Genomic DNA, 41,933 nt, shown 5'->3' on the forward strand with positions numbered 1-41,933 from the left:
CTCTACCGAAAAGCCTTCTTCGACCAACTCGGGCTGCTTTCTTTACAACAGGAACTCCACCGCCTAAATCACGCTCGATGAACCGCCGTGTACGGAACCGTACGCACGGTGGTGTGGGGGGAGGGAGCCGAAAAACTTCCTCCTACCCGATCCCTTGAAGGAGATCATTGGTCGACCGAAGCACCTTGCCAACACTGATGTCCTTCACGGATACGGTCTTGGATGTCTTGACTTTGAAGACATGGCTTTCGCCCGGCAGCAGCGTTACCAGCATCGAATCCACAACGGCATCGGGATCGAGACGATCGGCCATCAGGCAGAGATCCTTCAGGAAGCTTTCGGCGGTGACGTGGACCTCGCAGCTATCGGCGGTGGCCGTCACCTTGATCGCTGCCCTTGGCTTCGGCAGCCGGAGATCGATGTCTTCGACGAAATAGTGAAACGCTCGTCGGTCAAGCATCTGCACGACGACGACTTCGTCATTTGCCGCGTTGGGCGTCGCGATGTCGGCTGGAAGCGGAAACGTCTTCGCCTCGAAGCGATCGCAGAGATGCCGCCAGAACTCGAACTCGGCAAGCACCGTGCCGTCGAGCTTCATCCGCCTGCCGCTGATCTTCGAACGCCAGAACAGTGTTCGCTCATTCACGGCGACCGCCGCCAACCCGTCCGCGCGCGGCTGGATCGTCAGAAGCCGTGGATCGAAGGCTTGTTGCATCGCATACCAAAGCGGCTTGCGCCGCGCAGCGGAATCGAGTGCCGCCCATGACGTCACCGGCCAGCAGTCGTTGAACTGCCAGACGATCGCGCCCTTGCATATGGCGCGGTGCGAGCGCATGTGCTCGACCGCAAAGCGGATTGCACGCGCTTGATTGAGCTGCATGGCAAAGTGCCAGTCGTCCATCGTCTGCGGTACCGGCAGATGGCCCGCAAGACCGCGGATCAGCTTGTCGTTGCCCTGCGTTGCCTTCTGATGATGGAATACGCCGTTCGAAACGGGCGTCAGCGGCGCGTCATGCACGCTCTCTTCCAGCGTCGCCCAGTTTGGCGGGGCCTGCCAGCCGAATTCGGAGCAGAAGCGCGGAATGTAGTTGCGATAGACCTCGTAACCGACGTCGTTCCAGACATCCCAAATGTGCTTGCATCCATGCTCATCGGCGTTCGGCTCGATCGCCATGCTGCCGGAATAGGGGCTGCCGGGATAATATGGCCTGTCCGGATCGAGTTCGGCGCAGAGTTTCGGCAGGATGTCGAGATAGTAGCCGAGCCCCCAGCTCTCACCCTCCTTGATAACGGGCCGCCAGCCCCATTCGTCAAAGCCCCAGATGTTCTCGTTGTTGCCGTTCCAGACGACCAGCGACGGATGCGGCATCAGTCGCACGACGTTGTCGCGGACCTCCGCCTCGACCTCGCCGCGAAGCGGCTCTTCTTCGGGATAGGAGGCGCACGCAAAGAGGAAGTCCTGCCAGACGAGCATGCCGGCGCGGTCGCAGGCCTCGTAGAATTCGTCGCGCTCGAAGATGCCGCCGCCCCAGACGCGCAGCATGTTGACGTTGGCAGCCTTCGCCTCGTCGATGCGGGAGGCGTAGCGTTCCGCCGTCACGCGCGACGGGAAGCAATCATCCGGAATCCAGTTGGCTCCGCATATGAACAGTGGGACGTCGTTGACGACGAAGGTGAAGGCCGAGCCGTGTTCATCCGCTGACGTATCGAGCCGCACGGACCGGAAGCCGATCTCCTTCGAATAGGTATCAAGTAAGTCAGTGCTTACGTTATCGCTGAGTTCGAGATGCAGTGGATAGAGTGGTTGAGCGCCGAGATGATGCGGCCACCAGATCTGCGGCGAGGGCACGCGGATCGCCAAGCTGATCTCGCCGACATCCGGCGGTATGGTGACCGCGATCTCTTCGCCGGCAATGGTTGCTGTGAGCGTGCAGGGCGATGGCTCGCCTTGCCGCGCGAGTGTCGCGTGGACCGCCACCAGCCCATCGCCGCCCACAAGCGTCGCCGAAACCCGCGTTTCCGCCAGCCTTGCCCGGCCCCAGCTTTCCAGCTGTACTGGTTTCCAGATGCCTGATGTCACCAGCGTCGGACCCCAGTCCCAACCGAAGTTGCAGGCCATCTTGCGCATCAGGTTGCCGGGTCCCGGATAATTGTTCGGCCGGTAGCCGTAGTGCGCCTCCATCTCCGCGCCATAGGCATATGCCGAGCGGAAGGTGATGCTCAGTTCGTTCGCGCCCGCCGTCAGGCGCTCCGACACATCGAAGCGGTAGGTACGGTGCATGTTGAAGGTCCGGCCGATCTCTTCGCCGTTGAGGGTGATGGTCGCGACTGTATCAAGCCCGCCAAACACCAGCTCGTGCACCCTGTCGCCATCCAGCGCTGCGTCGAAGCTGCAGCGATAGGTCCAGTCTTCCTGGCCGATCCAGTCGTTCGTGATCTCGTTGACGTCGATGTATGGGTCTGGGATCAGCCTTTTCGCCAAAAGGTCGAGGTGCACACAGCCGGGCACGGCCGCGGGAATGCTGGCGGGCAGGTCCGGCCTTCCTGCAACGTTGCAGGAAACAGTCCAGCCGCGGTTCAGTTCGGTCTTCTCGATCATTGGGTGCTCTTAGAGGTAGCGGCCGTGTCGCTGCATGATTTCGATCTTGTAGCCGTCCGGATCGGTGATGAAGAAGAAAAGCGCCAGGAGCCTGCCGTCGCGATTGAGCTCGACCAGCTTCGCCGGGTTGAAACCCGCATCTGTCAGGCGCTTGTGCTCGATGGCGACCTCGTCCACGGCAAGGGCCAAATGGCCATAGCCGTCCCCGAGGTTGTAGGGCTGGGTGCGGCCCTTGTTGACCGTCAGCTCCAGCTCGAAACCGGTTTCGTGGTTGCTGAGATAGATCAGCGTGAAGGTATCGAAATCGATGCGATCGGCGACCTCGAGGCCGAAAACCTTGCCGTAGAACTCGACCGAGCGCGCCTCGTCGAGAACACGGATCATGGAGTGAATCATCTTGGCCACGGCTGCCTCCGTCTTGCATGGTACGGCAGCTTTGGTAGCCGCTGCGTCACGTCGCGCGCAAGCCCATTCTTCGCGTAATCGCGGTTTCGGCGAGCCCCATCGCGTCATAGATCAGGACCGCCATCAGGCCGACGATCAAGCCGCCCTGCAGGATGAAGGCAGTATTGTCGGAAATCAGCCCGGCGATGATGACCTCACCGAGCCCCTTTGCCGCAACCGTCGAGCCGATCGTTGCCGTGCCGATGTTGATCACCGTCGCGACCTTGACGCCTTCGATGATCAGCGGCAGCGCCAGCGGAAGTTCGACGCGAAATAGCCGCTGCGTCGGGCTCATTCCCATTCCATCCGCCGCATCGAGCACCGAGGACGATACCTGATTGAGACCAGCGACCGTGTTCTCGAAAATCGGCAAGAGACCGTAAAGAAAGAGCGCGATCAGCGTTGGCCCGGCGCCGAAGCCGATGGCGGGCACGGCGAGCGCAAGTACCGCTACCGGCGGAAAGGTCTGGCCGGCATTGGCGATGGCACGCGACAGCGGCAGGAAGTCGGCGCCGCTTTTTCGGGTCACGAAGATTCCGCCGAGAATAGCAAGAACCGCACTTGCCACGATCGAGACGAGAACCAGTTCGAGATGTCCGGCGGCGAGCGACGGCAGGCTGTTTTGCGTATAGACGGCGGGCGCATTGTTGTTGGTCAGCGGCGACAGCAGGAACGACAGCCATTCCGTCCTGAACAGCAGGATCAGCAGCAGCACCAGCGCTGCGACGCGGAAGAGATTGGCGGTGACCAGTCTCATGCCTTGCGGCCCAGCGCCAGCAGCCGCGACATCGAGATTGAACCGACAGGGGCCTTCTTCGCGCCATCCTCAACGGCCGCTTCGTCGATGCCCTGCCAGATCATCTCCGCCAGCGCATCGCGCAGGCTAAGTGATTGCTCCAGGCTATGGGACAGGCCGGCCTTGGCGGGCGCCATGCTGGCTTTCAGCGGCAGCAGCGACATGCGTTTCAGCGCGCGGTCGGATGTGCCGGTCAACTGTTGCACGAAGGGGTCGGCAGGCTCCGTCAGGATCTCCTCCGGTGTCGAATATTGCAGCAGCCTGCCGCTTCTCATCACCGCGATCCGGTCGCCGAGATGGAAGGCTTCGTCCATATCGTGCGTGACGAGAATGACCGTCGTCCCGAACTGCTTCTGGATCGTCAGGAGATCGTCCTGCGCCTTGCCGCGAATGACAGGGTCGAGCGCCCCGAACGGCTCGTCCATGATCAGCACCTCAGGCTCGGCCGCAAGTGCGCGTGCCACCCCGACGCGCTGCTGCTCGCCGCCGGAGAGCTGATGCGGATACTTTCCGGCGAAGATCGCCGGATCGAGGTTGAAGAGCCTTAGTAGTTCCTTGACCCGATTGTCGGTCCGCGTGCTGTCCCAGCCAAGGAGCTGCGGCACGGTCGCGATATTCTGCCCCACCGATCGGTGCGGGAACAGGCCGTTGCCTTGAATGACGTAGCCGATGTTACGGCGCAGCTCGGTTGCCGGCACGTCGGCAACATTCCGGCCATCGATGAAGATCTCCCCTTCTGTGATCGGCACCAGGCGGTTGATCATGCGGATCAGGGTGGATTTTCCGGAGCCGGACGTGCCGACGATGACAGTGATCGCCCCCTTCTCGACTGACATCGAGACATTGTCGACCACAGCCGTGGCGCCGTAGCGCTTGGTGACGGTCCTCATTTCGATCATGCTCATGCGGTAGGTCCCCGGATGCTGTCGGCGACCGCATCGAGGATGACGGCCGAGGAGAAGGCGAAGAAGACGGTCGGCACGGCGCCAAGCAGAACGAGGTCCATGGCCGTCTGGCCAAGCCCCTGGAAAATGAAGACGCCGAAGCCGCCGCCGCCGATCAGCGCCGCCACGGTCACGAGCCCGATCGCCTGCACGAGCACGACGCGGATGCCGGTGAGAATGACGGGCAGGGCAAGCGGAAGGTCGATGCCTGTCAGGATCTGCGGACGGGTGAGACCCATGCCGGCTGCGGCGTCCCGCACGGCGGGATCGACGCCTTCCAGCCCGACGACGGTGTTGGCAACGATAGGCAGCAGCGAATAGAGGACGAGCGCGATCAGCGCCGGCGCGGTCCCGATGCCGCGAATGCCGAGCGCCGCAGCCAGCGGGACATGTGTTGCGAGATAGCCGAGCGGCAGCATCAGGATGCCGAAGAGCGCCAGACTCGGGATCGTCTGAATGAGGCTCAATCCCTGGAGCAGGGCCGCACGGAGCTTAGGCACCCAGAAACAGACAATGCCGAGCGGCAGGCCGATGACGACGGCAACCGCGAGCGACCCGAATGCCAGTTGCAGATGTGCCAGCGCCTGCGACCAGAACTGATCGGCGCGCGTCGCGAATTCCTTCATGATCGAAAGGCTGTCGAGCAGGCCGGACCAAAGGAAGATGCCGAGCAGGGAGGTATAGAGAGCGAGCGCGGCAATGCGCATCCAGGGCGTGAGGTGAATTTTCACCAGCGCATCCGAGATGACGAGGCCGATCACGGCAAGCAAAAGCCAGAACCCGCCTCCCGGCGTCATCCGTGCGACATTGCTGCTTTCAGGCGTAAACGCGGTTGCCACGAGGCCGACTGCAGCGATCAACGTCACAAGACAGAGCGTTGCAATCAAAAGCCTGACATGAACGTTTTGCAGGAGCAAGACCGCCAGCGCGGTCGACAGCAGGAGCAGGGTGAGAGCGATCGCGCAAGGCTGGTTCAGAAGCTGTGTGAGCAGCATTGGCTTGCCCGCCGCGATACGGTTCGCCTTGACATAGATGAAGGGCAGAAGCGTCGTGGCGGCGACACCGGCAACAACAAGAACCACGCCGAGCCGGTCCAGCCTGCGGACCGCTAAGGTTTCTTCCATCGATCCATCCCAGTATGGAAAGAAAGGTTGCCCCGCCTCGAAAGGCGGAGCGTCGGGTGGCTACTTCAGGAAGCCTTTTTCCTTCAGGTAGGCTTCGGCCACGGATTTGGCCGGCTCGCCGTCGACCTGGATTTTGCCGTTCAGCTTGCGCAACTCGTCGGCCGTGAGGCTCTTGAAGATGGGGGCGAGCACCTCCTCAATCTTCGGATTGGCTTTCAGTACCTCCTCGCGGATGATCGGCGTCGGTGCATAGACCTGCTGCACGCCCTTGTCGTCTTCAAGGACGGTCAGTTCTGCGGCTTCGATCGCGCCGTCCGTGCCATAGACCATGGCGGTGTTGACGCCGTTCGTCTGGTCGGCGGCCGCCTTGATGGTCGCAGACGTATCCCCGCCGGACAGAACGATTTCCTGGTCCGGCTTCAGTGTGAAGCCATAGGTCGTCTGGAAGGCCGGAAGCGCGCCGGCCGAATTCACGAATTCGGCCGATGCGACGAGCTTGGCCGCGCCGCCACCGGCAACCCATTTGCCGAAATCGGACATCGTCTTGAGCTTGTTCGGCGCGGCGACATCGTTGCGAACCGCGATTGCCCAGGTGTTGTTGGCGGGCGATGGCGTCAGCCAGACGATCTTGTTGGCGTCGTAGTCGAGCTTCTTCGCCATGTCGTAGCCTTGCTGGAGGTTCTTCCAGGCGGCATCCTCGGGCTTGTTGAAGAAGAAGCCGGCATTGCCGGTGTATTCCGGATAGATGTCGATTTCCCCGGCCGTGATCGCCTTGCGAACGACAGGCGTGGCGCCAAGCGCGATACGGTCCTGCGTCTTGATGCCGTTCGCATTGAGCGCCAGCGCGATGACGTTGCCAAGCAGCGTGCCTTCGGTATCGATCTTTGATGAAACGACGACGTCTGCTGCCTGAGCTGCGCCCGCTGCAAAGGCGGAGAGCGTTACGGCGAGTGCGAATTTAGTGAGCATGGACTATCCCCTTAATCGTTGACACGCGCGGAGACCTCCGGCTAAGGCCGCCGCGGATAAGATCGCTGGCGAAAAAAGCCATAGCCGCCATCTGCCGGCAAGGTATTGCGTACCAGAAATAGCGTGCGCGACAGAAAAATCGATGCGAACGCTAAAATAGTCCGCATTCTGCAGCAGGCGCTACCAAAACCCATGGCATGCAGGGGGCGCTATCTATTGTACCGGGCTGCGGAATTTGGCTCGAACCAACGTCATCGTAGCGCCAGTCTCTCCAGTCGAAAATTGGTCCACCATGGTGGGGGCACCCGTCGCAATTGGAAACAGCGAAGAACGGGACGCACAAGGTCGAATTCGACCCAGTTGAGCCTTTCCTGCAGGCTCGGTCTGGCCGGAACTGGCGACCTCCGAAGGAATTTGCCCGCGCTTGCCCTTCCGATTGACTCTTATCAAAGGGGCCGCTTACGTTGCATTTCTCCGACAGGCAGAGTGATTGGCAGCGCGGCAATCCTGCGAAAACGGGGCGGAGGGTTTTGCTGTGTGGGAATATGCCACGGGTCTATCTGGGGCTCTTTTGATCGCGCCGCGGCTTCTGGTTGCCGTCCTCCTGGGCTGTCTGGTTGGCATTGAACGCCAATGGCGTCAGCGGCACACGGGTTTGACGACGCATGCCCTGGTCTCGCTCGGGGCCGCCATCTATACCTCGCTTCCAGCACTCCTTCACGACGTCCCGGATGTGAGAATGGGAGGGCAGGTGGTAACCGGCATCGGCTTCCTTGGCGCTGGCCTCATCATGCGGGACGGAACGAATGTGCGCGGCCTCAGTACTGCAGCAACGGTATGGGCAACCGGCGCAATAGGTGTCCTTGCCGGGTACGCGATGTTGCTCGAAGCCGTCGAGGCAACGGTTCTGATCATAGCAATCAATGTCGGCCTTCCCCGCCTTGGGATCTACATCAGTGCGCTCGCACCTGAACATGAGGCCGTCGAGCGCTTTTACGTCATCGACCTGAAATGCGCTGCACGCGATGAAGCTACGGTGCGCAATGAGCTGCTCCAGGCGTTGAGCGCCAGCAAGCTCCGCATCCATTCCATGGAGAGCCACGCCGTCGACGATGCCAGCTCGGCGGAGGTAGGGGCTATCGTTTTCAGCACCCGCGAAGAGGACGAACTGATCGAGCAGGTTATCGGCAAACTCAGCCTCGCTCCCCACATCTTCTCCAGCAGTTGGACGTCAACGGCCCCGCCGGAATGAACGTCGCGTTGAACAACGCAAGCGTAGAGACGAATGCCGGTCGCCGCTGCAGCAGCGTTGGCGTAAGAACGAGCGGATAGACGAAGGAGATTCGGGCGTGACGATCATATTGGAAGTGTGCGTAGACAGTCCACGGGGGCTCGCAGCCGCCGTCGAAGGCGGGGCGGACCGCATCGAACTCTGCTCGGCGCTGGAAGTCGGCGGCCTCACCCCCGTCGCCGGTCTGATGAAGGCGGCGGCAGCGGCACCGATCCAGGTCTATGCGATGATCCGTCCGCATGCGGGGCCATTCGTCTTCGACGCCGCAGATGAAGCGGCGATGATGGCGGATATCGACGCCGCGCGGGCTTTCGGCCTTGCAGGCGTCGTCATCGGCGCTAACCGCGCGGACGGGACGCTTGACCTGCCGCTGCTGCATCGGCTGAAGGCCCACGCCGCCGGTATGGGCTCGACCCTCCACCGCGCCTTCGATCTGGTTCCAGATCCGGATGTGGCTCTGCAGCAGGCAATTGAACTCGGCTGCGAGCGCATCCTCACGTCGGGTTGCGTTCCGAAAGCGATCGACGGGCTCGAGACGCTCGCGCGCCTGTCGAAGACGGCGGCCGGGCAGATCTCCATCATGCCTGGCAGTGGCGTGCGCCCGAGCAACGTGTCGGAAATCCTGCGTGCGACAGGCGCGAGCGAGGTTCACGGCTCGTGCAGTTCTCCGGTCGCAAGTGTGGATCTGCGCGCCGTCGCCTTCGGCTTTGAGGCCGCGTCGGCCAACAGAACGGATGCGGCAGTCGTTCGGCTGATGCGGCAGACGATCGACGCAAGCAATTTCAGCAACAGTGCGTAGCGGTTTTGCGTCCGGAATTGCGCAGAGACAAAAAACAGAGCGTTTTCGCAATTCGAAGAAAAGCGGAAATGCTCTAGTTTGCGACCTTGATAACGGCCTTGATCAGCCCGCTTTTCTCATGCGCCCAGCGCGCGAGATCACGCGGCGCATCGGCCAGTGTCGTGCGATGGGTGATCAGTTTGTCGACGGGCACGAGGCCCTTGGCGATCGAGGCTGCGACATGCTCGAAATCGGGGCGCGTTGCATTGCGGCTGCCGATCAGCATCATTTCACGCTTGTGGAACTCCGGGTCCGAGAAGCGGATGTCATCCTTGACGACGCTGACCAGAACCAGCGCGCCGCCATGGGCAACGAAGCTGAAAGCCTTTTCCATCGATGGGCCGTAGCCCGTGGCATCGAAGACGACGTCGAAACCGTCGCCTTCCGTCTTCGCCCTGACCGCATCGGCAGCGTCGTCGTTTGCGACGACGCCTGATGCGAAGCCGAAGCGCTGCGCGGCCATGTCGAGGCGTTCGGCGCTGGTGTCGAGCAGGGTAACGTCGTGCCCGGCGATACGCGAAAAGATCGCGGCGCCAAGGCCGATCGGGCCAGCGCCGATGACGAGCGCGCGCGAGCCTGCGGGTGCCAGCGAGCGGCGCACGGCATGCGCTCCGATTGCCAGGAATTCGACGGTTGCCGCCGCCTCGAGGCTCAGTCCCTTCGCCGCATAGAGATTGCCGGCGGGCACGGTGATTTCCTCGCAAAAGGCGCCGTCGGTGTGGACGCCGAGCACCTTGATGTTGGTGCAGCAGTTGGGCTTGTCGTGCTTGCAGGCAACGCAGGTTCCGCAGGAGATATACGGGTTGACGATGACGGGTGTGCCCACGGCCAGCTCAACGCCATCCCCGGCTTCGACGACGGTCGCGGATATCTCATGGCCCATCACACGCGGATAGTCGAGAAACGGGTGTTTGCCTTCGAAGATGTGGTAGTCCGTGCCGCAAATGCCGACATGGCTCACCGAAAGCCGAGCCCAGCCTGGCGCCGGCGTCCCAGGGGAGGGGCGTTCGACGATTTCGAGAACGCCTGGTTGTTGGCAAAGCACGGCTTTCATGAGAGGTCTCGCATTTTTAAAGAGATAAAGCCGGTTTAGCGGACCGGCTTTGTTGTCGTTCGTTCCGCTTAGGAGCTGCGGCGGCGGCGCAGCTGGTCGAAGTATACGATCACGATGATCAGCAGACCAGTGATGATGCGCTGCCAGAACGAGTTGACGTTGAGCAGGTTCGCGCCGTTGTTGATGGTGGCGAGGATGAAGGCACCGATCAGCGGGCCGTGAACCGAACCGACCGCGCCGAAGAGGCTGGTGCCACCGATGACCGACGATGCGATCGCCTGCAACTCCCATCCGTCCGCCTGTGTCGCATTGCCGATCGCGATGCGCGAGGCAAGCAACACGCCGACAAAGGCCGCGAACGTCGCCGACAGGATATAGGCCATGTAGATGATGGCGCTGACCCGGACGCCTGAGAGGCGCGCCGCTTCGCTGTTGGAGCCGACCGCAAAGAGATAGCGGCCCCAGCGGCTGAGATGCAGCAGGACGTAGGAGGGTATGGCCACCAATATCACCATCCAGAACAAACTAGGCACCCCGAGGAAATCGGCCCTCGAGAAGTTGGAGAAGGCCTCGTTGGTGATGTTGATCGACGAGCCGTTGGTGATGAGGAGGCCGAAGCCGCGCAATGCCGTCAGTGTCGCGAGCGTGATGATGAATGGCGGAAGGCCCATATGGACGATGCCGAAGCCATGGAAGGAGCCAATCGCGACGCCGAAAGCGAGCGTCAGCAGGATCGCAGCCCACACCGGCACGCCGGCCTGCAGTAGCCAGGCGACGATGACGCCCGCGAAACCGACGATGGCGCCGACCGAGAGATCGATGCCGGCGGTGATGATGACGAACGTTTCGCCGAGGGCGAGGATCGCCGTCATCGAGCCCTGGCGCAGCAGGTTGCTGATGTTGAGCGGTGTCCAGAAGCTGTTGGTAGCAAGCCCGAGCGCCACCCAAAGCGCGACAAGCAGGCCGATCAGGGTCAGCCCGAAGAGAATGTTCATTTTCCGGCGTTGCGGCGGCGCGGGGATTTCGGTGGGGGTTACGGTCATTGTCTCTCTCCCTCTTATTCCTAACTCAGACGCCGATCGCTTCGCTGAGGACTTGTTCATGTGACGCCGCATGGAAGCCGTGGCTCGCCACGAGCCTGCCGGTTCGGAAGACGTGCAGTTCATCGGCCAGCTCGTAGACCTCGGGCAGGTAGGACGAAATCAGGATGATGCCCGCTCCCTGCTTCAGAAGTCTTGCAAACAGACGGTAGATTTCCGCCTTGGTGCCGACGTCGACGCCGACGGTCGGCTCGTCGAAGATGAAAAGACGCGCGCCGTGGCTCAGCCATTTGCCGATGACCACCTTCTGCTGGTTGCCGCCAGACATAGCCGACACCAGCACGCGCCGGCTCGGTGTTTTGATGCTGAGGTCGCGGATCTGCTTGTCGGCATTCTTTGCTTCGTCGGCGAGGCCGATGACCGGGCCCTTGCTCAACCGGTCGAACACCGGCAGGTTGATATTGAGGCCGATCGGCAGATTGAGGCATAGCCCCTGGTCGCGGCGGCTCTCAGGCGCAAGCGCAATGCCGAGCTCCATCGCCGTGCGTTCGTTCTTGATGTTGACCTTGCGCCCCATCCAGTGGATTTCGCCCGATGTGGTTTTCTCGCGGCCATAGAGACCCAAGGCGAATTCGCTGCGGCCAGCGCCGATGAGGCCATAGAGGCCGACGATCTGGCCGGCCTTGACCGAGAGCGATATGTCCTGGAAACCCGGTCCGGAAAGCCCCCGAACATCGACGATGGTCTCGCCGGTCGCTATGTCTTCCTTGTGATAAATCTGTTCGATCGAGCGGTTGATCATCAGCGCGATCAACTCGTTGTCGTTCGTCTCGCTAATCAGGCGGGTGCCGACATGGGTGCCGTCGCGCAGCACGGACACGCGGTCGGCAAGCTCGAAAACCTCTTCCATGCGATGGCTGATATAGACTATGGTGACGCCTTCGTTCTGCAGGCGCCGGATAAGTTTGAACAGCTGCGCCGATTCCTGACGCGTGAGGTAGGCCGTCGGCTCGTCGAAGATCAGAAACTGGGTGCCGCGCATCGCAGCGCGCGCGGTAGCGACAAGCTGTTGCTGCCCGATCGTGAGGTCGCTCAAGAGCACGGCCGCCGGCAGGCCGAAACCGAGATCGTCGAGGACAGCCTGAGCCATCTTCACCATCTGCTTCTTGCGCATCAGGCCGAACGTGTTGACTTCATCGCCGAGAAACAGATTGGCGGCAACCGTCAGATGCGGGCACAGCACGACTTCCTGGTGGACGGCATTGATGCCGCGCGCGATCGCCTCGTTGGGGGTCGCCAGCGCCACCGGATGGCCGCACCACAGAACCTCGCCGGCGGTTCTGTTGATGACGCCGGTCAATAGCTTGATGAGCGTCGACTTGCCGGCACCGTTCTCACCGACGATCGCATGGATCTCGCCAGCCAGAAACGTCATCGTCGCCGGCTTCAGCGCCTGGACGTAGCCGTAGTTCTTCTGCAATCCCTTGAGTTCGAGGATGGGCGCGCCCGCCGGAACGCGGGTTGCCTCTTTCAGCGTGGCGCTGTCATCGTGACGATGACTGATTTCTTCCAGGCTCATAGACGTCTCCTCCTCGCAAATTCCTGTCTCTCCACCAGGCATCCGCGCTCGACAGGCAGGCGATGTCACAGGTGAAGAAGGGCCGCGCGGGATTGCGCGCGCGCGGCCCTGTTGAAGATTACTTGATCTTCGGGTTCAGCAGAGCGTCGATCTTCGGTTCGCTCATGTTGGCCTTGGTAACGAGGTTCGCGCCGGTATCGACATTGGCCTCGACCTTTTCGCCCTTGGATACGGCAAGCGCGGTTTTCACGCCGTCGTAACCCATGCGGTAGGGATCCTGCACCACGAGGCCGGCAAGCGCGCCGTCCTTGAGGAAGCCGACCGTCTTGTCGTCGCTGTCGAAGCCGATGACCTTGACCTTGTCGCCGAGCTTGTTTTCAGCAATCGCCTGGCCGACGCCCTGTGCCATGATCAGGTTGGACGCGAAGACCCCAACGATGTTCGGGTTGGCAGTGATCAGGTCGGTCATGATGTTGAGACCGGTCGTTGCCTGGCCGTCAGCATACTTGTCGGCGACGACTTTCAGGCCCGGATACTTGGTCTTGACCTGGTCGAGGAAGCCTTCGCGGCGCTGCTCGAGCGAGCCGGCGCCTGGCGTGTTCGTGATGATCACGACGTCGCCTTCGTCCTTGCCCGTCATTGCCTTGATCGCGGCAGCGAGGCCGTCGGCAGCAATGCGGCCACCCTGCGTGTTGTCGGTCGTCAGGAACGACTTGAACGCCTTAGAGTCGGCGCCGGAATCGATGCCGACGATCGGAACGGACTTGGCGGCTTCATCGATCGGCTTGCCGAGCGCCTTGAATTCGGTCGGCGAGATGACGATTGCGGCCGGCTTGCCGGCTACGGCGTTTTCAAGAATGCTGATCTGGCCGTTGACGTCGGTTTCAGCCTGCGCGCCGAGTTCCGGCACGTTGACGCCGAGATCCTTGCCAGCTGCGCGAGCGCCGGCGAGAACGATCTGCCAGTAGAAGGATGTGGTGTCCTTGACGATGATCGGGATCGTGACGTCGGCCGCGAAAGACGGCATCGGCATCGCGGTTGCGATCACGGCAGCGCCCGCAAGAGCTGTAAAGGCTCGACGGGACAGAATGGATTTCATGCGCATGTAGGTTCTCCTCTCAGGTGCGTTCTCCTCCTGGAAATCTCTCGCGAACGCGAACGAGAGATTTTTATCGATAAAAAACATTTCCAATTTGGAAGCTAGCCGAGGCTGATTCCAATTGCAACCCCATGCCTTAAAGCCCTTTGACTCAGCGGTTCCGGGCGTTTCGACCGCCGACGCCAATGGCGACGGGGTCAGTTACTGCCGTCGCAAATGGCCCAGCCAGGAACCCGCAACCCGACCTCAGACCTTCATTATCCCTCGGCCGTCCTCCCCGATATCCGGCGACAAAAGCAATTGCCGTTGCGGTAATGAAACATTGGTTCCGTTCAAATGTCAATACGGAATGTTTGTTCTATTTCCAGCTAGCCGGTAAACACCTCATGTGGGTGCACCACGCCCTTCTTCAGGATCAGATTGCCATAGAGCCGGAACTCCGTGGTCGCCACGATGTAGGCCGCCTTCCGCGATCGCTCGTAAAAGGCGAAACGCTCCAGCGACGCAATCGTGAAGTCGCCCGCACGCGTCGATACGATGGCCTGGAACTCCGAGCATACGTCCGGCACCGCCTGCGGATCGCCGACGACCTCCATGCGCCAGGCAGTTTCCGGAACGAACGTGTCGAGCGGCATGTGGGCGAGGATTGCTTCAGCCATATCGGTCGCGCTTACGCCGTCGGCACGGATCGTCTCAGGACCCATTGTGCTCGAAGGGAAGTTGGCGTCGGCGATAACGATTTCGTCCCCATGACCCATGCGGGCGATGGCTCGCAGCAGATCGGGATTGAGAACGGGGTGGATTCCTTTGAGCATTCTCTGTTCCTCAGACGCGCACGGCTTCATTGCCGAGAGGCGGCGCCACAAGCGTGTAGTTGTCGAATTCGGGGTAGATTGTCTCCGGCAACGGTGGCATGAAAAGCTCAAGGTTGCGCTTCAGGCTCGATGTCTTCGCGGTACCGATCAGAACGGAAGCGACCATCGGCTCGCGTAGCGGAAATTGCAGGGCAGGCGCCGCCAGCGATACGTCGTATTTCCGAGCAATAGTCTCCATGCCGCCAACCCTGGCAAGCACGTCGTCCGTCGCCGGCATATAGTCGAAGTTCGATCCCGGCACCGCACCGGTCGCGAGAATGCCGGAGTTGAAGACGCCGCCGACCACAAGGGACGTGCCCTTCTGCCGGCAGAGCGGCAGCAGTTCGGCAACCGCAGTCCGATCGAGCAGAGTGTAGCGGCCGGCCATCAAAATGCAGTCGATATCGGCATTTCGCATGACGTCGAGACAAACAGGAACTTCGTTGACGCCGAGGCCAAAAGCCTTGATCGCGCCGGAGGATTTAAGCTCTTCGAGTGCCTTGATGCCGCCATCGAGAAACTGCTTCAGATAGACCGCATTCTTGGCTGCACCATGCGTATAGCCGCCGATGTCATGCACAAAGAGAATGTCGATGCGGTTCAGTCCAAGGCGTGCATAGCTGAACTCGACCGAGCGCATGATGCCGTCATAGGAATAGTCGTAGTCTGCATCGAAGCAGAGCGGGTCGACGTAGCTGTAGTCAGGCACCGTGCCGGTTGGCACCGGCCGCAGCAGCCGTCCGACCTTGGTGGACAGCACCCATTCGGCCTCGGGCTTGTCGCGCAGAAAATCGCCAACGCGGCGTTCGGCAAGGCCGAGCCCGTACCAAGGGGCGACGTCGAAATAACGGATGCCGCTGTCCCATGCCGCATCAAGCGTTTCTATCGCCTGCTCACGTGGGCAGGCACGGTATAGGCCGCCGAGCGCCGCTGCGCCGAAGCTCACTTCGGTCACAGCCAACTCTGTCTTGCCGATGGTCCTCGTCTTCATCATTCCTCCTCTGAAGACCTGATATTGCTATGATCTAGAGCGTTGCGCCGAGATGCCACGGCACGAATTCGTTATCGCCGTAGCCGAACTCCTCGCTCTTGGTCTTTTTGCCCGAGGCGGTATCGATGATGAGATCGAAGATCTCGCGGCCCTTGCCGCTGATCGTCACATCGCCGGTGGCGATCGTGCCGCAGTCGATGTCCATGTCCTCTTCCATCGAGGCATAGAGCGCCGAATTGCTGGAGAGCTTGATCGATGGTGCCGGGCGACAGCCGAAGCAGCTGCCGCGACCTGTGGTGAACGCGATCATGTTGGCACCGCCGGCGACCTGGCCGGTCGCCGAGACCGGGTCGTAGCCGGGCGTATCCATGAAAACGAGACCGGGAGCGGTGACCCGCTCGGCATAGCCGTAGACGGCGTTGAGCGGGGAGCGTCCGCCCTTGGCAACCGCGCCAAGAGACTTTTCAAGAATAGTCGTCAACCCGCCGCGCTTGTTGCCGGGCGAAGGGTTGTTGTCGAGCGAGGCGCCGTGCATCGCCACATATTTTTCCCACCAGGCGATCTTGTCGTCGAGCTTCCTCGCCACATCGTCGTTGATAGCGCGGCTGCGCAGCAGGTGTTCGGCGCCATAGATTTCGGAGGTTTCCGAGAGGATCGAGGTGCCGCCGGCCGCAGCCAGCAGGTCGGCCGCGACGCCGAGCGCCGGATTGGCGGTGATGCCCGAGAAGCCATCCGAGCCGCCGCATTGCAGGCCGATGATGATTTCGCCAATCGAGATCGGCATGCGCCGCTCGCGGCCGACGTCGTCGGCGATCTCGCGAAGCATGCCCATGGCACGTTCGACGGCACGGCGCGATCCGCCTGCGTCCTGGATGTTGAAATGGCGCTTCGAATTGCCCGCCCCGCTCTGGCCGTAAAGCGTCAGCTGGTTGACCTCGCAGCCAAGTCCGATCATCAGCACGCCGCCGAAATTGACATGCCTGGTGTAGCCGGCAAGCGTCCGGTGCAGCACGGCCATGCCGTCTCCCGTCGAACTCATGCCGCAGCCCTGGTCGTGGACGATCGGCACGAAGCCGTCGATGCCCTCGTAAAGCGGCAGGAGCGTGCGGTTTGCCGTGTCGGCAATCGCGCGACAGACCGTGGTGGAACAGTTCACGCTGGCAATGATACCGATATAGTTACGCGTCGCCGCACGCCCGTCAGCGCGGCGGTAGCCCATGAAGGTGCGCGCTCGGTCGGCGGCGCTTGCTTCTTCCGGAGCCGAATTCGCTGTCGCCGCAAGGCGGTCGTTTTCGAAATGCAGGTTGTGACTGTGGACGTGATCGCCGGCCTTGACGTCCGCTGTCGTGCGGCCGATCGCCTGGCCGTATTTGACGACCGGCTGACCGAGGGCGATATCGGTGAGGGCAATCTTGTGGCCGGCGTCGATCTTTTCGCGGGTCTGGATGCCTGCGACATCGGAGCCGGGCACGATCACCGCCGTTGCAACCGCAACATTGTCACCGGCCGACAGGATGATCCAGGGGTCTTTCGTCAATAGTCTTCTCCCTAAGGAAACACTCGCTGCATCGGCGAATGCGCATTGATTTTGTTTTTTATCTACAATAAACATTTCCAAGTCAACGGGATTGTTGATCCTGTGGACGAGGGAGGCAAAGAGCCGCACGCGATCAAAAATAATCTAAGGATTGCTGATAGATAAGCTTCTGACATGCTCCGAACCCGCAACTCGCGGATTACGGCCCATGCAGCAGGGCGAGAGGGCAGGGTGCGTATGGCAAGACAAAATACGGTCTTCAAGGAGGCCTACAACCGCTATGCCTCGGCATTGCGGGCCGATGAGGCACTGCCTTCGGAACCGGAAATCGCCGCGCAGCTCGGCATTAGCCGCAGCACCGCGCGGGCGATCCTGACCCGCCTCAGCGACGAAGGGATCATTCGCTGGAACAAGCGGCAGAAGATAGTCCTGCGCAAGCCGATAGAGGAGGATTTCTTCCCTCCGGAGGAAACGGATTCGCTCCACAACATCATCGAACGGAGCTTCATGCTGCGCATCCTGTCTGACGATGCGGCGCCCGGCATGCAGATAAACGAGTTGGAACTTGCCCGCGAAATCGGAACAGGCACCACGAGCGTACGTGAATTCCTCATTCGCTTCTCCCGCTTCGGTTTGATCGAAAAGCGGCCCAACAGCCATTGGATCCTGAAAGGGTTCACCCGCGAATTCGCGCTGGAGCTGGCCGACGTGCGCGAGATGTTCGAGCTTCACTCGGCGACCGAATTCGGAAAGCTGCCGCCCGGCAACGATGCCTGGCGCGCACTTGCCGAGATCAAGGCCGAGCACCAGGCCATGCTGCAGGATCTCGACAGGCGCTACAAGCAGTTCTCTGCCCTCGACGAGCGCTTCCACCTGCTCATCCACGGCGCGGCCAAGAACCGGTTCATCGCCGATTTCTATGATGCGATCGCCATCGTCTTTCACTATCACTATCAGTGGAACAAGGCGTTTGCCCGCCAGCGCAACGAGCGCGCCATTCACGAGCATCTCGATTACATCGCCGCCCTCGAATCCCGCGACCCGGCGGCGATCGAGTTCTCTTGCCGCATGCACCTTCGTTCGGCGCGCCAGACCCTGTTGCAGTCGCTGCCGCAGATTGCGACCGAAGCCGAAGGCGCTGGCAGTTGACGGAAAGATCGCAAGCCTGGGCGAGTGGCCGATACTATTCGATCGCCTGGGGCTTCGGCGCGCTCTTGATACTCTTTGCCTTTTCCCGGAGCCACTGGAAGACCACGTAGAGCACCGGGATCAGGAAGATGCCGACCAGAGCTGCCCCGAGCATGCCGCCGAAGACCGCGGTACCGACGCCGCGGCGGCTGAGCATGCCGGCTCCTTCTGCTATGACAAGCGGCACGAGGCCGGCGATGAAGGCGCAGCTCGTCATCATGGCAGCACGGAACCGTTCCTTGGCACCCTCTACCGCCGCCTCGGAGATGCCGAATCCATACTTGCGCCGCTCCATGGCGAACTCGACGATCAGAATGCCGTTCTTCGCGGCGAGCGCGATCAGCACGACAAGACCGATCTGGGCGTAGAGATTGTTGTCGAGGCCGGAGATCTTCAGCGCCAGCATCGCACCCGCGATGCCGGCGGTGACCGATAGCAACACCGCGATGGGGATGGTCCAGCTCTCGTAGAGCCCGACAAGGAACAGATAGGCGAAGAGGACGGCGAGGCCGAGGACAATAGTCGTCTTGCCGCTTGCCTCGATCTCCTGCCGCGCGGTTCCGGTCCATTCGTAGCTGTAGCCGGGCGGCAGCGTCTTCGCCGACACTTCCTCCATTGCGGCGATCGCCTCGCCGGAACTGCGACCGGGCGCCGGGCCGCCGTTGATCGTGGCGCTCGAGTAATTGTTGAACCGGACGATCTGCTGCGGCCCGAGGATCAGGCGCGCCTGCGCAAACGCCCTGACCGCAACCATCTCGCCGCTGCTGTTGCGGACGTTGATGTCGTAGATGTCGTCGATCCGCGCGCGGGCGGAAGCCTCGCCCTGAACGGTCACCTGCCACGTTCGGCCGAAAAGGTTGAAGTCGTTGACATACGTGCTGCCGAGAACCGCCTGGAGCGCACTGAACACGTCAGCGACCTGGATGCCGAGTGTCTGAACCTTCTCACGGTCGATATCGAGATAGAGCTGCGGCGTGTTGGCGCTGAAGGTGGTGTAGACCCGGCTCAGGGCCGGATTCTGGTTGGCCGCGAAGATAAGGCCGCGCGCCGCCTGGGCAATTTCCGTAGCGCTTCCGCCGCTCAGGCTGAGAAGCTGATACTCGAAGCCGCTGCCGGTCCCAAGCCCGATGATCGGCGGGAGGTTGTAGACGATGACGTTGGCATCGCGGATCGACTGGAGCTCATCGCTCAGCTTGTTGATCAGGCCGTTGGCCGGAGCGAAGACGCTCATCGCCAGCATGACGACACGGAGCACATCGACGAACGTTTTGACTGATCGGGCGCGAGCGGCCGAACTAAATTGAAAACGATCCGGAATCGGCCCGTTGCGCCACTTCCGTTGGAGCGATCTTGGAAATCTCGTCTCCGGCAAAAACGATGACGTACCCGCCAACCAGGGCAGAGTCATTCGCCCACCGGCGGAGCTGCAACAGATAGGGTTCTTGCCTCCAGGCGTGCGGATGGGCGGGGTCGACCAGAATGGTGATCTGCGGTCCCTGCGCGTAGATCATCATATGCGAGTGCGATGGATGCCATTCCTCGCCCAGTCCTTCGCTGATCATCCAGAGACAGAGAAAATCTCTGCAGAGCTGCGGCCGATCCTGATAGATTGCGCAGCCACTCCCCTCGATGCAGTGACTGCACGGCACGTTCGCCGGCTTCGAAAGCGCATCGATCTCCGGGAGCCGGCAACACAGCGTGCAGCTTCCGCAAGATCGGCCGGCAACAATGGCATAACGTGAGTCCATGGCCTGTCTATATCACCGGAACCTTCGGTGGCGCGAGTGGGGCTGTACCCTGCGGCAGCGCCAGAAAAACAACTAAAGAGAGAGAAAATCTTTCGATGCTGCTGCAGCCCCCTGCTTGCAGCCTCCGGAAGGCTCAAGGCACGTCGTCATGCGCAACGATCCCGCCTTCGCCTTCGAGGGTTGCAATCCGTCGTGTTTCAGACTGGTTGAATTTCAACCGCACTCCGATCCCACCGGCTTCTCCATCCGTAAGGAACACGGCCCCGGCATTTTCGAGCCCGGACCGGAGCGCATCAATGCTCGCGTCATCCGGATTGTCGAGTTTGCGTTCGAACATCTCGATAATCTCTGTGCTGATACCCGAGGACGTCGCAAGGTGATCTCTGCTGTACTCGACGAGCGCCCGCGCGGCGCGGCACTGAGAGCCTGTCATCATGTCAAACCTCCATTTTTCCGCAAGATGGTTCAATGACTTGGGACCGTCAATCCGTTTTCGCCCGCGGGCCATCGCTGGGCATTGCGTCATCGAGCTACCTTGCGATCACCTGCTAGCGCCGAGGGCTGCGTGGTACCAAAGGGCCATTCGGACAAGCCTGTTGCGCGTCGTGACTGCGATCTCAGCGAGCACATGATCCCACCAGCCCGCAACATGGCTTCGCGACGGACCGCACAGTCAAAAACCACCTTAAATTCTTGAAAAAATGGTGCCGCTTGCAGGACTCGAACCTGCGACCCCATCATTACGAATGATGTGCTCTACCACCTGAGCTAAAGCGGCTAATCCGGGGCCGAACGGTGCGGCCCGCGATTTGCATGGCGCTGATACAGGCATTGCCTGAAGATTTCAAGCGCCCTGTCGTGTCTTTGCTAAAAAAGAGCGGCGCTGTGGAAAATAGTGACAGGTCTGCCTAAACGGCCAGTCTCGCACGCGCCGCGTGGTACTCCGTTTCCAGCCGGTCGACGAGCTTGCCGACGGGCTCGACAGCCTTGATGGCGCCGATGCCCTGGCCGCTTCCCCATATGTCCTTCCAGGCCTTGGCGCCGCCGACGGCCTGCTCGAAATCCATTTTCGAAGGGTCGGCGACTGGCAGGTTGTCTGGATCGAGGCCGACGGCCTGGACCGAGGGTTTCAGGTAGTTGCCGTGCACGCCGGTGAAATAGTTGGAGTAGACGATGTCGTTTGCGCCGCCCTTGACGATTGCCTGCTTGTAGGCGTCCGATGCGCGGGCCTCCTCGGTCGCGATGAAGGGTGAGCCGATGTATGCCATGTCGGCGCCCATGGCCTGGGCGGCGAGGATGGCTCCGCCATGGGCGATCGCGCCGGCAAGCAGCAGCGGCCCGTCGAACCATTCGCGGATTTCCTGCACAAGGGCGAAGGGGGAGAGCGTGCCGGCATGTCCGCCGGCGCCGGCGGCAACGGCGATCAGCCCGTCGGCGCCCTTGCGGATGGCGGAATTGGCATGGCGGTTGTTGATGACGTCGTGCAGGACGATGCCGCCATAGGAATGCACCGCCGCGTTGACCTCGGGTACGGCACCGAGCGATGAGATCACGATCGGTACCTTGTATTCGACGCAGAGCCGGAGATCGTGCTCCAGGCGCTTGTTGGACATGTGGACGATCTGGTTGACTGCGAAGGGGGCGGCGGGCCGCTCCGGATGCGCCGCATTGTGGGCCGCCAGATCCTCGGTCATCATAGCGAGCCATTCATCGAGCTGGCTCTCAGGCCGAGCGTTGAGCGCCGGAAACGCGCCGACGACGCCGGCCTTGCATTGCGCAAGTGTCAGGGCAGGGTGCGAGATGATGAAAAGCGGCGAGGCGACCACCGGCAGTCTGAGGTTTTGCGTCAGGATGGGGGGCAGGGCCATGGGTCACCGTGAGAATTGACGTTTACGAAAACGTCAATTTGATATCAGAGACTCTTGCGGAGGAAAAGGCTGCTCTATCGGTTCGGCAAATATCGGTTATTGTTGTCTATAGTGAAGGGCAGATGCGGCGCGGCGCCGTTATCCCCTGCCGACGCAGCATTGAGCATTGCGCAAGGCTTGCGGTTTCCTGCGCCACCAGATACCGCATTTGCAAACTGTTAAGCATGATGCCCAGTTCCGAGACGAAGGACCGGGTCTAGAACGAAGGACCGGACGTGAGCGGATTAGAAACTGCCATCAGAACGGCGCTCAGCAATGCCGATCGCGACAATCCCGAAGTCCGAGCCAAGATCTACCAATCGGCGCGCCAGGCGCTGGAAGCCGGCTTGCGCAAGCAGGATATCACCGACGCGGACGCCGTCACGCATCATCGCCACCGGCTTGAGGCGACGATCCACATGATCGAGGCCGAGGAGCGCGAACGCCTGCATCCCCGCCAGGGGCCGCCGGAAGTCTCGGTGCCGCCCGTGGTCGAAATTCCGCCGCCCTCCGCGCACCGCGTTCGCGAGGATTCGAACAGCCCGGCCATCGGCGGCGAGACGCGCGCGCATGCCGGCCCCGATCCACGCTTCGACGATGAATCCAGCCTTGCAGCAGTGCATGCGGGCAGCGCCGACCATCTGGGTGCGCCAGACGCCACCGGGACCTTCGCGGCCGACAGAAGGCCGGCCAATATGGATTTCCGGCCTGAACGGGCCGCCGCTCGGCGCAAGCCGCGGAAGTTCTTCTCCCGGCTTCTCGTCTGGTGCGTGCTGCTTGCCTTCATCGGCATGGGTGCATGGTGGGCCCACACCTCCGGGCTGCTGATGACGGCCGCCGAACGCGATACAAGCGTTGCCAATCCGCCGGCGAGCACGGCCCCGGAAGATTTCGACGGCACCGACGAGAATGGCCAGGCGGAAGCTTCGGGCAACGGCCCCGCGCCGGTGACGATCGATCCTCAGAATTCGTTCTCGGCTGCCTGGATCGAGGTGTTCGCGCCCTCCGACGCGAATAAGATCGTGAAGGGTGCGCAATCACGAACGGAAAATGTCGCCGAAAGCGACGGCCCGGCGGTCCGCCTGATTTCGCAAACTGGCGACCGCGACGGCAATGTCGGCATCGGCGTTCCGGCCGATGTGCTACAGCAACTGGCCGGAAAGTCTTCCACTATCGCGATCACGCTGCAATCGACCTCGGACGAGCCGACGCAGATTGCCGTCGAATGCGACTTCCAGTCGCTCGGCGATTGCGCGCGCCATCGATTCACGGTGACGCGCGAGAAATCGGACGTGCTTCTCCAAGTGCGTTTCGACCGTTCGATGGCGCCGAATTCGGCGGGCACCCTGCTGATCAACAGCGACCTGGATGGCAAGGCGCGGGGCGTCAACCTCTACGCCGTGCGCATCCTGCCCGGGCAGTAGACTATTTCAGGAAGCCAGGTCCCGAGCTGATGATTTTGTCGTCCAGCTTGCCGATGGCGTCTTTTTCCTTGCCGTCGTAGTCTATTGTCTTCAGCATGTGACGGATGAGGTTCAGGCGGGCGCGGCGCTTGTCATTGGCATGGATGACCGTCCAGGGTGCGAATTCCGTATGCGTTTCCTTCAGCATTCGGTCGCGCTTTTCACTGTAGTCGCCCCATTTCGTCAGCGCCGCGATGTCCATCGATGACAGCTTCCAGACTTTCAGCGGGTCGTGCCGCCGGTCGTGGAAGCGCTTCAGCTGCATTTCCCGTCCGATATCGAGGTAGAACTTGTAGAAGAAGATGCCTTCGTGCGCGACTACCTTCTCCACCTGTGGGGCCTGCGTCAGGAAATCCTCGTATTGCTTCTGCGTGCAGAAGCCCATGACCGGCTCGACGCCGGCCCGGTTGTACCAGGAGCGGTCGAACAGGACGAACTCGCCCGCCGTTGGAAACTGGGCGACGTAGCGCTGGAAATACCATTGCCCGGCCTCGCGGTCGGTCGGTTTGGTGAGGGCGACGACGCGCGCGAGACGAGGGTTCATGTGGGCGGAGGAGGCGGAAATCGCGCCGCCCTTGCCGGCGGCATCGCGCCCCTCGAAGAGCGCCATCACCCGCTTGCCGGTGGCCTGCAGCCAGAATTGCACCTTGACCAATTCCACCTGCAGTTTTTCAAGGTCCTCGATGTATTCTTCTTCCTTCAGCTTCTTGTTGTAGGGAAAGCCGCCGGATTGCAACGCGTCTTCATCGACCCAATCAGGCAGGACTGGATCGTCGACATCGAAGACACGCCTCTTGCCACGGATATCCAGTTCAACTGCTCTGCTTTCGACATCGTCGGCCATGGGTATCCTCCCCGGATCGTATCCGCGAGCAAGCCACCACATTTTCCTTTGAAAATCAAACGTCTTGCCGTTGGGTAAAAATCCTGTGCTTATCGCCGCGATTTATTCGATCGCTGCAGCAGCCGAAAATTTCTGTCATGAATCGGGGCTATCAGGCAAAGTTTGAAGCCAAAGAAGAACGAATCGACGTCGCGAGGGGCACTTGGAAGAGGAAACGCCATGGACACGCAGCCTGATGGCACGCATCCGCCAGGAGAGCGTCGTTCTCCTCGCAGCATTGGCGATCGCACTGATCGCGATCAGTGCAGGCATGGCCGCGTGGGGCGCTCTGGGGCTGCTGCTGGTCATGGTTGCGGCCGTTTTGTGGTATTCCACGCCAGCCGCTGTAACGCCGACGCCGCCATCGGTCGCTGAAACCGATGCGCCCGTCAGCCGCAGTCTCCTGCCTGAGGTTTCCGCCACGCTATCGGCCCTCGACATCCCGGTCATGGTGCTTTCGGGTGACGCGTCGGTTCTGTTTCAGAACCGCGCGGCCGAAAAGGCGTTCGGTGAGGTTGTGCTCGGCGCGCATATTTCAGCGCGGCTGCGCTCGCCGGGTATTCTCGACATGGTCCGCGAAACCATCGCGACCAACGCACCGAACCAGATCGAACATTCGGAGCGCCTGCCGTCCGAGCGCGTCTATATCGTGCGCAGTTCTCCTGTCGATCTCGGGCACGATGACAGTGTGGGCGAACGCCTGTTCGTGCTTTCTTTCCGCGACATTTCCGAAGTCCGTCGGATCGACCGAATGCGCTCCGATTTCGTCGCCAATGCCAGCCACGAGTTGCGCACGCCGCTTGCCTCCCTGCGCGGCTTCATCGAGACCATCCAGGGACCGGCGAAGAACGATCTGAAGGCGCAGGAGCGCTTCCTCGGGATCATGTTCGACCAGACGACTCGTATGAGCCGACTGGTCGACGATCTCTTGTCCCTGTCGCGGCTGGAGTTGAAGTCGCACATCGCGCCGGACGAGAAGGTGGATCTCGTCCCGTTGATCGGCCATGTCAGGGATTCGCTGCTGCCGCTGGCCAGGGATGTCGGCGTCGAAATCGGGTTGCACCTGCCGGAAGGAAAAGCCGAGGTTCTTGGCGACCGCGATGAGCTCGTTCAGGTCTTTGAAAACCTGATGGAAAATGCCTGCAAATACGGTCAGGAAGGAAAGGCTGTCGACGTGTTCCTGAAAGCCGGTCAGGGGGAGCCGGTGGAGGTTACCGTCGTCGATCAGGGGCCGGGGATTCCTGCCGAGCACGTGCCTCGCCTGACCGAGCGATTCTATCGCGTGAACATCGAAGACAGCCGCTCGAGGAAGGGAACCGGTCTTGGCCTTGCCATCGTAAAGCACATCCTGACACGCCATCGCGCGCGACTGATTGTGAAGTCCGAAGTGGGCAAGGGAACGAGCTTTACCGTGCGGTTCTGACATAAAAGCGCAATACAGCGGTCGCGAGCAAATAATTTATATAATAAAATCAGTTATATAAGCTGTCACAAATGTTTCACCAAACTGACATAAAACCTCTAGGCATCGGGGGCTAAAGAGAGCAGGCCGCTGAAGAAGACGGCACCGCAAGGGGCCGCCCAAGGCCACACTCAGACCGCTATATGCCCGGGAGATTGATATGAACGCTTTTAAACTTACGGTCGCCGCACTTGCTGCTTCCGCCGCTTTCGCAGGCGCGGCTGTTGCTCGCGACCAGGTCCAGGTCAGTGGTTCTTCCACGGTTCTGCCTTACGCCAAGATCGTTGCTGAAACGTTCGGCGAAACCTTCAAGGACTTCAAAACACCGGTCGTCGAATCCGGTGGTACCGGTGCCGGCCTCAAGGAATTCTGCAAGGGCGTCGGCCCTGACACCATCGACGTTGCAAACGCTTCGCGCCCGATCAACGCCAAGGAACTGGACGCCTGCAAGGCAGCCGGCGTGACCGACATCCAGGAAGTGAAGATCGGTTATGACGGCATCGTCTTCGCAACCGACGCCTCCAACCCTGACGTCGCCTACGTTCCGGCTGACATCTACAAGGCCCTGGCCGCCCAGGTCGTCGTCGACGGCAAACTCGTGGCCAACCCTTACAAGAAGTGGTCGGAAGTCAATCCGAAGCTTCCCGCGGTTGATATCGCTGCTTATATCCCGGGCGAAAAGCATGGCACCCGCGAAGTCTTCGAAGTGAATGTTCTCGCAGCAGGCTGCAAGGCTTCAGGCGCGCTCGACGTCATCAAGGCTTCGATTGCCGACGCGGCTGCTCAAAACAAGGCTTGTGTTGCAGTCCGCAAGGACGGCGCTGCTGTCGACATCGACGGCGACTATCCGGAAACGCTGGCACGCATCGCAGCCAACAAGACGGGCGTCGGCGTATTCGGCCTATCCTTCTATGAAAACAATGCCGACAAGCTGAAGGTCGCCACCGTCAACGGCATTGTTCCGTCGACCGAAACGATTTCCGACGGCACCTACCCGGTTTCCCGCCCGTTGTTCTTCTACGTCAAGAAGGCACACCTCGGCGTCATCCCGGGCCTGAAGGAATACGTCAACTTCTTCGTATCCGAGCAGATGATCGGCCCTGACAGCCCGCTCGTCGAATACGGCCTGGTCGCAGCGCCGGATGCAGAGCGCGACGCGATCCGCAAGTCGGTCGAAGACGGCAAGACCATGTAATGAACGCTGCCGGCGCGCCCGAAAGGTGCGCCGGCATTGCCTTTGTCCGCGCCATTGAGGCGGCAAAGTTCGAATTCTCCATGATTGGAAGCCGGGAGCGGCCCGCTGCCGTCTCTGCTTTTTTGGGGCCAAAGGCCTGGGGACCTTAACGAATGAGTACATCCGTCATACTCTTGTGCCTCGTGGTACTCGGCGCCGTTGCCTTCCTGGCAGCACGCGGCCGCGCGACGGCGCTTGCCGGAGGCAAGTCTTCGGCACTGCATTCCCGGCCGGGCTACTACGGTGCCTACGCCGCCATCTGGGCGACCCTGCCGGCACTGCTCGTGCTCTGCGCCTGGTTGGCAATCAGCCCCTCCATCATCGAATCCTCCGTCCGTGGCGGGTTCCCCGATGACGTCAAGGCGCAGTCCGCCGCCCAGCAGAACCTGAGCTTCGGCATGGTCAACGCGATTGCGCGCGGCCTGCCGTTGCTCACGCAGGAAGACGTTAGTACCGGTGTAAGCGATCCGGCCGGCCTTCAGGCGAAGCTGGCGGCAAAGGGTGTTCCGCTCGCGGGCGAACCCCAGCCTTATATGATTGAAGCCGCCCAGAACCTGAATGTAGAGAGCGGCGCGAGCCGTGCGGTCATGACGGCGGTCGTTCTCGTCCTGGCCGTTGCCGGCGGTTTCTATGCGCTCCGCGAGATCGCGCCACGCTTTCGGGCCCGCAATCGCGTGGAGCGCGTCATGCTCTGGGGTCTGCTGCTGGCTTCGTCGATTGCGATCCTGACGACCATCGGCATCGTTCTGTCGATGCTGACCGAGGCCACGCACTTCTTCGCCGCGGTCCCCGCCACCGACTTTTTCTTCGGCACCGTCTGGGATCCGCGCTTTGCCGGTGCAGGCAGTTCGTCCTTCGGTCAGTTCGGCCTGATACCGCTGCTTCTCGGCACGCTCTACATCGGCTTCGTGGCCATGCTGGTCGCAGTTCCGGTCGGCCTTTTCGCGGCGATCTACATGGCGGAGTATGCCGCTCCGAAGGTTCGCTCGGTTGCCAAGCCGCTTCTTGAGGTGCTGGCCGGTATCCCGACCATCGTTTACGGCTTCTTCGCACTGATCACGGTCGGTCCTTTCCTGCGCGACCTGTCGTCCCAGGTAAATGGCCTTCTGACCGGCGACTATACCAACTTCATTCAGGCGCAGAGCGTTCTGACTGCGGGCATCGTCATGGGCATCATGCTGATCCCATACGTCTCCTCTCTGTCGGACGACATCATTACCGCCGTGCCCGGCGCGCTTCGTGACGGTTCGCTCGGCCTCGGTGCCACGCGTTCAGAGACGATCAAGAAGGTCGTCCTGCCGGCAGCGCTTCCCGGCATCGTCGGCGCGCTGCTGATGACCGCGTCGCGCGCCATCGGCGAGACGATGATCGTCGTGCTCGCGGCCGGTGTCGCGGCGCGCATCCAGATCAACCCGTTCGAACCCATGACGACGGTGACGGTGAAGATCGTCAACCAGCTGACGGGTGACCTCGAGTTCACTTCGCCGCAGACGCTGGTGGCCTTCGCGCTAGGGATCACGCTGTTCTTCATCACGCTTTGCCTCAACATCTACGCGCTCTATATCGTGCGCAAATACCGGGAGCAGTACGAATGACGGATATTGTTTCTCCGGTTGAAGGCGTCGTCGTTTCCAAGGCGCCGGCCCGCCGTGACATCGGCATCAAGCGCCGCTACGCCGCCGAACGCCGATTCCAGGCCTATGGCATCGCTGCGATTTCCTTTGGCCTGATTTTCCTTGCGATCCTGCTGACCACCATCGTCAGCAAGGGCTATACGGCCTTCCAGCAGACGGCAATCACGCTGCCGATCGAGTTCAGCGAGAAGACGCTCGACCCGAACAACAAGCGCGCCGCCGATCCGTCGGTGCTGGTTGCCGCCAACTACCCGGTGCTGATCCGCGACGCGATGATCAAGATGCTTGGTGTCAACGCCGCCAGCCGCCCCGAAGTGCGCGACGCAACGGCGATGATCTCCAAGGGCGCTCCGATCGTGCTGCGTGACATGGTCCTCGCCGACCCGTCGCTGATCGGCAACACCATCAACGTCACCCTGCTCGCCGATGCGAACGTCGACTCTGCCAACAAGGGCCAGATCGATCTCAAGGTCGATGAGAAGAACCGCAAGGTCAACGACCGGCAGGTTGGCTGGATGAACCAGCTGGCGGCCAGCGGCGCCCTGCACAAGGAATTCAACACCGGTCTCTTCGTAAACGGCAACTCCAGCCGTCCCGAGGCCGCCGGCCTAGGCGTCGCGCTCATCGGCTCGCTCTATCTGATGCTGATCGTGCTCGTCCTCGCGCTGCCGATCGGCGTTGCCGCTTCGATCTATCTCGAAGAGTTCGCGCCGAAGAACAAGCTCACGGACCTGATCGAGGTCAACATCAACAACCTCGCTGCCGTTCCATCGATCGTCTACGGTCTGCTCGGGCTTGCAGTCTTCATCAACTTCGCGGGCCTGCCGCGTTCGGCATCGCTGGTCGGCGGCCTGGTGCTGACCCTGATGACGCTGCCGACGATTATCATCGCGACCCGCGCGGCGCTCCGCGCCGTACCGCCATCCATCCGGGCCGCGGCTCTCGGGCTCGGCGCCTCGAAGATGCAGATGGTGTTCCACCACGTCCTGCCGCTTGCCATGCCCGGTATCCTGACCGGCACCATCATCGGTCTGGCGCACGCGCTCGGTGAAACCGCGCCGCTGCTCCTGATCGGCATGGTCGCCTTCGTCGCCAATGCTCCGACCACCCCGCTCGACCCTTCCACGGCTCTGCCGGTGCAGGTCTACATGTGGGCCAACGAAGCCGAGCGCGCCTTCACCGAGCGCACCTCAGGCGCCATCATCGTCCTGCTCCTGTTCCTGATCGTCATGAACTTTGGAGCCATCCTCTTGCGTCGTCGCTTTGAGCGCCGCTGGTAAACGGAGTAAACATCATGAACATGTTGACGGAAGCAGCAGTTGAGAAGGCGCTTGATCAGAAGATGAATACCATTCCGTATAAGATGATCGGCCAGGACGTCTCGGTTTACTACGGCGACAAGCGTGCGCTTTTCGACGTCAAGCTGAACATTCGCGAAAACACAGTGACGGCCCTCATCGGCCCGTCCGGTTGTGGCAAGTCCACCTTCCTGCGCAGCCTGAACCGCATGAACGACACGATCGACAATTGCCGCGTCACCGGCAAGATCACGCTCGATGGCGATGATATCTACGATCCGGATATCGACGTCGTCGAACTGCGCGCCCGCGTCGGCATGGTATTCCAGAAGCCGAACCCGTTCCCGAAGACGATTTACGAAAACGTCGCCTACGGCCCGCGCATTCACGGTCTGGCCAAGGCAAAGTCCGACATGGACCAGATCGTCGAACAGAGCCTGCAGCGCGCCGGCCTCTGGAACGAAGTGAAGGACCGCGTGCATGAATCAGGGACCGGTCTCTCCGGTGGCCAGCAGCAGCGTCTGTGCATCGCCCGCGCTATCGCCGTCAGCCCGGAAGTCATTCTGATGGACGAGCCGTGCTCGGCGCTCGACCCAATCGCAACTGCAAAGGTCGAGGAACTCATCCACGAACTGCGCGAGAGCTACACCATCGTCATCGTCACGCACTCGATGCAGCAGGCAGCCCGCGTTTCTCAGCGCACCGCCATGTTCCACCTCGGCAACCTCGTCGAGGAAAACGATACCGACAAGATGTTCACCAACCCGGATGACCCGCGCACCCAGGATTACATCATGGGCCGCTTCGGTTGACCTCCGGCGTCGGAAACCCTCAAGGACATTCAAGGATAAGCCCTATGGCATCGACCCACATCTACTCCGCCTATGACGACGACCTGAAATTCCTTTCCCGCCGTATTTCGGAAATGGGCGGCCTCGCCGAGCAGATGGTGTCGGACGCCGTCCGCGCCCTGGTCAACGGCGATACGTCACTCGCCCAGAAGGTCATCTCCGACGACGTGATCCTCGATCACGCCGAGCGCGAGATCGGCGACAAGGCGATCATCACCATCGCCCGCCGCCAGCCGATGGCTGCCGACCTTCGCGAGATCATGGGATCGATCCGCATCGCCGCCGACCTCGAGCGTGTCGGTGACCTCGGCAAGAACACCGCCAAGCGCGTCATCGCCGTTCAGAGCAGCGGCGTTCCACGCAAGCTTGCCCGCGGTCTCGAACACCTATCCGAACTGGCGCTCGTCCAGCTCAAGGAAGTGCTCGACGTCTACACCAGCCGCGCCGCCGACAGGGCGAAGTCGATCCGCGAGCGCGACGAGGAAATCGACGCGATGTACACCTCGCTCTTCCGGGAGATGCTGACCTACATGATGGAAGACCCGCGCAACATCACCAGTTGCACGCATCTCCTCTTCTGCGCCAAGAACATCGAGCGCATCGGCGACCATGCCACCAACATTGCCGAAACCATCTACTACATGGCGACCGGCGCCCAGCCGGAAGGCGAACGTCCAAAGGACGACACCGCCAACACCGTTGGTGCTGTCACGGAATAACCGTTCCGGAACCGCGCCCCCAGGAGACCGAAACGAATGATCCCAAGAGTTGCAGTCGTTGAAGACGAAGAGGCACTCAGCGTGCTTCTTCGCTATAACCTCGAGGCCGAAGGCTTCGAGGTCGATACCATTCTACGCGGCGACGAGGCCGAGATCCGGCTTCAGGAGCGAACGCCCGATCTTCTCATCCTCGATTGGATGCTGCCCGGCGTCTCCGGCATCGAACTGTGCCGCCGGCTGCGTCAGCGACCGGAAACCGAGCGCCTGCCGATCATCATGCTGACGGCCCGCGGCGAGGAGAGCGAGCGCGTTCGCGGCCTCTCGACCGGTGCCGACGATTATGTCGTCAAGCCGTTCTCGACGCCGGAACTTGTTGCCCGCGTCAAGGCGATGCTACGCCGTGCAAAGCCGGAGGTTCTGTCGTCTCTGCTGAAATGCGGCGATATCGAACTCGACCGCGAAACGCACCGTGTCCATCGCAAGACCCGCGAGGTCCGCCTGGGGCCGACCGAGTTCCGCCTCCTGGAGTTCCTGATGGCGTCGCCCGGCCGCGTATTCTCGCGCTCGCAACTTCTGGATGGGGTCTGGGGCCACGACATCTACGTTGATGAACGGACGGTCGACGTCCATGTCGGCCGGCTGCGCAAGGCGCTGAACTTTTCCAATATGCAAGACGTCATTCGCACGGTTCGCGGCGCTGGGTATTCCATGGAAGCCTGAGCTGTTTCCGAGCCGTCACGAACGAAAAACGGGCCCGCGAGGGCCCGTTTTCTTGTTCCTTATCCGGCGTCCGGATCAGGCGACCCGATTGGCTGCCCTGCGGCGCTCGTTGACCGGCTGGTAGGCCATGCGCTGATGGTAGGTGCAGTATGGCGAAGAGTCCGGGGACTCGCAGCCACAGAAGTGGAAGTCATCCTTCAGCGGATCGCCGACCGGCCATTTGCAGGTGCGTTCGGTCAGTTCCGTCAGACCGAGGCGGCGCGAGATCGGCAAGACCACGTTTGAAGAAGGACGATACCTCACTTCTTCGGTCGCATCGATTTCCACCTCTTCCTTCAGCATCGTCGCGCCCTGCTGGCGGGTAACGGTGCGGGTGGCGATCCGGGATGCGTAGTTCGGAGCGCGCGGCGCCGTCGTGGTGCGCTTTGGCGTTCTGGCGGTCGCCGCAGTGCCGCCAGCCTTGGCGCGGCCCGGCAGGCACAGCCGGTGGACCTTGCCGATCACGGCGTTGCGGCTTACGCCGCCAAGTTGTGCTGCGATCTGGCTGGCGCTAAGGCCTTCGGCCCAAAGCTTTTTCAGTCTTTCAACGCGCTCGTCTGTCCAGTTCATGCCCCTGTCTCCGCCTTATTTGCGTTGGTGTAGGCAGAATCCTTCACCGCTGCCCCGGACGCATCCGAAGCAACAAACGCTTGCTCGATGTTGGTGACTAGTTCCGCCGCATGCAGTCTAGTAATTGAGTTTTAACCTAGTGTGAGGCCGACTCCGTGACAAGAGTCGGTTGAATCCCGGCGAATCGAATTTCAAGTTTTCCCCAACTTGCTGGGTGTGAGAGTCATTTCTGCAACAATAGCTGTTGATAGGTCCGCGTGACCTGAATGGCAGCTTGACGCATGCAGTAAAACCTCAGTTTTGTTGACATCGCAGTGCGAAAAGTAAATAGTGCTGCTCGCCGCCGAAAGGCGGCATTTTTAATTTTTCGGACCTGCTTCTTAGCCGGAGTCCGGTTGCTCGTTTACCAATGACAGGAGATCGCGCCATGGCTGAAGCCGCGCCGCTTTATGACACCTACTCTCGTGCCCCGTTGCGGTTCGAGCGAGGAGAGGGCGTGTGGCTGATGACCGAAACTGGCGAGCGATATCTCGATTTCGGCGCGGGCGTCGCCGTGACCTCCGTCGGCCATGGCCACCCGCACGTCGTCGGCGCCCTGAAGGAGCAGGCCGACAAGGTCTGGCACCTCTCCAACATCTACGAGATCCCAGGCCAGGAAGCGCTAGCCAGGCGTTTGACCGGCGCAACCTTCGCGGACAAGGTGTTCTTTACCAACTCCGGCGCCGAAGCGCTCGAATGCGCAATCAAGACCGCGCGCCGCTACCAGTATTCAAAGGGTCATCCCGAGCGGTTCCATATCATCACCTTCGAAGGCGCGTTCCATGGCCGCACGCTGGCGACGATCGCCGCCGGCGGCCAGGAAAAATACCTCGAAGGCTTCGGTCCCAAGGCGCCTGGCTTCGATCAGGTTCCATTCGGTGATGTCGACGCCCTTCGGGCGGCTATCACCCACGAAACGGCGGCGATTCTGATCGAGCCCGTGCAGGGCGAAGGCGGTATCCGTCCGGCGACTAACGAGTTCATGAGGGCGCTACGCCAGCTCTGCGACGAGAACGGGCTGCTGCTCATCCTCGATGAGGTCCAGACCGGCGTCGGTCGCACTGGAAAATTGTTCGCCTACGAGTGGTCCGGCATCGCGCCTGACATCATGGCGGTCGCCAAGGGTATCGGCGGTGGTTTCCCCCTCGGTGCCTGCCTTGCCACGGCCGAGGCAGCCTCGGGCATGAAGGCTGGCACCCACGGGTCGACGTATGGCGGCAACCCGCTGGCCATGGCTGTCGGCAACGCCGTGCTCGACGTCGTTCTCGAAGACGGCTTCCTCCAGCATGTCAACGACGTTTCCCTCATCTTTCGCCAGGGACTGGCATCGCTCAAGGACCGCTTCCCCGATGTCATCGAGGATGTCAGGGGCGAGGGGCTGTTGCTCGGCGTCAAGGCGGCGGTGCCGTCGGCAGAGTTGCTGCAGGCGATCCGTGCCGCTCATCTTCTGGCAATCCCGGCGGGCGACAATGTCATCCGCCTGCTTCCGCCTCTGGTCGTCACCGCGGACGAAGCCCGCGAAGGGCTCGTCCGACTTGAGCGCGCCGCTGAGAGCGTGCGCGCTTCTAAGATCAAGAAGACGGCTTGAAACGGATAAGGTGCCCAGCCGGACGGCGGGCTTGATAGGTAAAGACACATGGCTTCCCCCAAACACTTCCTCGATCTCTCTGCAGTGACGGCCAACGATCTCCGGGTCATCATGAACGACGCCCTTTCACGCAAGCAGGCATTCAAGGCCGGACAGGGCGACAAGCCGCTCGCCGGCAAGATGCTGGCGATGATCTTCGAAAAGCCGTCCACCCGCACGCGCGTTTCCTTCGATGTCGGCATGCGTCAGCTCGGCGGCGAGACGCTGTTCCTGTCTGGCACGGAAATGCAGCTTGGACGCGCCGAGACGATCGGCGACACTGCCAAGGTCCTCTCGCGCTATGTCGATGCGATCATGATCCGCACCACCGAGCATTCGCGGCTTTTGGAGCTCGCCGAGCATGCAACCGTTCCTGTGATCAATGCGCTGACGGACGACACCCATCCCTGCCAGATCATGGCCGATATCATGACCTTTGAAGAGCATCGGGGCCCGATCAAGGGCAAGACCGTCGCCTGGACGGGCGATGGCAACAACGTGCTGCATTCGCTGATCGAGGGGGCTGCCCGTTTCGGCTATCGCATGAACATGGCGGTGCCTCTTGGTTCCGAGCCAAAGGATCACTATCTGAACTGGGCCCGCAATGAGGGCGCCGAAATCATGCTTGGTCATGATGCCGACCGTGCGGTCGCTGGCGTCGATTGCGTGGTGACCGATACCTGGGTCTCCATGAATCAGGAACATCGGGCCCGGGGTCACAACGTCTTCCAGCCTTATCAAGTCAATTCGGCTTTGATGGCACAGGCCGGCAAGGATGCATTGTTCATGCACTGCCTGCCCGCCCATCGTGGTGAGGAAGTTACGGACGAGGTGATTGACGGCCCGCAATCCGTGGTCTTCGATGAAGCGGAAAACCGTCTTCATGCGCAGAAGTCGATTCTTGCTTGGTGCCTGGGCGCGATCTGAACCATAATGGACGGCGCATTTGGCCGGAAGGGCCTGTGGCCGCGCGAGCGGATGGGCACACCTGTCTGCCGCTCTGACGACTAGGAGAAGACCATGGCAGAAGCAGCAGCCGCCCTCGGCGAGTTCGATTTCGCCGGCGACGATCATGTCGTCCCCTTTCAGGTCGAAGGTCTGGATGTGCGCGGGCGCGCCGTCCAGCTCGGCCCGATGCTCGATGCAATCCTTGAGCGCCACAGCTATCCCGCGCCGGTCGCCCGGCTGCTGGCCGAAGTGATCGCCCTGACGGTACTGCTCGGCACGTCGCTGAAATTCGAAGGCAAGTTCACGGTCCAGACCAAGGGCGATGGCCCCGTCGATCTGCTCGTCGCCGATTTCGCGACGCCGGAGAATGTGCGCGCCTATGCCCGCTTCAATCAGACCTTGCTGGACAAGGCTGTCGCCGCCGGCGAGACCGAGCCGGAACAGCTGCTCGGCAAAGGCATGCTTGCTTTCACCATCGATCAGGGCAAGTACAGCCAACCGTATCAGGGCATCGTCGCGCTTGATGGCGCCACGCTCGAAGACATCGCCGGCACCTACTTCCGCCAGTCGGAACAGATCCCGACGCGCGTCCGACTAGCCGCTGCCGAGCTGTTTGACCGCGACGAAGCGGGCAAGCCGCGCCATCGTTGGCGGGCAGGCGGCCTTATTGCTCAGTTCCTGCCCGAGGCGCCCGAGCGCATGCGCCAGCCGGATCTTCACGGTGGAGATGGCGATACGAGTGCGAGCCATCACGCCGATGACGACGCCTGGGCCGAGGCGCGCTCGCTCGTCGAGACGATCGACGCCGACGAGCTGACGGATCCCCTGGTCGGCACCGAGCGGCTGCTCTTCAGGCTGTTCCATGAACGCGGCGTGCGCGTTTACGAGCCCCGCGCGGTGTTCGATCGCTGTTCTTGTTCGCGGGAGAAGATCAAAGGCGTCCTCAGAGGCTTTTCAGCAGAGGAAATCGACGTCAGCCAGGAAGAGGGGCAGGTCGCCGTCACCTGCGAATTCTGCTCCACCACCTATCGCTTCGAGGTCGAAGAACTGACGCAGGCGGCGGAATGATCAGTTCAGGACTCTGAGCAGTCCCGGCGAGTCCAGGGAGAAGGCGGGTATCTCGACATCGAAGAACTCGCCTTCGGCGGTCTCCATCTGGTAGTGGCCGAACATCAGGCCCGATGGCGTGTCGAGAGGGCAGCCGGAAGAGTATTCGTAGGTGTCGCCGGGTTCCAGCCGCGGCTGCTCGCCAACCACCCCGGCACCCGTCACCTCGTCGACCACGCCGTTCTGGTCGGTAATGTTCCAGTAGCGGTTCACAAGACGGACAGTCAGATCGGAATTGTTGCTGATAACGATCCGGTAGCCCCAGACATAGCGATCATCCTCCGGGTCGGATTGCTCCTCCAGATAAAAGGGCTCGACGATCACTTCGATGTCTCGTGTCAGGGCGCGGTACATGCCTACACCTTAGTCAGAATACGTTACTGGTATCTTATAAGAGGCTCGACACGTCAATAAACCCGCGGGTCATCGCCCTTTAAATGCCCGCAACGGCGACATTTTTCGCGCAATGAGGGCAACGCCTTGCCAGCCTGGCGCGAATGACGGCGTTCCTGCTGAATTTTCGAGGCTGGTCGGACCCAAATAGGACCCGACCAGCAGTCGCGCTATTACGCCTGCACCTTGGCAAGCGCCTGAGCAAAATCCTCGATCAGGTCGTCCGTGTCCTCGATGCCTGCGGAGAGGCGAACCGTGCCCGCCGAGATGCCGAGTTCCGCGCGGGCTTCATCCGTGAGGTTCTTATGCGTGGTCGTCGCCGGGTGCGTGATCAGGCTCTTGGCGTCGCCGAGATTGTTGGAAATCCTGACGATCTCAAGCGCATTCTGCAGCGCAAACGCCGCTTCCTTGCCGCCCTTCAGCTCGATCGCCACGAGCGTCGAGCCGCCCTTCATCTGCTTGGCGACGATATCGGCTTGCGGATGGTCCTTTCGACCGGGATAGATCACCTTGGCGACCTGCTTCTGGTCGGCCAGGAAATCTGCGATCTTGGCAGCGTTCTCGGTCTGCTGCTTGACGCGCAGCGGCAGCGTCTCCAGGCCTTTCAGCAGCGTCCATGCCGTGAACGGCGACATTGCCGGGCCGGTGTGACGGTAATAGTCCTGCAGATGCTCAGTCACCCATTCCCTGTCGGAAAGGATCACGCCGCCGAGGCTGCGTCCCTGGCCGTCGATATGCTTCGTAGCGGAGTAGACGACGATATGTGCGCCCAGTTCCAGGGGCTTCTGGAAGATCGGCGTCGCAAATACGTTGTCGACGACAACAGTGGCGCCGATCTGGTTGGCCAGCTTGGCGACGCCTGCGATATCGACGACTTCCAGCGTCGGGTTGGTCGGGCTTTCCAGGAAAAACACTTTGGTATTGGGGCGGATCGCCTTTTCCCAGTTTTCCAGAGAGCGTCCATCGACCAGCGTGCATTCGATGCCGTATTTCGGCGCCAGGGTCTCCACCACCCAGCGGCAAGAGCCAAACAGGGCACGGGCGGCCACGATATGGTCGCCGGCCTTCACCTGGCAAAGGATGGCGGCGGCGACGGCGGCCATGCCGGAGGCGGTGGCCCGGGCTTCTTCAGCGCCTTCCATCGCGCACATGCGCTTCTCGAACATGTCGTTGGTCGGGCTGCCGTAGCGGGCATAGATGTAGCCCTCGGTCTCGCCCTTGAAGCGCGCCTCGGCGGCTTCCGCCGTGTCGTAGACGAAACCCTGGGTTAGGTAGATTGCCTCGGAGGTTTCGCCGTATTGCGAGCGGATCGTTCCGCCGTGGACGAGTTGGGTTGCCGGGCGCCAGGTCTTGCTCATGCCATCACCACTTTCAAACACAAAAAAACCGGCCGCGAATGCAGACCGGTTTAACCCCGGTCTATTTAGCCACTTGTTTAACGTGGCTGCAAGCCGACCGGCCAAATCACCACGGGATAAAGCTGCAATACTGCCGTTCCGCGCTTGCGTCAATTCCTTGAGTTTGGTTTTGTCTGCGGCAAATATGGATGGGGCATGATGGCTCGCGAAACAGGAATTTTGGCAGACCGCGCGATCTCAGCGCTGTTTGAAACGGGGCGTCTCATCTCCGAGCGCGAGCTGGACCGCGACCAGATCCAGCCCGCGAGCCTTGATCTGCGGCTTGGCGCCAAGGCGTTCCGCGTTCGCGCGAGCTTCATGCCGGGGCCGTCTCACCTCGTTTCCGACAAGCTGGACCGCCTGAGCCTTCACGTCGTAGATCTCAGTGAAGGTGCGGTGTTGGAGACCGGCTGCGTCTACATCGTGCCGCTGATGGAGAAACTGGATCTGCCCGCCGACATGTCGGCCTCGGCAAACCCCAAGAGCTCGACCGGCCGCCTGGATATCTTCACCCGCGTGATCACCGACTATGCCCAGGAATTCGACAAGATTCCCGCCGGCTATTCCGGGCCACTCTATCTCGAGATCAGCCCGCGCACCTTCCCGATCGTCGTTCGCCGTGGTTCGCGCCTGTCTCAGATCCGCTTCCGCGTCGGTCATGCGCTGCTTGGCGAACCTGAATTGCTGGCGCTGCATGATGCCGAAACGCTGGTGGCGAGCAAACGGCCGAATGTGTCGGGTGGGGCGATTGCGCTGTCGATCGACCTGGCAGGCGACAAGGACGGGCTGATCGGTTACCGCGGCAAGCATCACACGGCCGTCGTCGACGTCGACAAGAAGGCGCAGCACGATATCTACGATTTCTGGGAGCCGCTCTTCAGCCGCGGGCGCAACGAACTTATCCTCGATCCGGATGAATTCTATATCCTCGTCTCGCGTGAGGCCGTGCACGTACCCCCGCACTACGCTGCCGAAATGACGCCTTTCGATCCGCTGGTCGGCGAGTTCCGCGTTCACTATGCCGGCTTCTTCGACCCGGGCTTCGGCCACGCGCCGGCCGGCGGACGCGGTAGCCGCGCCGTCCTCGAAGTGCGCAGCCACGAAGTGCCCTTCATCCTCGAGGACGGCCAGATCGTCGGACGTCTCGTCTACGAACACATGCAGGAGCATCCCTCGAGCCTTTACGGTTCCGGCGTCGGATCAAACTATCAGGCGCAGGGCTTGAAGCTCTCGAAACACTTCCGCATATGACAAAGAGCTAGCCGCTTGACACCGGCTGACTTCTGTTGGAAGTCTCCCACTGACGCGGGTGTAGCTCAATGGTAGAGCAGCAGCTTCCCAAGCTGAATACGAGGGTTCGATTCCCTTCACCCGCTCCAGCAACCTTTTCAGACACTTAGGTACCAATTTTAGCCACGGAACAAACCGTGGTTTTACAGGCAGTTTCACAGCGCCTGTTCGTCGTTCGTGCTTTTCGAGTCGGCGTTCTTCTGCTCGCGCGCCTCGTTCAGCTGACGGATTGCCTCTCGCGTAGCGGCCCCACGGCTCACGTAGCGGCGGATAATCTTTTCCACCTGATCTTCTTCCCAACCCATGATTTCGGCGATTACGCGGATCGACAGGCCGGCAGTGTAGAAGTTGGTTGCAGCGGTGCCGCGCAGGTCGTGGAAGTGAAGATCTCTCTCCTGCATTTGCGCCTCAACTTTCGTCGACCAGAACGAGCTCGCCAGTCCATCCTGTGTCCACGGGCGCTTGCGGCTGTTGGTCAGAATTACCGGCGAGTGCTTTGGGATGCGATTGAGCAATTCGTTTAGCGCGTCGTAGCGGGGAATGACGGCTTCTTTCCTGTGTTTGCTCTTGCCCGTTGTGATCACGATTGCGTCAGTCCCGACGTGCAACCAAGCCAGGTGCACGAGATCGCCAGCACGCAGCCCTGTATGAGCCGCAAGATCGACGGCGAAAGCGACTTCGGCAGATGCCTCCGTCTTCAGCTGTGTGATGTCGTCTGCTGTCCAGATGATTTCCGCGCGCGACTGACTGTACAGATGCTTGATTCCCTCGCAGGGGTTCGATGCAATCTTTCCCATTGGATCGACGGCGTGGGATAGCAGGCGCGAAAGAACCTGCAGCGCGAAGTCGGCCGTGCGTGGGGTCTCGGAAAATTCGAGTATCGGGCGTGAAGATTTCTAATCTTCACGATACGCGATGGCTTATCCACAGGCTGCGCCAAAACAGTGCGGCGGCTTGTGTCTGAGAGAGGGAACCTTTCGTCGCGCTGCGGCGCGGCATCGTCGTGGATATTGATGGAGACTCGGAGATCGAGTAAATGCACGTCCTGTTAAAATGTCTTCGCAACCTGGTATTCATTCTCTTCCCAGGATCGGAGCTCACCGGCTTCGCAAGTGTAGTTCTCGTCCGTCTCGTCCAGTCCGATGCCAATGCCGTCAATGTTCGGATCGTCGAAGGTGACGAGAATCCTCGACTTGGGGATTTTTCGTTCCTGAAAATCCTTCAGTATAAAGGCGAGACATTGAACGTTTTTCTTCGTGTTGCTGCGCTGAATGTGGTTCTCAATTTTGTGGTTGATCTTCGAAAGCGGAAGCGTGTCAGCCCGAGCTGCTTCTGATACGGGCAGCGCCAGCAAAACTAGAGTAACGATCCTTATCGATTTCATCATCTCAGTCACCAACTCATCGCCCACCAAAGAAGCGCACCTGCAACAATTACAATCGCAAAGACATTGAGAAACCGCGACAACATAAAATCTCCAAAAAGTTTAAGGATTAGATGGTGCAACTTTCAATTTGCTACTGTCAATGCCGCGAGTTTGATCGCGGTTAACTCCTGACCTTGTCATTGCCGAAACCAGGCTTTGCTTGGCTATTCTCGATTGGCTCCGCCGTGGATCTGCCTGTCGGGTCGGCGGTTGCTGGACAGGTTATCGAAGCTTCCCAAGCTGAATATTGACCGTCCCATGTGCAAGTAGCATCTGCTCGCAGAGAGTTGCGCCTAAGAACCCAGCGCCGCCGGTGACAAGAATGCGCTTCTTCATAGTAGGCATGCGCTCGTTTCACGTGGTATTTTAAATACTTATCGTATCCTTGAAACACCTTCAATCCAACTAAAGCCATGTAAAACTGACGATGTGGAATGTTGTTTTGCAGGTGAAGCCTCGGCTCTTTTGCCCGGGAGTGCCGCAATGCCGCGACGATGTCGCTTGATGTTGAGCGCGGCCGCCTCAGATTCGGTGAGCCGGCAAGCGGATGATCGTCGGCCCGGTCTGCAGAAAGGGAAATGCCATGCTGCGTCGATTGGTATTGATTGTTCGGGTAGTCGTAAGCCCGGTGTAGCTTGCCTTCGCAGACGCGGACAAGGCGTTGAAGAAGTCCGACGCCGAACTCGATCGTGTCCCGGCACGTGGTGTAGGTTTTGAGGAGTAAGGTGGCCATCAGTGTTTTCCGGTAGGGTCGGGTTGTTCAAGACCAACCTGACGGAAAGACCACCGATGACCAATGACATGATGAACGTGCGCTCGCTTGTTGAGAAG

The 41,933-nt window shown here is 61.0% G+C and carries 37 protein-coding genes, 2 tRNA genes, 2 pseudogenes and 1 riboswitch; of the genes and pseudogenes, 16 read left to right on the forward strand and 25 right to left on the reverse strand.

Annotation, left to right across the window (positions count from 1 at the left end):
• Positions 1 to 142 precede the first annotated feature (142 nt).
• Genes AC1DMK_RS28220 through osmF form a run of 6 tightly spaced genes read right to left on the reverse strand, consistent with a single transcriptional unit; the run spans position 143 to position 6,876 of the window.
• The gene (locus AC1DMK_RS28220; RefSeq protein WP_477863659.1) at positions 143 to 2,599 is read right to left on the reverse strand and encodes a glycoside hydrolase family 2 protein; all 2,457 of its coding nucleotides are present in this window, start codon (positions 2,597 to 2,599) and stop codon (positions 143 to 145) included.
• A 9-nt stretch (positions 2,600 to 2,608) separates the two neighbouring features.
• Positions 2,609 to 3,004 (reverse strand): VOC family protein, encoded by a 396-nt coding sequence (locus AC1DMK_RS28225; RefSeq protein ID WP_477863660.1) that lies wholly within the window; start codon positions 3,002 to 3,004, stop codon positions 2,609 to 2,611.
• Between the two features lie 46 nt (positions 3,005 to 3,050).
• Positions 3,051 to 3,800, reverse strand: coding sequence for an ABC transporter permease (locus AC1DMK_RS28230; protein WP_037060647.1), 750 nt, complete (start codon positions 3,798 to 3,800; stop codon positions 3,051 to 3,053).
• The gene (locus AC1DMK_RS28235) at positions 3,797 to 4,744 is read right to left on the reverse strand and encodes an ABC transporter ATP-binding protein (RefSeq protein WP_477863661.1); all 948 of its coding nucleotides are present in this window, start codon (positions 4,742 to 4,744) and stop codon (positions 3,797 to 3,799) included. Before AC1DMK_RS28235 ends, AC1DMK_RS28230 begins: the two co-directional genes overlap by 4 nt.
• Positions 4,741 to 5,907, reverse strand: a complete 1,167-nt coding sequence (locus AC1DMK_RS28240; RefSeq protein ID WP_477863662.1) for an ABC transporter permease — start codon at positions 5,905 to 5,907, stop codon at positions 4,741 to 4,743. The genes AC1DMK_RS28235 and AC1DMK_RS28240 overlap by 4 nt, the downstream gene beginning before the upstream one ends.
• Positions 5,908 to 5,967: 60 nt before the next feature.
• Complete coding sequence (osmF, locus tag AC1DMK_RS28245; protein ID WP_037060653.1) at positions 5,968 to 6,876, reverse strand: glycine betaine ABC transporter substrate-binding protein OsmF; 909 nt, start codon at positions 6,874 to 6,876, stop codon at positions 5,968 to 5,970.
• A gap of 535 nt (positions 6,877 to 7,411) precedes the next feature.
• On the opposite strand from osmF, the gene AC1DMK_RS28250 reads away from it, so the two are divergent.
• Both AC1DMK_RS28250 and AC1DMK_RS28255 read left to right on the forward strand, forming a co-directional pair.
• Positions 7,412 to 8,128 carry an MgtC/SapB family protein gene (locus AC1DMK_RS28250; protein ID WP_477863663.1) on the forward strand — a complete coding sequence of 239 codons (717 nt, stop codon included), beginning with the start codon at positions 7,412 to 7,414 and terminating at the stop codon, positions 8,126 to 8,128.
• A gap of 97 nt (positions 8,129 to 8,225) precedes the next feature.
• Positions 8,226 to 8,966, forward strand: a complete 741-nt coding sequence (locus AC1DMK_RS28255) for a copper homeostasis protein CutC (RefSeq protein WP_477863664.1) — start codon at positions 8,226 to 8,228, stop codon at positions 8,964 to 8,966.
• 73 nt (positions 8,967 to 9,039) lie between these two features.
• On the opposite strand, the gene AC1DMK_RS28260 is transcribed toward AC1DMK_RS28255, so the two are convergent.
• From AC1DMK_RS28260 to AC1DMK_RS28290, 7 genes are all read right to left on the reverse strand, one after another.
• Positions 9,040 to 10,059, reverse strand: coding sequence for a zinc-binding alcohol dehydrogenase family protein (locus AC1DMK_RS28260; protein WP_477863665.1), 1,020 nt, complete (start codon positions 10,057 to 10,059; stop codon positions 9,040 to 9,042).
• Between the two features lie 68 nt (positions 10,060 to 10,127).
• Positions 10,128 to 11,102 carry an ABC transporter permease gene (locus AC1DMK_RS28265; protein ID WP_037060659.1) on the reverse strand — a complete coding sequence of 325 codons (975 nt, stop codon included), beginning with the start codon at positions 11,100 to 11,102 and terminating at the stop codon, positions 10,128 to 10,130.
• 25 nt (positions 11,103 to 11,127) lie between these two features.
• Positions 11,128 to 12,678: a sugar ABC transporter ATP-binding protein gene (locus tag AC1DMK_RS28270; RefSeq protein ID WP_037060664.1), complete on the reverse strand. Its 1,551-nt coding sequence runs from the start codon at positions 12,676 to 12,678 to the stop codon at positions 11,128 to 11,130.
• 118 nt (positions 12,679 to 12,796) lie between these two features.
• A complete protein-coding gene (locus tag AC1DMK_RS28275; RefSeq protein WP_037060667.1) occupies positions 12,797 to 13,783 on the reverse strand; it encodes an ABC transporter substrate-binding protein in 987 nt (328 codons plus the stop codon).
• Between the two features lie 362 nt (positions 13,784 to 14,145).
• Entirely contained in the window at positions 14,146 to 14,592 is a 447-nt protein-coding gene (locus AC1DMK_RS28280; RefSeq protein ID WP_037060670.1) for an RbsD/FucU domain-containing protein, read from the reverse strand.
• A gap of 10 nt (positions 14,593 to 14,602) precedes the next feature.
• Positions 14,603 to 15,622: an aldo/keto reductase gene (locus AC1DMK_RS28285; protein ID WP_477863666.1), complete on the reverse strand. Its 1,020-nt coding sequence runs from the start codon at positions 15,620 to 15,622 to the stop codon at positions 14,603 to 14,605.
• 34 nt (positions 15,623 to 15,656) lie between these two features.
• Positions 15,657 to 17,159, reverse strand: a complete 1,503-nt coding sequence (locus AC1DMK_RS28290) for an altronate dehydratase family protein (protein WP_037060675.1) — start codon at positions 17,157 to 17,159, stop codon at positions 15,657 to 15,659.
• A gap of 237 nt (positions 17,160 to 17,396) precedes the next feature.
• On the opposite strand from AC1DMK_RS28290, the gene AC1DMK_RS28295 reads away from it, so the two are divergent.
• Positions 17,397 to 18,308 carry a GntR family transcriptional regulator gene (locus AC1DMK_RS28295; RefSeq protein ID WP_037060676.1) on the forward strand — a complete coding sequence of 304 codons (912 nt, stop codon included), beginning with the start codon at positions 17,397 to 17,399 and terminating at the stop codon, positions 18,306 to 18,308.
• A gap of 34 nt (positions 18,309 to 18,342) precedes the next feature.
• Here the strand turns inward: AC1DMK_RS28295 and AC1DMK_RS28300 are convergent.
• The 5 genes and pseudogenes from AC1DMK_RS28300 to AC1DMK_RS28320 all read right to left on the reverse strand — a co-directional run.
• Positions 18,343 to 19,560 (reverse strand): annotated as a pseudogene (locus tag AC1DMK_RS28300) (efflux RND transporter permease subunit); the annotation flags it as partial.
• An 82-nt stretch (positions 19,561 to 19,642) separates the two neighbouring features.
• Positions 19,643 to 20,095 (reverse strand): hypothetical protein, encoded by a 453-nt coding sequence (locus AC1DMK_RS28305; protein WP_477863667.1) that lies wholly within the window; start codon positions 20,093 to 20,095, stop codon positions 19,643 to 19,645.
• Positions 20,096 to 20,228: 133 nt separating this feature from the next.
• Entirely contained in the window at positions 20,229 to 20,531 is a 303-nt protein-coding gene (locus AC1DMK_RS28310) for a hypothetical protein (protein WP_037060681.1), read from the reverse strand.
• Between the two features lie 266 nt (positions 20,532 to 20,797).
• Positions 20,798 to 20,873: transfer RNA gene (locus AC1DMK_RS28315), tRNA-Thr, on the reverse strand.
• Between the two features lie 130 nt (positions 20,874 to 21,003).
• The gene (locus AC1DMK_RS28320; protein ID WP_477863668.1) at positions 21,004 to 21,963 is read right to left on the reverse strand and encodes an NAD(P)H-dependent flavin oxidoreductase; all 960 of its coding nucleotides are present in this window, start codon (positions 21,961 to 21,963) and stop codon (positions 21,004 to 21,006) included.
• 275 nt (positions 21,964 to 22,238) lie between these two features.
• On the opposite strand from AC1DMK_RS28320, the gene AC1DMK_RS28325 reads away from it, so the two are divergent.
• Positions 22,239 to 23,426: a hypothetical protein gene (locus tag AC1DMK_RS28325; protein WP_477863669.1), complete on the forward strand. Its 1,188-nt coding sequence runs from the start codon at positions 22,239 to 22,241 to the stop codon at positions 23,424 to 23,426.
• A gap of 1 nt (position 23,427) precedes the next feature.
• On the opposite strand, the gene ppk2 is transcribed toward AC1DMK_RS28325, so the two are convergent.
• A complete protein-coding gene (ppk2, locus tag AC1DMK_RS28330) occupies positions 23,428 to 24,309 on the reverse strand; it encodes a polyphosphate kinase 2 (RefSeq protein WP_477863670.1) in 882 nt (293 codons plus the stop codon).
• 235 nt (positions 24,310 to 24,544) lie between these two features.
• On the opposite strand from ppk2, the gene phoR reads away from it, so the two are divergent.
• The 7 genes from phoR to phoB all read left to right on the forward strand — a co-directional run bounded on the left by phoR (position 24,545) and on the right by phoB (position 32,266).
• Positions 24,545 to 25,771, forward strand: coding sequence for a phosphate regulon sensor histidine kinase PhoR (phoR, locus tag AC1DMK_RS28335; protein ID WP_477863671.1), 1,227 nt, complete (start codon positions 24,545 to 24,547; stop codon positions 25,769 to 25,771).
• A gap of 199 nt (positions 25,772 to 25,970) precedes the next feature.
• Positions 25,971 to 27,005 carry a substrate-binding domain-containing protein gene (locus tag AC1DMK_RS28340; RefSeq protein WP_037060691.1) on the forward strand — a complete coding sequence of 345 codons (1,035 nt, stop codon included), beginning with the start codon at positions 25,971 to 25,973 and terminating at the stop codon, positions 27,003 to 27,005.
• Between the two features lie 152 nt (positions 27,006 to 27,157).
• Positions 27,158 to 28,639 (forward strand): phosphate ABC transporter permease subunit PstC, encoded by a 1,482-nt coding sequence (gene pstC, locus AC1DMK_RS28345; RefSeq protein WP_037060692.1) that lies wholly within the window; start codon positions 27,158 to 27,160, stop codon positions 28,637 to 28,639.
• Positions 28,636 to 29,958 carry a phosphate ABC transporter permease PstA gene (pstA, locus tag AC1DMK_RS28350; protein WP_037060694.1) on the forward strand — a complete coding sequence of 441 codons (1,323 nt, stop codon included), beginning with the start codon at positions 28,636 to 28,638 and terminating at the stop codon, positions 29,956 to 29,958. The genes pstC and pstA overlap by 4 nt, the downstream gene beginning before the upstream one ends.
• Before the next feature lie 14 nt (positions 29,959 to 29,972).
• Positions 29,973 to 30,788, forward strand: a complete 816-nt coding sequence (gene pstB / locus AC1DMK_RS28355) for a phosphate ABC transporter ATP-binding protein PstB (RefSeq protein WP_037060696.1) — start codon at positions 29,973 to 29,975, stop codon at positions 30,786 to 30,788.
• A 44-nt stretch (positions 30,789 to 30,832) separates the two neighbouring features.
• Positions 30,833 to 31,546, forward strand: coding sequence for a phosphate signaling complex protein PhoU (phoU, locus tag AC1DMK_RS28360; RefSeq protein WP_037060697.1), 714 nt, complete (start codon positions 30,833 to 30,835; stop codon positions 31,544 to 31,546).
• A gap of 36 nt (positions 31,547 to 31,582) precedes the next feature.
• Entirely contained in the window at positions 31,583 to 32,266 is a 684-nt protein-coding gene (gene phoB, locus AC1DMK_RS28365; RefSeq protein WP_037060699.1) for a phosphate regulon transcriptional regulator PhoB, read from the forward strand.
• A gap of 75 nt (positions 32,267 to 32,341) precedes the next feature.
• On the opposite strand, the gene AC1DMK_RS28370 is transcribed toward phoB, so the two are convergent.
• Entirely contained in the window at positions 32,342 to 32,875 is a 534-nt protein-coding gene (locus tag AC1DMK_RS28370) for a GcrA family cell cycle regulator (protein ID WP_477863672.1), read from the reverse strand.
• A 427-nt stretch (positions 32,876 to 33,302) separates the two neighbouring features.
• Between AC1DMK_RS28370 and AC1DMK_RS28375 the strand changes: the two genes are divergently transcribed.
• The 3 genes from AC1DMK_RS28375 to AC1DMK_RS28385 all read left to right on the forward strand — a co-directional run bounded on the left by AC1DMK_RS28375 (position 33,303) and on the right by AC1DMK_RS28385 (position 36,557).
• Positions 33,303 to 34,502: an acetylornithine transaminase gene (locus tag AC1DMK_RS28375; RefSeq protein WP_477863673.1), complete on the forward strand. Its 1,200-nt coding sequence runs from the start codon at positions 33,303 to 33,305 to the stop codon at positions 34,500 to 34,502.
• Between the two features lie 48 nt (positions 34,503 to 34,550).
• Positions 34,551 to 35,468, forward strand: coding sequence for an ornithine carbamoyltransferase (gene argF, locus AC1DMK_RS28380; protein WP_037060704.1), 918 nt, complete (start codon positions 34,551 to 34,553; stop codon positions 35,466 to 35,468).
• A 93-nt stretch (positions 35,469 to 35,561) separates the two neighbouring features.
• The gene (locus AC1DMK_RS28385) at positions 35,562 to 36,557 is read left to right on the forward strand and encodes an Hsp33 family molecular chaperone (RefSeq protein WP_477863674.1); all 996 of its coding nucleotides are present in this window, start codon (positions 35,562 to 35,564) and stop codon (positions 36,555 to 36,557) included.
• Here AC1DMK_RS28385 and apaG read toward each other — a convergent pair whose 3' ends face one another.
• Complete coding sequence (gene apaG / locus AC1DMK_RS28390) at positions 36,558 to 36,950, reverse strand: Co2+/Mg2+ efflux protein ApaG (protein ID WP_037060708.1); 393 nt, start codon at positions 36,948 to 36,950, stop codon at positions 36,558 to 36,560.
• Positions 36,951 to 37,162: 212 nt separating this feature from the next.
• Positions 37,163 to 38,347 (reverse strand): O-succinylhomoserine sulfhydrylase, encoded by a 1,185-nt coding sequence (locus tag AC1DMK_RS28395; protein ID WP_037060710.1) that lies wholly within the window; start codon positions 38,345 to 38,347, stop codon positions 37,163 to 37,165.
• 44 nt (positions 38,348 to 38,391) lie between these two features.
• Positions 38,392 to 38,470, reverse strand: a riboswitch (SAM riboswitch).
• A 72-nt stretch (positions 38,471 to 38,542) separates the two neighbouring features.
• Here AC1DMK_RS28395 and AC1DMK_RS28400 point away from each other — a divergent pair.
• Together AC1DMK_RS28400 and AC1DMK_RS28405 are read left to right on the forward strand one after the other, a co-directional pair.
• Complete coding sequence (locus tag AC1DMK_RS28400; RefSeq protein WP_477863675.1) at positions 38,543 to 39,637, forward strand: 2'-deoxycytidine 5'-triphosphate deaminase; 1,095 nt, start codon at positions 38,543 to 38,545, stop codon at positions 39,635 to 39,637.
• A 54-nt stretch (positions 39,638 to 39,691) separates the two neighbouring features.
• Positions 39,692 to 39,765: transfer RNA gene (locus AC1DMK_RS28405), tRNA-Gly, on the forward strand.
• 66 nt (positions 39,766 to 39,831) lie between these two features.
• Here AC1DMK_RS28405 and AC1DMK_RS28410 read toward each other — a convergent pair.
• The 3 genes and pseudogenes from AC1DMK_RS28410 to AC1DMK_RS28420 all read right to left on the reverse strand — a co-directional run.
• Positions 39,832 to 40,563 (reverse strand): annotated as a pseudogene (locus tag AC1DMK_RS28410) (tyrosine-type recombinase/integrase); the annotation flags it as partial.
• Positions 40,564 to 40,724: 161 nt separating this feature from the next.
• Complete coding sequence (locus AC1DMK_RS28415; RefSeq protein WP_477863676.1) at positions 40,725 to 41,087, reverse strand: hypothetical protein; 363 nt, start codon at positions 41,085 to 41,087, stop codon at positions 40,725 to 40,727.
• A 136-nt stretch (positions 41,088 to 41,223) separates the two neighbouring features.
• On the reverse strand, positions 41,224 to 41,835 hold the full coding sequence (locus tag AC1DMK_RS28420; RefSeq protein WP_477863677.1) for a hypothetical protein: 612 nt from the start codon (positions 41,833 to 41,835) through the stop codon (positions 41,224 to 41,226).
• Between the last annotated feature and the right edge of the window lie 98 nt (positions 41,836 to 41,933).

The organism is Rhizobium sp. 05L419 (genome assembly GCF_056397845.1).

Coding starts and splice junctions, on each gene's coding strand:
- AC1DMK_RS28220 (WP_477863659.1), bottom strand. CDS start 2,599: ATGATCGAGAAGACCGAACTGAACCGCGGCTGGACTGTTTCCTGCAAC.
- AC1DMK_RS28230 (WP_037060647.1), bottom strand. CDS start 3,800: ATGAGACTGGTCACCGCCAATCTCTTCCGCGTCGCAGCGCTGGTGCTG.
- AC1DMK_RS28235 (WP_477863661.1), bottom strand. CDS start 4,744: ATGAGCATGATCGAAATGAGGACCGTCACCAAGCGCTACGGCGCCACG.
- AC1DMK_RS28240 (WP_477863662.1), bottom strand. CDS start 5,907: ATGGAAGAAACCTTAGCGGTCCGCAGGCTGGACCGGCTCGGCGTGGTT.
- osmF (WP_037060653.1), bottom strand. CDS start 6,876: ATGCTCACTAAATTCGCACTCGCCGTAACGCTCTCCGCCTTTGCAGCG.
- AC1DMK_RS28260 (WP_477863665.1), bottom strand. CDS start 10,059: ATGAAAGCCGTGCTTTGCCAACAACCAGGCGTTCTCGAAATCGTCGAA.
- AC1DMK_RS28265 (WP_037060659.1), bottom strand. CDS start 11,102: ATGACCGTAACCCCCACCGAAATCCCCGCGCCGCCGCAACGCCGGAAA.
- AC1DMK_RS28270 (WP_037060664.1), bottom strand. CDS start 12,678: ATGAGCCTGGAAGAAATCAGTCATCGTCACGATGACAGCGCCACGCTG.
- AC1DMK_RS28275 (WP_037060667.1), bottom strand. CDS start 13,783: ATGCGCATGAAATCCATTCTGTCCCGTCGAGCCTTTACAGCTCTTGCG.
- AC1DMK_RS28280 (WP_037060670.1), bottom strand. CDS start 14,592: ATGCTCAAAGGAATCCACCCCGTTCTCAATCCCGATCTGCTGCGAGCC.
- AC1DMK_RS28285 (WP_477863666.1), bottom strand. CDS start 15,622: ATGAAGACGAGGACCATCGGCAAGACAGAGTTGGCTGTGACCGAAGTG.
- AC1DMK_RS28295 (WP_037060676.1), top strand. CDS start 17,397: ATGGCAAGACAAAATACGGTCTTCAAGGAGGCCTACAACCGCTATGCC.
- AC1DMK_RS28305 (WP_477863667.1), bottom strand. CDS start 20,095: ATGGACTCACGTTATGCCATTGTTGCCGGCCGATCTTGCGGAAGCTGC.
- AC1DMK_RS28310 (WP_037060681.1), bottom strand. CDS start 20,531: ATGATGACAGGCTCTCAGTGCCGCGCCGCGCGGGCGCTCGTCGAGTAC.
- AC1DMK_RS28320 (WP_477863668.1), bottom strand. CDS start 21,963: ATGGCCCTGCCCCCCATCCTGACGCAAAACCTCAGACTGCCGGTGGTC.
- ppk2 (WP_477863670.1), bottom strand. CDS start 24,309: ATGGCCGACGATGTCGAAAGCAGAGCAGTTGAACTGGATATCCGTGGC.
- phoR (WP_477863671.1), top strand. CDS start 24,545: ATGGCACGCATCCGCCAGGAGAGCGTCGTTCTCCTCGCAGCATTGGCG.
- AC1DMK_RS28340 (WP_037060691.1), top strand. CDS start 25,971: ATGAACGCTTTTAAACTTACGGTCGCCGCACTTGCTGCTTCCGCCGCT.
- pstC (WP_037060692.1), top strand. CDS start 27,158: ATGAGTACATCCGTCATACTCTTGTGCCTCGTGGTACTCGGCGCCGTT.
- pstA (WP_037060694.1), top strand. CDS start 28,636: ATGACGGATATTGTTTCTCCGGTTGAAGGCGTCGTCGTTTCCAAGGCG.
- pstB (WP_037060696.1), top strand. CDS start 29,973: ATGAACATGTTGACGGAAGCAGCAGTTGAGAAGGCGCTTGATCAGAAG.
- phoU (WP_037060697.1), top strand. CDS start 30,833: ATGGCATCGACCCACATCTACTCCGCCTATGACGACGACCTGAAATTC.
- phoB (WP_037060699.1), top strand. CDS start 31,583: ATGATCCCAAGAGTTGCAGTCGTTGAAGACGAAGAGGCACTCAGCGTG.
- AC1DMK_RS28370 (WP_477863672.1), bottom strand. CDS start 32,875: ATGAACTGGACAGACGAGCGCGTTGAAAGACTGAAAAAGCTTTGGGCC.
- AC1DMK_RS28375 (WP_477863673.1), top strand. CDS start 33,303: ATGGCTGAAGCCGCGCCGCTTTATGACACCTACTCTCGTGCCCCGTTG.
- argF (WP_037060704.1), top strand. CDS start 34,551: ATGGCTTCCCCCAAACACTTCCTCGATCTCTCTGCAGTGACGGCCAAC.
- AC1DMK_RS28385 (WP_477863674.1), top strand. CDS start 35,562: ATGGCAGAAGCAGCAGCCGCCCTCGGCGAGTTCGATTTCGCCGGCGAC.
- apaG (WP_037060708.1), bottom strand. CDS start 36,950: ATGTACCGCGCCCTGACACGAGACATCGAAGTGATCGTCGAGCCCTTT.
- AC1DMK_RS28395 (WP_037060710.1), bottom strand. CDS start 38,347: ATGAGCAAGACCTGGCGCCCGGCAACCCAACTCGTCCACGGCGGAACG.
- AC1DMK_RS28400 (WP_477863675.1), top strand. CDS start 38,543: ATGATGGCTCGCGAAACAGGAATTTTGGCAGACCGCGCGATCTCAGCG.
- AC1DMK_RS28420 (WP_477863677.1), bottom strand. CDS start 41,835: ATGGCCACCTTACTCCTCAAAACCTACACCACGTGCCGGGACACGATC.